This window comes from Bradyrhizobium sp. CCBAU 45394 (assembly GCF_028128655.1).
GTDB lineage: Bacteria > Pseudomonadota > Alphaproteobacteria > Rhizobiales > Xanthobacteraceae > Bradyrhizobium > Bradyrhizobium diazoefficiens.
Genome location: NZ_LBIX01000161.1, coordinates 1 through 57,671, shown reverse-complemented (window position 1 = coordinate 57,671; position 57,671 = coordinate 1). Strand labels below are relative to the sequence as shown.

Genomic DNA, 57,671 nt, shown 5'->3' with positions numbered 1-57,671 from the left:
TCCTGGGGTAATGGGTCCTGGATCGGCGCTCGCAATTGGACAACGCTACGCGTTTCCAAGCGCTCGCTTGTCCAGGACGACGATGGGGAAACAACGGCGCTCCCCCAACCTCGTCATTGCGAGCGCAGCGAGGCACTCCAGACGCGTTCCTCGGACGCATCTCTGGATTGCTTTGCAGCGCTCGCAATGACGGAGCGGGATGGCTATGCTGCCCCCACAAGAAGCAGCGAGGATCCGCCCATGCAATACCGCCAGCTCGGCCGCACTGGCCTGAAAGTCTCGCCGATCTGTTTGGGCACCATGATGTTCGGCGGACCGACCGATGAAGCCGCGTCAACGCGGATCATCGCGAAGGCGCATGATGCCGGGATCAATTTCATCGACACCGCCGACGCCTATTCGAAGGGCGGCTCCGAAGAGGTCGTCGGTCGCGCGATCGGCAACAACCGCCATGCCTGGGTGCTGGCGACCAAGCTCGCCAACCCCATGGGCGACGATCCCAACCGCGTCGGCCTGTCGCGGCGCTGGGTGTTGCAGGCCGCGGACGAAAGCCTCAAGCGGCTCGGCACCGACCACATCGATATCTACTATCTGCACAAGGAGGACCATGCGACGCCGCTGGAGGAGACGGTGCGCGCGATGGGCGATCTGATCCGCGCGGGCAAGGTGCGCTATTTCGGCGTCTCGAACTATCGCGCCTGGCGCGTCGCCGAGATCTGCAACATCTGCGACCGGCTCGGCATCGACCGGCCCGCGGTGAGCCAACCCTATTACAACGCGATGAACCGCATGCCCGAGGTCGAGCACTTTCCGGCCTGCGCCTACTACGGCCTCGGCATCGTGCCCTATAGCCCCTTGGCGCGCGGCGTGCTCACCGGCAAGTACAAGCCGGATGCAGCCCCGGACAAGGAGACGCGTGCGGGACGCAACGACACCCGCATGATGCAGACGGAATGGCGGCCGGAGTCGCTCCAGCTCGCGCAGGAGATCAAGAGCCACGCCGAGAAGAAAGGCATCACCGCCGGCCAGTTCGCGGTCGCCTGGGTGCTGAACTCCGCTTTCGTCTCCTCGATTGTGGCGGGCCCGCGCACCGAGGAGCAGTGGGACGGCTACATCAGCGCACTCGACTATCGCTTCACCAGCGAGGACGAAGCCCTGATCGACCGCCTGGTGACGCCGGGCCATCCCTCGACACCGGGCTACAACGACCCGGCCTATCCGATCGAAGGCCGCCGCGCGCGAACGGCATAACAGCGGGAGGCGACGATGGCGCATGAAGATCGATACGGCCTGCCATTCTCCACCAACTCGCACGAAGCGGCATCCGCCTATCGCGACGGCGTCGACCTCATGCTGGCGGGCTGGACCGGTACGGCGGAGACGCTGGAGCGCGCCATCGCCGCCGATCCGGACTTTGCGCTTCCCCTTATCGCCCGCGCCCGCCTGCATGCCTTCTACCAGCAGGGCGACCTCGCGCGACAGAAAGCGGCACGCGCGCGTGAGCTCGTTGCAAAGCGCGGCACGGAGCGCGAGCGTTCGCATGTCGAGACCCTGGCGCTGGCGATCGAGGGACGGCTGCCCGAGGCGATTGCGGCGACGCTGAAACACGTCGAGGCATGGCCGCGCGATGCCGTGGTGCTGTCGCTGCCGCTCGGCGCGTTCGGCCTGTTCGCCTTCTCCGGCATGGCCGATCACGACCGCGCGCGGCATGAGCTGTGCGAGCGCGTCGCGCGGCATTATGGCGAAGACTGGTGGTTCCTCACCATGTCCGGCTGGGCGATGATCGAGAACGGCGACGTAGCCCGCGGCCGCGGCATCACCGAGCGCGGCTTCGCCCTGCGCCGGCAGAATGCCCATGCCGCGCACGCCGTGCTGCATGCGATGTTCGAGGACGGCTCGATCGAGGCGGCCGACCGTCTCGTCGACGAGTGGATTCCCACTTACGACCGCGCCGGAATCCTGCACGGCCACATCCGCTGGCACCAGGCGCTCGGCGCGCTCGAGCATGGCGACGCCGCACGCGCACTTGCGATCTATGCCGACGTGCTGCAGCCCTCCGCGACGCAGGCGCCGCCGCTCAACGTCGTCACCGACGGCGCCTCGCTGCTCTGGCGTCTGTCTGCTTACGGCCACGCCGTGCCGCAGGAACTCTGGCTTGACGCCGACGCCGCCGCGCAAAAACTGTTTCCGAAATCGAGCCTGCCGTTCGCCGACGTCCACATGGCGCTATTCGCCGCCGCAACGCAAAACCGCGGCGCGCTCGCCGCGCGCCTTGCCGTGATCGAGCAGCGGGTCGTCGAGGGCAAGCTGCCGGCCGGCCCCGTGGTGCCGGCGATCTGCCGCGCGCTGGCGGCCTTTGCGGACGCGGACTATGCGGCCTGCGTGCGGACGCTCGCACCCGTGCTCGCCGACGTCGTCCGCATCGGCGGCAGCCATGCCCAGCGCGAATTGATCGAGGACACCTTTATTGTCGCCCTCATGCGCGGCGGCGAGCTGGCGCGCGCCCGCAGCATGCTCGACGCCCGCCTGCATCGCCGCCCCTCCCTGCGCGATACGCGCTGGCAGGCGGCGATGGCTTGAGGCAGGATAAGAAAAACAAAGCGGAGGACGCCCATGACCGAGATCGTTGCACTGGAGGCGCTGGCCGGCCGCGTTGCATCGGGGCAATCGCTGGCCGTCCCCGTGGACCGCTCCGGCGTCGCGATGGCCGCGACCGCCGCCATCATCGCGGCCGGCATCGACAATCTTCATCTGGTCTGCGTCCCCATCAGCGGCATGCAGGCCGATCTCCTGATCGGTGCCGGTGCGGTCAAGACGCTCGAGACCAGCGCCATCTCGCTCGGCGAAGCCGGCGGCGCGCCGCGTTTCGGCGCCGCGGTGCGGGCGGGTAGCGTAACGCTGCGCGATGCCACCTGCCCCGCGATTCACGCCGGCCTGATGGCGGCGCAACACGGCGTGCCCTTCATGCCGATCGCCGGCATCATCGGCAGCGATCTGCTCGAGGTGCGGCCGGACTGGAAGGTGATCGACAGCCCGGTCGGCGAGGCGCGCAAGGTCGTGGTGGTGCCGGCGATCAAGCCCGACGTTGCGCTGTTCCATGCGCCGGAGGCCGACCGTGCCGGCAATATCAGGATCGGCCGTTTCCGCGAGCTCGCCACCATGGCCTATGCCGCCAAGCGCACGCTGGTCACCGTCGAACGCATCGTCGACCGCGATCTGTTCGAGACGGAGGATTCCGCCGCCGGCGTGCTGCCCTCGCTCTATGTCGACGCCATCGCGGTTGCCGAGCGCGGCGCCTGGCCGCTGGCGCTGTGGAACGAATATCCTGCCGACGAGGCCGAGATCGCGCGCTATGCGGCGATGGCGCGCAGCGAGGACGGCTTCCGAGCCTATCTCTCGACCTTCCTGTCCCATCGCAAGCAGGTGGCCTGATGTCATCGGAACGCGAACGGCGCGAAATCCTGATCACCACCATCGCCGACCTGCTCGACGGCATCCGTCACGTCGCGGTCGGCGCATCGTCGCCGATCCCCGCGGCCGGTGCGATGCTGCTGCGCGCACGCAACGAACTCTGTGGCAAACCGCCGGTGCGCATCTCGATCCTGGGATCGCAGCGGCATAATTTCTTCACCAATGGCGGCATCGAGCTGTTCGACTGCGCCGCGCAGGGCCGCGTCGATGCGTTCTTTCTCGGCGGTGGCCAGATCGACGGCGCGGGCAACATCAACCTCGTCGGCACCGGCGATTACCCGAAGACCGATGTGCGCTGGCCCGGCTCGTTCGGCTCGGCCTATCTCTATCATCTCATTCCGCGCGTGATCCTGTTTCGCGAGGAGCACACCCCGCGCGTGTTCGTGCCGAAGGTCGATTTCGTCAGCGCCCGGGCGACCACACCGGAGGTCCCTCGCCGCGGCGGGCCGTACGCGCTCCTGACCAACATGGCGCTGTTCGACTTCGACCGCGAGGCAGGCGGCTTCGCCCTGCGCTCGGTGCATCCGCCCTTCACGCCGGCCGACGTCAGGGAAAATACCGGCTTCACCTATGAAGAACCGGAGGTCGTGCGGGAAACCGCGCGGCCCGATTCCGCAACCCTGGCATTGCTGCGCGGCCGAATTTTCGACGAGCTCGCCGAGACTTACCCGGCCTTTGCCAGGACCATGAAGCAGGCGGCGTGACCCTCCGGTCCTGCCACGAAAAAAACACTGGCCTGACGGCAAGTGCCTGCCGGGATGGTTGGGCGATTTTGGGCGAATCGCCGATGGGTGGCGCGGTGGTATTCCAGACAGGCTTGGCGGCACAAACGGGATCGCAACCAATTTGCGGTTCGATGGTTGTTGAGCGGAACCTTTCCGCGGTCCCCTGGCCTATGAGCCTCACGATGCGCCTCTGCCGACCGGCCCTCGCAGCAGCCTTCGTTGTCCTCGCAAGCCCTTGTTTTGCTGAGTCTTCCAGGCCGATTCCCGTCAACAATCAGCCCGTGCAGCAGAGCGCCTTCATCGATCTGCTGGCGCTGATGTCCGGCCACTGCAAGACGCTCAAGGTCGCGGGGCGTACCCTTGCCTGTAAGACGGTGGCCTACGCCCATGGCGACACGGGCCGGGTCAATTTCGCCGTCGCTGTCGACGACCCCACTGATGCGAACCACGTCGTGTCGTTCTCCGGCGAGAACGGCAAGCGGGCCGACGACAACTCCTACGAGCTGCCGATCGACCGCATGCTGCTCAACTCCAAGGACCGGCCCAAGGTCGACGGCCTGCCGGTGCCGGCGGAGCAGACCTCCACCGGAATCTGCCGCCAGACCGGCAATTTCGCCGCCCGGAAGGTGACAGACGTCACCTGCTCCGCCACCGACAGCGAGGGCCGGAAGTACGAGCTCCTGTTCGTCTCCGACGGCACGCCGGTAAGCGTGCGCCGCATCAGGCAATCGTCGCCGTCGATCCAGGATCCGTTCAAGTAGCGGCCCCTTGTGTCGCCCTGCTTGTCACCGGGGTGAGCACGCATCCTTCCGTTGAAACTCCAGGTCAGGCGGTTATGCTCTCGCGTGCATCCTCATTGAGGAGACCCGATTGCATCCAGAGGCGAGGCCGAGAGTCCGGCAATGCGCGTGATCCGCGGGCTCGCGCGCATCCTGATCGCCTGCTTGTTCGCTGGCCTCTCGCATGAATGCGTCGCAGCCGACGGCCCCCAGCAGCGTTCGGTCCTGGTTCTGGAAGAAGCCGATTTTCGCTCGCCCTTTTATTCGGAGATCTTTGCCGGAATCCGCACCGCCGCGAAGCAGAACGGGAAGAGCAACACGGTGATCTACGGCGAAAGCCTCGATCTCGCCCGCTTCCCGGGACCGGACTATGAATTGAGCCTGGTCGGTCACCTCAAGACCAAATATGCGCAGCGGCCGATCGACGTCATCGTTTCGATCGGCGTCGCATCGGCGAAATTCCTTCAGAAGCGGAAGCAGGACATCTGGCCCGCCGCGCCCGTGGTATACGGCTTCGTTCCCGACCTGCCTGAGACGCGCGCGCTGTTCCTGCCCGATACGACGGCCGTCTTCGCCAGAGTGAGGCCGACACACCTCCTGACCGCAGCGCGCGCAATCGTTCCCGACCTGACGCGTGTCGTCCTGGTGGGCGAGGCCTGGAAGAATCCGCTGGTGTACGGACATTGGAAGCAGGACTTCGCGGCCGCAATGCCCGATCTCGAAGTCATCGATCTGTCCGGCGCGGTGCTGCGTGAGGTCCGCAGTCGCGTCGCTTCCCTGCCCGACCGCTCCGCGATCCTGACCTCGGCGATGTATTCCGACGGCGAAGGCACCTATTACGCCCCGGCCTCGGCGCTCGCACGCGTTGCCGAGAGTGCGAACCGCCCGATCATCATAACGTCCGATACGTTCCTCGGACGGTCGGGCGTGGGTGGCTTCCTGCTGCTGCCCGAAATCATCGGGCGAGAAGCCGGCGAAGTGGCGATGCGGATCCTCGACGGCGAAGCGCCCTCGAGCATCGCACCGTTCAGCGGAAACAACGTGAGGCCGATCTTCGACTGGCGGCAGCTGAAACGCTGGAATGTGGACGAAGCCAATCTGCCCCCCGGCAGCGAGGTGCGTTTCCGCCAACCGACCTTCTGGGAGCAGTATTACTGGCACTCCGCGATCGTTGCAGGCGTGGTGCTGGTGCAGGCGCTGATGATCACCATTCTGCTGCGCGAGCGCCGTCTGCGCTTCGTGGCCGAGGTCGAGGCGCGCCAGCGCATGTCGGAGCTCGCCCACATGAACCGCCGCGCGACCGCGGGAGAGATGTCCGTCTCGCTCGCACACGAGCTGAACCAGCCGCTCGCCGCCATTCTGATCAATGCCGAGACGGCCCAGCAGATATTACAGAGTCCGGCGCCCGACCTCGGCGAGATCAGGGACATCCTGGACCACATCCGCCGTGACGATCAGCGGGCCGCCGAAGTCATCGGCCGGCTGCGCTCGTTTCTGAAGCGAGACCCGGCCGAACGGCGCGAGCTCGACCTCAATGCCACTGTCGGCGAGGTGTTTCGATTCCTCTCCGTGCAGGCCCTGACCCACGATGTTGAACTCGTCATGCAACCGTCGTCCGCAGACATTCGCGTGAAAGGCGACAAGATTCAGCTCCAGCAGGCCATCCTCAATCTCGTCGTGAACGGCATGGAGGCTGTGGCCCATCTTCCGGACGAGCGGCGCCGCGTCGTCGGACGAACCAGTCTCACCGAGGGCAACCTCGCCCTTGTCTCCATCGCCGACAAGGGCGACGGCATCCTCGCGGAGAAAGTCGCCGAGATCTTCAAGCCGTTCTTCACGACCAAGGCGCAAGGCATGGGCATAGGCCTCTCGATCGCGCATACCATCGTCCAGGCGCATGGCGGCCGCATCTGGGCCGAAAACGTCCCGTCAGGGGGCGTCGTTTTTCACGTCAGCCTGCCGCTGGCAGCGCCGCGATAGGCGCCGTCGCGTGCGCCGGCGACGTCATCCCGGCGAAAGCCTCAAGCGAACGCCTTCTCCAGGGTCGCGAAGATCACCGCGAGCGACTTGTCATGGCGGGTCACCGGCGGCACCGGGCGCTCGATCTTCATGAGCTGATAGACCGCCATCTGCGCCGCGCGCACCGAATATTCGACGGTGAACACGACGTCGTCGGGGATCTCGACGAACTGGCTGACGAAGGCAAGGTTGACGGAATTCCTGGGCACCGGCAGCGGCCGGTCGGTCACGTTGCGCGGCATGAACATGCTGGTGATGTAGGGCATGCGGCAGGGAATGCAGGTCGCAGTCTCGAACACGTCGCGATCGAAATTCAGGTGCCCGCACAGCTCGTTCAGGATGTCGGCGCCGCCGCACTCGGACATCGGCTTCCCGACGAAATTGCCGATGCGGTCCGGATGCAGCGCATAGCCCCAGAACACCTGAACGTCCTTCGGCTGGCCGGCGAAATGCGGCTGATGATACAGCACCGCCGACATCAACCAGTTGGAATCCCGGAACGTCACCAGCCCGCCGGTGCCGGCCCTGTTGCCCGAGAACGCCTCCATCTTGTCGAAGAAGCGCGGATCGCGGCAGGTGACGGTGAAGGACAGCCAGTACGATTCCGGGATCGAGCTGTTGAACGCGGACGGATTGCCGAATTCGGGACGTCCTTGCGCGATCGTCTCCCACAGCGCCCAGCCCTGGCTGTCGGCCTTGGTCAGGTGCGGCGGCGGCTCGGTCATGGTGCCCAGGCTCGAAGCATCCGTCATCGAGCCGTTCTGGAAGAACACGAGATCGCCGTCCTCGATGCGGACGTTGGCGGTGCGGCCGTCGCGATCGAGCACCAGCTGGCGGACGCGCACGCGTCCGCCCTCGTCTTCGAGCGTCATGTCGGTGACGGCCGTGCCGCGCACGAACTGCACGCCTTGCCGCTTCAGCCAGTCGGCAAGCGGCTGTACGATCGCGTCATACTGGTTGTAGACGGTACGCTTGACGCCGGCGAGGGTTTCGATGCGCGGGAATTCGCTCATGAAGCGGTGCAGATAGCGCCTCAGCTCGACCGCGCTGTGCCAGGGCTGGAAGGCGAAAGTGGTCTGCCACATGTACCAGAAATTGGACTCGAAGAATTTTGGCGACAGCCAGTCGGTGATGCGGCTGTTGCCGAGCGTCTCCTCCGAGGCCTCGGTGAGCCGCAGCAGCTCGAGCCGGTCGCGCGCGGAAAAGCCCATGTGGGAGACGTCGATCTTGAAGCGGTTGCGGTCAACCAGCCGCGCCCGCGAATGCGCCGGGTTCTCCTCGTTGAACGCGACGGTCTCGTCGCGCACGCTCAGGCCCGGACGCTCGAGCGAGGGGATGCTCGACAGCAGGTCCCAGGTGCATTCGTAATGGTCGGTGGTGAGCATGCGCCCGCCGCGCAGCGAATAGGCGCCGTTCGCGAGCATTGCGCCGTCGAGGCTGCCGCCGACCAGCGGCTGCGCCTCGTAGATCACGATGTCGCGACCCGGCAGCTGCGCGTCGCGAACCAGGAACGCCGCGCCCGCGAGCGATCCGATGCCACCACCGACGAAATACGCCTTCATGACTTGCCTCGATTGCAATTCGAACTTTCGCGGCGACATTGCATGAGGGCCAGCGCGCGAAGTTGCGCTGGATCAAGCGCGATGGACACGGCGTTCAAGAGGATGTGAGCGCTCTCTTTCTCTCCCTCTCCCCGTTCTTACGGGGAGAGGGTCGGGGTGAGGGGCTGCTTCAGCAATGACGGTGAGAGTTATACTCGCGGAGGCTCCCCCTCACCCATATCGCATCTTCGATGCGATATGGCCTCTCCCCGCAAGCGGGGAGAGGCGAAGATCAGGCCGGCTTCTTCGCGTAGATCTGCGCGATCTCCTCGGCGAAGCGGTGTTCGAGCGCGGGGCGCTTGTTCTTCAGCGTCGGCGTGAGCAGGCCGCTGGCAATGGTCCAGGGGTCCAGCGTCCACCATACCGCGCGCGGCGTCGCGTAGGACGGATAGGCCTTCACGGCCGCTGCGATTCGCGCAAGCAGCGCGGCCCGCTCCGCCGCACCGCCTTGCTTGCCGCTCGCAGCCAACCTTTCCTTCTCCTGCACCCAGGCCTTGGCGTTGAGCACAACCAGCGCGGCGAGGAACGGACGCTGCTCGCCGACCACCAGCGCCTGCTCGAACAGGGGATCGGCCAGGATCGCGGTCTCGAGATCGACCGGCGCGATCTTCTCGCCGGTGGACGTCACGAGGATATCCTTGATGCGGCCGGTGATGGTGATGCGTCCGTTCTCGATGCGGGCCTGGTCGCCGGTGTGCAGCCAGCCATCGGCCTCCTTCACGCGGCGCGTCTCCTCGGGCTTGTGCCAGTAGCCTAGCATCACGCTTGGGCCACGCACCAGCAGCTCGTCGTTCTCACCCAGCCTGGCCTCGACGCCGTCGAGCACATGGCCGACCGAGCGCGGATCGTTGTCCTCGGGGGTGTTGACCGAGACCACCGGCGAGGTCTCGGTCATGCCGTAGCCCTGGAGAATGTCGAGCCCGAGTGCGAGAAACAGACGAATGACGGGCTCGGCGATCGGCGCGCCGCCGGAAACCGCGACGCGCAACCGGCCGCCGAGCTGCGCCAGCACCTTGTCGGCGACGAGCTGCTTCAGCAGCGGCCAGGCCAGCCGGTCGAGCAGCGACAGTGCGCCGCGTCCCTGCCGCGCGTCGAACCGCCGGCCGCCGACGGCAATCGTGAGATCGAGCAGCGCCCGCTCGATGCTTCCGGCCGATGCGCGGTGCTGCATGATCAGCGCGTAGACGCGCTCGTAGATCCGCGGCACTGAGACCAGCACCGTCGGCCGCACATGCTTGAGGTCGTCCCCGAGTTGCGGCACCGAGCGCGCATAGGCGACGCAGGCCCCGGCCGCGATCGGATAGTAATAGCCGCCGGTGCGCTCGAACGTGTGCGAGAGCGGCAGGAAGGACAGGAAGACGTCGTCGGGCGACGCCGCGATGCGATGCGCGATCGCCTTCACATTGGCGACAACGTTGTCATGCGACAGCATCACGCCCTTCGGCCGCCCGGTCGTGCCCGAGGTGTAGACGATGGCGGCAAGATCGTCCGGCGCCACCGCGACGTCGGACAATGGCGCGGTCGCGCCAGGCGCGGACGCAAGCCACGGGTCGAGCGCGACGATGCGTGCATCGGCCGGCACCGGTCCGGTCATGTCGGCACAGACGATGCGCTTGAGCGCATCGAGCGGCTGGCCGGTGGCCACGATCGCCTGCCAGCGCGCCAGCGTATCGACGAACAGCAGCAGCGCGCCGGAATCGGCGAGGATGTAGGCGATGCTGTCGGGGTTGTCGACCGCATGCATCGGCACCGGCACGAGACCGCGCGACAGCGACGCCTGGTCCATCGCGATATGCGCAATGCCGTTCGGCATCAGGATGGCGACGCGCTCGCCCGGCAAAAAATTCTCCGCGGCCAGCGCCCGCCGCCACAGCTCGAATTCCGCGTCGATCTCGTGCCAGGACTGGCTGACCCAGCGCCCGGCATGCGCGTCGAAATGGCGATAGGCTTCCGCCGCCGGCGTCGCCTCGACGCGCCAGCGCAGCAGCTCAGGCAGTGTCTTCACGTCGGCGAGCGTCTGCGGTTGACTGATCGGCCCCGGCATGGCGTCCTTTCCTTCACCGTCGATTCCCATGAATCTGGGGACTCGACACTAGGCCGGCCAGCCCTCGCCGCCTTGATCCTCAGCAAGGCGGCCATGCTTCGGAGCGATCCATGACGCGCGACCTGCTGTTTCTGCTGCGCCCGGGGTTCGAGGACCCGGCCTATCCGGGCCGGCGCTTCTATTGCTGGCATTGCGCGCTGATGGAGGGCGTGCTCGCTTCGTTTCCGGCGCTCGCCGAAAAGCTCGACGTCGAGCGCATCGCGTGGCCGCAGCCGCGGCAGGCCGTGATCGCGCTGGTCGGGGAGGAGAACCAGTCGCTGCCGCTGCTCGTGCTGGCAGACGGCGCGACATCGCGGCACCAGACCGGCACCCACCGCGGCCGCGCCTTCATCGCCGACAAGGACGCCATCCTCGCCGCGCTCTCCGAACGCCACGGCTTTCCCGATCCGCATCCGTAGGAACGTCGACGTAGCCCGGATGGAGCGCAGCGCAATCCGGGCCACGGACCTGCAATGACGTCGCGAAACGAGGGAAGATTGGCATTGCGCATCCCCGATCGCCTCGCATACTCGGCCCGACAAGCCGTCCGAAAGGTCCGATCATGCCGCACCCCCTCCCCGCCCTTATCGTCATCGACGTCCAGCGCGCGTTCGACGAATGGGAGGCGGCGGGCAAGCGCCGCAACAATCCGGACGCGGTGGCCCGCATCGTCGATCTGCTCGCGGCGTTCAGGGCAAACGGTGCGCCGATCTTTCATATCCGCCACGAGGGCACGAAGCCAAATTCGTCGTTTCTGCCATCGCGCTCTGGCTACGCCGTCAAGGACGAGGCGCGCGAACAGGACGGCGAGGCGGTGATCGTCAAGCGCGTCAACAGCGCCTTCATCGGCACGGACCTCGAGACGCGCCTGCGCGCAAGCGGCATCACCACGCTCGTCATTTGCGGCGCCACCACCAACCATTGCGTGGAGACGACGACGCGGATGGCCGGCAATCTCGGATTCGACACGCGGCTCGTGCGCGATGCGACCTGGACCTTCGACCGGATCGGACCCGATGGCGACGCACATTCCGCCGAGGAGATCCATGCGATGACGCTGTCGAATCTCAACGGCGAGTTCGCGCGCATCGTCACCGCGGGCGAGGTGATCGCATCATTCGCGGCGAAGTGATGGCAGCAGTGCGATCAATGCCGGTGATGCGACAATAAATCTCACGCCGCGCGATCATCCGCGCCGAATCGGACAGCGCCTGCTGCGTCGTTTCGACGCCCGCACTGGCCGGAACGCAACCAGCGCCCATGTGTTGTCACACGACATTCAACTGGAGTGATGACATGAAGTATCTCATTGTCGCGATGGCCGTCGGTGCCGCGGCGCTTGCCGGCGGATCGGCGGCGAACGCGGCCAACACCACAAGCGCGAAGCAAAGCGCGCGGGGAGGCCAGCCGACCGACATCAGCGCGCAGCACAGGCACCACCATCATGGCTATCGCCATCATCAATGGCGCCATCACCACCATGGCTATTATCGTCCGCACTACCGGAGCTACGGCTATTACCCGCGGCACCACGGTTACTACGGCGGCGGCCCGTACGGATACTATGGTGGCGGCGGTCCGGGTGTGACCTTCAGCTTCGGCGGCAACCGCTGGTAAGCCGGCGATCGGCTGCGAACGAAGGGCCCGCGACCACGCGGGCCTTTTTTCATCCGCGCAAGATCATCCCCGCCGTCTCCAGCCCGCTCGCCAGCGCCGCCTCGACCGTGCCCATGTCGCGGCCGCGATAGAGCGCTTCGCCGGAGAACAGCACCGCTCCATCGGCGCGCGCGAGCATGGTTTGCGCCGCGCGCGTCCGCGGCGTGGCCCAGGAATAGGCGCCGCGGGCGAACGGATCCTGCCCCCAATTGGTCGCCGTGGCCGCGACGAGATCGCGCGCGACGTCTTCGCGCGACAGGCCGAAGATGGTGGAGAGCGAACCAAGCCCGGCCTCGATCAACGCCTGCGGATCGAGGCCTTGCAGCTCCGCCGTCCGCGGGCCGCCGAACCAGCCGGTGAGCACGGGATGCTGATCCGGATGGCGCGTCCACCACACCGGGATGGTCCGGTCCGACAGCAGGAAGGTCATATCCGCAAGATCCGGCTTTCGCTCGCGCCACCATGGCCGCGCAAACCGCAGCAGAATCTTGACGACGTTGCCGAAGCCGATGTCGTCGGCAGCCGCCGCCTTCGCGCGCACGCTCGCCGGAAGCGCGATCTCGCGCAGCAGCGGCAGCGGCACCGTGAGGATCACGCGGTCGCAGCGATGCACCTCGCCGCCGGCACCGCGAACGACCACCGCGCCGCCCTCGTCCTCGATCGCCGACACCACGCAGCCGAGGCGGACCGCCGCGCCATGCCTGCGGCACTCGGCGGCGAGAAAATCGATCAGCGCGCCATAGCCGCCATTGATGCGCGCCTGCGTGTGGAGCCCGCCGTCCATCCATTCCTCGCGCAGCGCCAGCGTGGAGGCGCGCTCGGGATCGGCGGCATCGTAGCCCTCGACCATCCGCTCGATCGAATAGCGCAGTCCGTCATACTCGGGTCTGGCAAAATGACGGCGCAGGAAATCGGCGACGGTGAGATCGTCCTTCAAATTCCCGAGCACGGCATGCAGCTCCGCCTCGTGCGGATCATGGCGATCCTCACGCGAGAAATTTGCACCGTCAAATCTCCATAGCGTGCCTTCGATCTCCTGAAGGGACAGCCCCGCCTCGCGCAGCAGGGCGCGTGTCACCGGGGCATCGCCATGGACGAATTCGGCGCCGCCATCGGCGGGGTAGCCGAACTCCGCCGCCGGCAGCGGGTGGATGCGCCCGCCGCAGCGCTCGCGTGCTTCCAGGACCGTCACCTTCTTGCCCGCGCGCGCGAGCTCGCGCCCCGCCATCAGGCCGGCCGCGCCGGCACCGACGATGACGATATGCTGTGGTTTGTCCGACATGCCGATGCTTTTACTTACCCACGGCCTGCGGATCGTTCTTGATCAGGTAGCGCAGCAGCAGGACACCGCTGCCGAGCTCCCGCACCCCCTCCAGCGTCATCGCGGCGAGGGGCGCGCGCTTGTCGCTGTCGGCTTCCGTCGAAGAGAACACGAAGGGCGCGCCGCTTGCGCCATCCACCGCGGGGCTGAGGATGAGATTGAATTCGTCGATGAGACCGGCGCGCAGGAACGCGCCATTGGCGACGCCGCCGCCCTCGACCAGCAGGCGCTTCACGCCGAGCTCGCGGTTGAGAATGTCCAGCGCCAGTGCGAGGTCGATCTCCGACTTGCCGGCGAAGATGTAGGACACGCCCTCGCCGCGCAGGCCTGCAAGATGCGAATCCGGCACGCCCTCGGTCAGCACGACGACGATCGGATCGCCGCCGATATCGGAGCGGCCCCAGCCGATCTTGCCCTGCGCGTCGAGCACGACGCCATAGGTCTTTGCATCACGCCGCGCAAACCACGGCTCCCGCGAAAACGTCCCGGCCGTTCCGGCGGGATAAGGCTTGCCCTTGGCGAACTCCGAGCCGGTGACGCGGCCGATGACCCAGGCATCGCCGCCGAGCTCGTCGTGGATCTTCTCGAACCAGTCCGTGCCCGCGCCCTTCGGACGCCAGCGGCTGGGGTGCGTGCGGCCGTCCAGGCTGGAATGCATCAGACAGATGACGTACGGCTTCATGCAAATCTCCGGACCGCGCTCAACCCGCCGTTCCGCTGCCGCCGCTCTTGGCGCGATCGTTGACGATCGCCGCGAGCGGATTGAGTTTTGGCGGCGCAACGAGCTGGAGCGTGTTGGTGTCGTGATGATTGAACGGCGCACCGCGGACGAACAACTCGGTCTGGATCAGATAGGTCCAGCTTCCGTCCTCGTTGAAGGTGACGTCGCAGCGGTAAGCGTCGGTGCGGAAGGCCTGTTCCAGGAAGTCGGTCGAGCAGATCCCGTAAGCGGTGTCGCCGCGCTTCGCCGTGACCGAAATTTTCCTGTCATCAGGTCCGGCCTTGCCCGAGGCGAGCAGCACCTGCCCGCGCGGGATCGCCAGCGTCTGCATGATCAGCCCGGTCGCGGGCTCCCACAGCCAGTAGCCGACCTGGTCGTGGAAGGTGATGTCCTCCTCGGGCGTGTTGATGTGGATGTGATAACGCAGGCCGTAGAACAGCTGCGGGCCGTTGGCCTGCGGATCAATCGGGTCCATCCGAATGCGCTCGATGAAGGTCCGCCGCTCCGGTCCTTCGGCCTTCGGGTTGACGTCGATCCCCTTCTTGGCCTGCCAGCTGCCTGCGAGACGGCGCAGCGGGCCGAGGTTGGCGAGACCGTCGGGCGAGACGTTCTCGGGCTCGGTGAAGATGTCGGCGGGAAGGGGAAGCATGAGTGTCCTCGCGGGAAGTTGCGGGGAGCAGCAATAGCACGGAGACGGCAACGTGGCTCGTGCTCAAGCCTCACAATCGCGAATGGACATCCGCGCCACACGCAGACGATCGGTGGGCCTCAAGGGAGTTCGCGGGGGAAAATACGAAGCGCGGTCTCAGTGGCTTGAACCGCGAAGCGGAGCCGAACCGATTGGGTTCGGCTCCGTCGCAAGGACGTCTAGTGGCGGTGGTCGCGGACCTCCGGTTGATTGCGGTGGTCGCGAACGATGGTCTGATTGCGGTGGTCGCGCACGACGGGCGGGTCGCGATGGTCGCGGACGATGGTCGTCGCGTTCGAGGGCGTCCCCACGTTTGCCAATGCGATCGCTGCGAGAGCCACAAGGATGTAATTGCGCATGAGTCTTGTCCTTTGCCTGGTGGCTCACTGCGAACCACCTGACAACAAGCTAGATTGACCGGCTCGAATGATATGTGCCGGCGATCACGCGATGATTGTCGATGCGCTGGCCGATTGCACTCCGCCCCGCGCGGGTTCAGCCCGACTTCGTACCCGTGATGGCGGCAAGCGCCTCGACGAGCCGGTCGAGATCGGCCTCCTCGGTGTAGAGCGCCGGCGTCACGCGGATGCATTGGCCCTTGGCGACGCCAGCCCGGCGAACCGTCAGGACCTTGTGGGTGTCCCTGAGCTTCGCCACGGTGGCGTCGTTGTCGACCTTGCTCGTCTTGCCGGCGATGCGGAAGGACGTGATCGCACCATAGAGGCCGGCCTCATCCGGCGTCAGGATCTCGATGTCCTTGAAGCCGCGAACGCGGCTGACCCAGTAGTCGCGCAGGTAGCGCAGGCGGGCCTGTTTCGCCGCAGCGCCGATCTGCTGATGCAGTTCGACGGCCGCGGGCACCGTCAGCACCGTCGCGAAATTGACCGTGCCGGTGTGGACGCGCGAGCGGATGTCGGTCGCCGGGAAATCCTCGTCACCAAGGTCACGGTCGACGTCGGCGAGGCGATCCTTCCTGATGTAGAGGAAGCCCACGCCGACCGGCGCGCCGATCCATTTGTGCAGGTTGAACCCGACGAAGTCGACCTCGAGCTCGCCCACCCTGAAGTCCATCTGTCCCCAGGAATGAGCGGCGTCGAGGATGACATCGATGCCCTTCGCCTTGGCCATGCGGGCGATTTCGGTGACCGGCATGACGAGGCCGGTGCGATGGCTGACATGGGTGAGGAGGAGAAGCCTGGTCTTCGGATTCGCCTCGAGGGCGCGGGCATAGGCGTCGAGCACGGCCTGGCGGGTGGCCGGCTCCGGCACGTCGAACTTGACCACGTCGACGCCGCGGCGCGCTTTGAGCGCGTTCATGGCGTATTGCATCGAATCGTAGTCGAGGTCGGCGTAGAGCACGCTGTCGCCGGGCCTCAGCTTGTTGTATCCGCCGATGAGCAGCTGCAGCGCTTCGGTGGCGCCGCGGGTGAGCGCGATTTCCTCGGGCGCAGCTCCAACCGCATCCGCCACCCTGGCCCGCACGGCCTCGAAATCCGCGCCCGCGCGCTGCCGCGCGTAATAGGTGTTCTGATAGTTGACCATATCGGACAGACGGATGAACTCGCGCCGCACGGGCTCGGCCATGATGCCCCAGAAGCCGTTCTCCAGATTGACGACATCGGCGTCACGGCATAGAGCCCCTTCACGGCCGTCCAATAGGCCTTGTCGGTGGCGATTGCGACCGCCGATCCGGTCGGCTGTGCCGGCAGGCCCTCGGCGGCAAGAGCCGGCGCCGCCAACGGCGCGACAGCTGCGGCCGCGAGGCCCTTCAGGATCGACCGGCGGTCGGAAGAAATTGTCTTGATCAGATGCATGTCCACCCTCTGCGCTGCGCGGCGAAAGGAGCAGCGATCAATGGAACACCGATGACAGGGCGGTGACAGTCTGATGATGCCGGACGTTGCCCCGGCAGGGAATACGATCTGGTTGGTCGCACACACCGGCCTCGTCAAAACGGAAAAGCCGCGCGCCCTGCTGGCAACTCACGCCCGCACCGATCTGCCTGGCTTGCTGCAACAACGGCGCACAACCGCAATCGTCAGGCGTTGTCAGGTCCAGGCCCATCGGCCTGTCCGCCGAGGCGATCATCGATGTAGCGCCGAAGCGCCGCGGCCGCGTTCAGCATATGCGCCCGCATCCTGCGCGATGCGGTGTCGCCGTCGCCTTCGGCGATCGCCTGCATGATGACGTCATGCTCGTCGCGGGACTTGCGAATGCGATCGCCATGCCGCAATTGCGTGCGGCGAAAAGCGCTGAGACGCGAGCGGACATCCTGCGCCTGCTCGGCCAGAAACGAGTTGTGCGTCGCCCGGTAGATGCATTCGTGGAATTCCCGGTTGAACGCGTCATAGGCATCGACATCATTGGCCTCGACCATCTTCAGCGAGGCGTCATGCAGCTCGATCAAATGGCTGCGCTCGAGCGGGGTCATGCGATAGGTCGCGAGCCTGACGCACATCGCCTCGACCTCGGCACTGGTCTCGAACATGTCCATGATGCGCTCGGGCGTCATCCGCGCCACGACGAGGCCGCGCCGCCCCCGCACTTCGACCAGGCCGCTGACCACGAGCTGGCGAAGCGCCTCCCGCACCGGCGTGCGGGAGGCTCCGAAGCGATCGGCCAGCAGCTGCTCTTCCAGGGCGGAACCGGCGACCAGCGCACCCGAGGCGATCTCGTCGGTGAGCGCGTTGCGGATGCGATCGGAGAGCAGCCCGCCATCGTCCTCGGCGTCGGCTGCGACTTTCAACAATCCTGCCATTCAGCCTCCCGTGATCGCGCGCACCGCGAAGTAAAGAACAGAGGGCGCGACCAGACACCCGAGCCCGGTGTGGAACGTCGCCGTCAACGCACCGTAGGGCACCAGGCGCCGGTCCGTCGCCGCCAGCCCTCCGGACACGCCGCTGACCGTTCCCATCAAGCCGCCAAACACCATTGCGCTGCGCGGATTGTTCAGACCGATCATCTTCGCCACGAAGGGCGTACCGATCATGACGATCACCGCCTTGAATACACCGGTCGCGATCGAGAGCGCAATAACCGGCGAGGATGCGCCGATCGCAGCCCCCGTGACCGGCCCCACGATGTAGGTCACCGCGCCGGCGCCGATCGTCGTCATCGAGATGGCATCGGTGTAACCGAATGCCGCGGCGACGAACACGCCCAGAATGAACGGGACGACAGTTCCGAGCCCAAGCGCGACCGCACCGATCGCCCCGGCCTTGCGCGCGTGAACGACATCGACCTCGAAGGCGGTCGCGACGATGGCGAAGTCGCGCAGCATGGCTCCGCCCATCAGACCGATCCCGGTCAGCGCCGGCAGGTCGGCGACGCCCTTTTCACCGCCCGTGGCGAGGCCTCCGAAAAAGGCCAGCACGAGACCCAGCATGATCGCGATCGCCGAGCCGTGGATGCGTCCGAAGGTGAGGTATTTCGAGATCGCTCCGGAGACCCACATCAGGATCCCGACGGCCGCGAAAGCGGTGAGCAGCGAGTTTGCAGCAAGAATGTGCGATATCATCGTCATCCGATCCTCCCGGACTTGAAGTGGGGCACGCTCGCCTCGAGCGCCTCTCGCGCCTCGATCTCGTCCATGGTCTCGACCCGGCCGCTGAGCCGGCCGATCAGGGCCACCATCGCGAAACACACGGCGACCGCGCCGATCCCCGCGATGACGACGATGGGACCGCCTTTGGCCGCAGCGACGACGTTCTGCTGCGCCGCCATGGCGACCACGATCGGAATGTAGAAGCTGCCCCAGAACTCGACGCCGGTCTTGAGACCGTGGCTGAGCAGGCCGTGCCGCACCAGCCAGAGCCGGGCGGCGATCAGGAACATCATCGCAATGCCGACGCCGCCGACATTGGCCTTAACGCCGAGGGCGATGCCGAGCAGGTCCCCCAGCAAGACCCCCAGCAACGTGCAGATGGAGAGCAGCGCTACGCCGGAAACGGTCACGGGCGCCTCCCCTGAACGAACGGAGCTCCGGCCACGCGACTTGGACGCCTTGCATGCATTCGCATCTTAAATCTCCTCCTGTGTATGCGAATATCCATCGCTTATGAGTTTGCGTATACACTAATTGACATTAAGGCGCAATACGCATACATTCGGTACAAATGAAGGCAACCTCGCATGCCAAGGAGCCGAGATGAGCAATTGGGGTATGCAAAAGGCCGCTCTGGGAGAGCGCCTGACGGCCGGCCGGCGGCACGCGAAGGGAAAGATCGTCCCGCTCCCGAGCCTGCCCGCGTTTCTCGCGGCCGTGATCCGATCAGGCGACCGGGTGTGCCTGGAGGGCGACAACCAGAAGCAGGCCGACATCCTCGCCGCGGCGCTTGCGAACCTCGACCCCGCTGAGATCAGCGACCTGCACATGGTGCAGTCCGGCGTGGTCCTGCCCGCGCACCTCGATGTCTTCGAGAAGGGCATCGCGCGGCGGCTCGACTTTTCCTATTCGGGCCCGCAATCGGCGCGCATTGCGCGCATGCTGTTCGGCCGCAAGATCGAGCTCGGCGCGGTCCATACCTATCTCGAGCTGTTCGCCCGCTACTTCATCGATCTCACGCCGAACGTCGCGCTGATCGCAGCGGTGAGCGCCGACAAGGACGGCAATCTCTATACGGGACCGAACACCGAAGACACGCCGACCGTGGTCGAGGCGACGAGTTACAAAAATGGTCTCGTGGTGGCGCAGGTCACCGAGATCGTCGACAAGGTGCCCCGCGTCGACATTCCCGGCGACCTCGTGCATTTCGTGGTCGAAGCCGGCAGGCCGTTCTATGTCGAGCCGCTCTTCACCCGCGACCCCGCAGCCATCACCGAGACCCAAATCCTGACGGCGATGCTCGCCATCAAGGGCATCTATGCGCCCTACGGCGTGCGCCGCCTCAATCACGGCATCGGCTTCAACACCGCCGCGATCGAGCTGTTGCTGCCGACCTATGGCGAGAAGCTCGGCCTCAAGGGCAAGGTCTGCACCCATTTCGCGCTCAACCCGCATCCAACCCTCATTCCGGCGATCGAATCCGGCTGGGTCGACCAGATCCACTGCTTCGGGTCGGAAGTCGGCATGGAGGACTATGTCGCGGCGCGCTCCGACATCTTCTTCACCGGCCCCGACGGCTCGCTGCGATCCAATCGCGCCTTCTGCCAGACGGCCGGCCTCTATGCCTGCGACATGTTCATTGGATCGACACTCCAGATCGATCTCGAGGGTCACAGCTCGACGGTGACGACGAGCCGCATCGCCGGGTTCGGCGGCGCGCCCAACATGGGATCCGATCCACATGGCCGCCGCCATCCGAGCGAACCCTGGCTCAAGGCCGGCGCTGAAGCGGACCCTCACTCCAACGCCGCGCTGCGCCGCGGCCGCAAGCTGGTGGTGCAGATCGGCGAGACTTTTGGCGAGCGCAATGCTCCGCTGTTCGTCGAGCGGCTCGATGCGCTCGAGCTGGCGCGCGAGCTCAAGCTCGATCTCGCGCCGGTGATGGTCTACTCGGACGACGTGACCCACATCGTTACCGAGGAAGGCATCGCCAACCTCCTGATGTGCCGCAGCAAGGACGAGCGCGAGCAGGCGATCCGCGGCGTCGCCGGATACACCGACATCGGACGCGCGCGCGATGCGAAGCTGGTCGAGCAGCTCAGGCAACGCGGCGTCATTCGTCGTCCCGAGGATCTCGGCATCGATCCGCTCGACGCCGACCGCCGCCTGCTGGCGGCCCGCTCGATCAAGGACCTCATGCTGGCCTCCGGCGGCCTCTACCGTCCGCCCAGCCGCTTCCGCAACTGGTGAGGAGTTTCGCATGGAAAAGCTCAGTTTCAGGCTGACCGCAGCCAGATCCGCCGGCGGCACCCGCGCGCAGGCGATCGTCGGCGTCGTCGCCTCCGGCAATCTCGAAGTGCTGCTGGAACGCGCCTCGCCGGCCGACATGTGCACGATCGACATCGCAACCGCAGCTCACGGTTTCGGCGCGGTGTGGGACGCCGTGGTCCGCGACTTCGTCGCCCGCCGCTCTGCCGGCGGCTTGCGCATCTCCATCAATGACGGCGGAGCCCGGCCGGACACGGTCGCGCTGCGCCTTGCGCAAGGCGTCCGCAAGATCGAGGAGCCGGAACGATGACACAGGTCGCAGCCAACACTATTTCGCTGAGCTGGTACGAGGCGAGCGCCCGGCAGCGCATCGACGCGCTGGTCGATGCCGGCAGCTTTGCCGAATACATCGGCCCCGAGCTGCGCGAGATCAGCCCGCATCTTTCGATCTTCGACCTGCCGGAGCAGTTCGACGACGGCATCGTCATCGGTCACGGCCGCCTGGAGGGGTCGCCGGTGCTCGTTGCCGCGCAGGAGGGACGCTTCATGGGCGGCGCCTTCGGCGAAGTCCACGGCGCCAAGCTCACCGGCCTCCTGCGCGCGGCGCGTACGCTCAAGCACGACGTGCTGATCCTGTTCGACACCGGCGGCGTGCGGCTTCAGGAAGCCAATGCCGGCGAGCTCGCGATCGCAGAGATCATGCGCGCGTTGGTCGAGGCACGCCGCGCCGGCATCAACGTCGTCGGCCTGATCGGCGGACGTGCCGGCTGCTATGGCGGCGGCAGCCTGATCGCCGGCACCTGCTCGCGCCTGATCATCTCCGAGCAGGGCCGGCTCAGCGTGAGCGGCCCCGAAGTGATCGAGACCAACAGGGGCATCGAGGAGTTCGACTCGCGCGATCGCGCGCTGGTCTGGCGCACCATGGGCGGCAAGCACCGCTATCTCATCGGCGGAGCCGACACGTTCGTCGACGACGAGGCGCTGGCGTTTCGGCATGCTGCGATCGACGCGCTCAAGATCAAGCGTGGCTGCGACGCCGGCGTACTCGCAGCCGAGCAGAATCGCCTGGAGCGGCGCCTGCAGCGTTTCGGTGAAGCCGAGGACGCCGTCGAGATCTGGCAGGCGCTTGGTATCGACGCGCCGACCGAGATCCCCGCGCTTCCGACCGACGCCTTTCTTCACGCGGCAGACACAAGGGAGAACGCCGATGACGCTCGATGACATCCTGGCCGGCCTGTTCCCGAACGGCCGAAAGATCGAAACGACCGGCGCGATGATCGCGGGAACGGCGACCCTGCCTGACGGCGGACTGATCCACGTGCTCGGCATCACGCAAGGACAGCCGCTCGGCGTGGACGAGGCGATCGCGCTCGCAGGGCGCGTGATCGAGATTATCAAATCTGGGGATCGCGCGCCGATCCTGGTCCTGGTGGATTCCGCCAGCCAGCGCATGAGCAAGCGCGACGAGTTGCTCGGCCTCAGCGAATATTTGTCGCATCTCGCCAAGGTACTGCTGCTCGCGGAAGCGGAAGGACACCGCACCGTCGGCCTGCTCTACGGCGGCAGCGCGGCCGGTGCGTTCATCGCCACCGCTCTTGCCACCGGCACGCTGGTGGCGCTTCCCGGCGCGCATCCCGCCGTGATGGATCTGCCGTCGATGGCGCGGGTCACCAAGCTTCCGATAGAAGTGCTGAAGGCCAAGGCGGAAGCGACACCCGTTTTCGCGCCCGGGCTCGACAATATGGTCCGCACCGGCGGCATTCACGTCGTCTGGGACGAAACTGCGCCCCTGGCGCCGCAGCTTGCGGCCGTGCTGGCACAGCCTGCCGGACGGGACGAACGCAGCCGGCTCGGCGCGGAGCGGGGCGGACGCCGGAAGGCGGCCGAGATCGCCGATCGGGTCGTCGCACTCGCCGCGATATCGCAGCAGGGAGCGCAACATGGCTGAAGCGCTCGCGCGTCACACCATGGTGAAGGCCTCGGCCGCCGGATGGGCTGCCGTGATGAGCCGCCATCCCGAACTCGCCAGCGAGTCGATCATCGACGGCTGGGCGCGCGCCGACCGCCCCCTCATCGTTCGCCGGCCGGCTTGCAGCGATGCCGCCGGCATGATTCCGCTCGGCCTGCCGCTGCCGCCCAGCCACGGCAAACGGCGCATCGCGCTCGCGCTCGCACCCGGCGACATCATCGCATCGGCTCCGCCGCCATCCTTGGCCGATGCGGCCGCCGCGGCACCTGCGCGCTGGCGGGAGACGATCGGCCTGCTGCTCCAGCTTCTGCCGGAGACACGCACCTTCGGCAGCCTGGCCTGGCAGCATCTCACCGGCCTGCCCTATCTTTCCGACAGTTCGGACCTCGATCTGCTCTGGCCGCTGTCGTCGGCAAGGCAAGCCGACACGCTGCCGTCGGACATCGGCCGGATTGCGAACCAGGCGCCGATGCGGCTGGACGGCGAGATCGTTGGTCGCGCGGGAGGGGTCCAATGGCGCGAGCTCATCGGAGCTGACGACGATGAAGTCCTCGTGAAAGGCCCCGCCGGCGTCATCAGCACGACGCGCGCCGCGTTTCTGACGGGGAGTCTGTCGTGAACGTCGCGCTGAGATGGCAATCGACACCTGCCAACGCGCCCGATGCGGAGCAGCTCGGTGATCTGGCGTCGCGTTGCCTGAAGCTCGAAGTCGAAACTCATCCGAAGCCGGGGCTCGTCAGCCATGTCGACAATGGCGCGCACAGCGACATGGACGCCGGGCTCTTGTGCCGCAGCGCCGATACCTTGAGGCCATTCCTCCGTGATCTGGCGCTTGCCGGAGCCGAAGGCGCCGGCATGAGCCGGTTGCGCGCGATCGGGGTCGCCGCTGAGCGCGCCATGCTCGCGGAAACCGGAGGCGTCAACACGCATCGCGGCGCGATCTTCGGACTGGGTCTGCTCTGCGCCGCGGCCGGATATCGCGGTGCGCTCGGCATTCGCAAATCGCTCGGCGATCTGGTGTCGCAGCGCTGGGGCGAAGATATCCTTTCGGGTCCCATATCCTTGCGCAGCCACGGCGCCATGGCCTCGCGGCGTTACGGTGCCGGCGGCGCCAGGGCGGAGGCGGCTTGCGGCTTCCCATCGGTCTACGAGATCGCCCTGCCCGCCCTGCATACTGCACGACAGCTCGCGCCTTGCGATGAGGAAGCGGTCCGCGTTCAGACCTGCATGACGCTCATCGCCGATGTCACCGACACCAACCTCCTGCATCGCGGCGGAGCGGAGGGTTTGCGCTACGCCCAAGACAGCGCATCCGCATTTCTTGCCGCCGGAGGCGTTGGACGTCACGGTTGGCGCGAGCGAGCCATCGAGATTCATCAGGCATTCGTGGCACGCAATCTCAGTCCCGGCGGCTCGGCTGATCTGCTGGCCATGGCCCTCTTCGTCGATCGGCTGGAGCCCTGATGCTGGCCCTGCTCTGCGGTGGACAAGGCACCCTCTCGGACAAGATCTTCGATCTGGCCGCCGGTCAGCCTGCCGCGGAGCCTGTTTTCGTCGGGGCAACCGCGCATCTTGGCGAGGATCCGCGGCAGTTCGTCCGGACGCACAGCGCAGACGAGCTGTCCGCAAACCATGTCAGCCAGATCCTGACCGTCACGTCGGCACTCGCGATCCATGCCTGCATGGCCGATCTCCTGACCGAACCTGCGGCCGTCACCGGCTACAGCGTCGGCGAGATGACCGCCTGGAGCATTGCAGGGATATGGACCGCCGATGAAGCCTTGCGATTGACGGCTGTTCGCGCGCGCCTGATGGATAGCGTCGCCGGCCCCGACGGCCGCCTCGGCTATGTCCGCGGGCTCGACCCGGCCGCGCTCGAACGCCTGCTCGGGAAGCATCGCTGCGAGATCACGATCAGGAACCCCGATCGTCTCGTTGTCGTCGGAGGCGCCGAGCAGGACGTGATCGACCTCTGCGAGGAAGCGATACGACAAGGCGCCACGCGCACAGGTCTTCTCGCCGTGAGAATCGCCTCGCACACACGGCAGCTCGAACAGGCCTGCCACCCCTTTCAACTGGCGCTCGACGCCAGCACACGCTCCGCCATTGCAAGCCAGCGCGTCCTGCTCGCCGGAGGCGACGGCGAGCGCATCTTCTCCGCGAGCAACGCAACAGCAAAGCTCGCCTGCCAGGTGGCGCGCCCGATCGACTGGTCGGCGACGCTGGAAGCCCTTGCGGAGCTGGGCGTCAGCAGGGTGCTGGATCTCGGTCCAGGACACGCGCTCGCCGAGATGATGCAGGCCTTCCTTCCCTCCATCCGCTGCTACGCGGCGGACGGATTTCGCACGGTCGATGGCCTGCGAAACTGGATTGCGGCCGAATAGCCAATCGGCAGCGCGAAGCCGTTGGAATTACAGAATTGCTTTGGATATTGGGCTGTTGGAAGAGCCGGATGGTGCGCCATTCAGAATAAAACTACGAACTCGTACATTATTGAAATTGCTATGTAAATAATCTTCCGATACCGGGGCCGAACGATTGGTGATGCCATTAACCGATGTTCCGAGCCTTATTAGAGCATCTGCGCTTACGGATAGCGACCGAACCGATACCGGTCATCACCTCGCGCTTCGGCAGGTGACCGTGGCGGAAACCGCGTCGGTGACCGTCCGCGGCTTCAAATCGGCATACTGCCGAGAAAGTCCCACCTCGACTACCTGGGCAGAAGGGCACGTGCACCTTTGCGCTATCTGGGCATATCGCACCTTCGATGGAGCAGTGGAGGGGGCAAGCACCCTATGATATGCCGCCTTTCCGATCTCCGCCTGAGGCTGACAGCGTGCATAGCACGCCACCCTTAGACGCATCTGTAAGTCCGCTGAGCGGGCTGGCTATCCAAGAACGGGAGCGGCAAACAACCCTCCGGCGCCTTACCAGACTCAGGAAAGAGGCATCTGCCGATATAGAACAGCTGATCGCCTTCCTGGACGGCTCCGACCCATACGTGATGACCGAGCGGGAAGAGGTGGTCGACGACGTGGCGTGCCATACCGACAAGTTGGAGGTGAGCGAGGGGGACGATGAGGACGCTGGAGACGACGAGCCGTCCCTGGGCAGCCTCGGCCCGCGGGAACCGCCGGAAACTGAACCGACCTTGAGCACGAGCACGACGGCACCCAGCCGGACGATAGCGGGATTGACATGGAAGGCCTGCTTGAGCAGGTGGGCTCGTAGAGCTGGCAACTGGACGGGTATGTCTAATGCGCCTGATCCGGCTTCTGCTCGGCCGGCTGTGCTTTAGGCCGAGCATTCGCATCGCCATAACCGGCGCGGTGATCAGCGGGCTCAAGAGTAAGCGTCGTTCTTAGGCCACAGCTTTGAGGGCTTGAGCGCGGTAGGCCCAAGGCAATAGCTGGTCGATGTCGCGGTTGGGATGACCGCTGACGATCCTGGTCAAGACGTCCGTGAGATAGGCGAGCGGATCGACGTCGTTGATCTTGCAGGTCTCGACCAAGGTTGCGACGATGGCCCAATGTTCGGCGCCCCCGTCGGATCCGGCAAACAGCGCATTCTTCCGACTGAGCTTGATGCCACGGATTGATCGCTCGACCGTGTTGTTGTCGAGTTCGATGCGGCCGTCATCGATAAAGCGCGTTAAGCCTTGCCAGCGCGAGAGGGCGTAGCGGATGGCCTCGGCGAGCTTGATCTTCTGGCTGATGAGAGCCAGCTTGGCGCGCAGCCATACCTCGAAGGCATCGGCCAGTGGTCGGCTCTTCTGCTGCCGCACGAGGCGCCGCTCCTCCGCACTGCGGCCGCGGATCTCCTTCTCGATCGCATAGAATGCGGCGATGTGCTTCAGCGCCTCACTCGCGATCGGAGCGGGGCCGGCTGTCGCGAGTTCGTAGAAGTTGCGCCGCATGTGCACCCAACAGAAGGCGAGCTCGACCCCGCCACGTTCGGCAAGCTTTGGGTAGGCGTTGTAGCCATCGACCTGCAGGACGCCCTTGAAGCCAGCAAGATGGCTGAACAGCCGCTCGGCTTTTCGATCGGGTGCATAGACATAGGCGATGCCGGGCGGATCTAGGCCGCTCCAGGGCCGGTCGTCGGCGGCATAGGCCCAGAGCTGGCCGGTCTTGGTGCGCCCTCGACCGGGATCGAGCACCGGCACCGTGGTCTCGTCGGCGAACAGCTTCGACCTTGCTCTAAGTACCGTGAGAAGGCGCTCGTGCAGCGGGCGCAGATGGAAGGCGGCATGCCCAACCCAGTCCGCCAGCGTTGATCGATCGAGATGGATGCCCTGACGGGCGCAGATCTGGGCTTGCCGGTAGAGCGGCAGATGATCGGCATATTTGGACACCAGAACCTGGGCGACGGTTGCCTCCGTGGGCAGGCCCCCCTCGATCAACCGGGCCGGAGCCTCGGCCTGCAGGACGCCATCTCCGCAGCCTCGGCAGGCGTATTTGGGACGTCGGGTGACGACAACGCGGAACTGCGCCGGCACCATGTCCAGCCGCTCGCTCTTGTCTTCGCCGATCTGGTGCAGTTCGCCCTGGCAGCAGGGGCAGGTCTTGTCGTCGATGTCGACAACGACCTCGATCCGCGGCAGATGCGCCGGCAGTGCTCCGCGATTGACGCGCCGCTTGCGTGCGCGCTCCACTCGGCCTTCAGGGGTTGTCTCGTCCTGACCGGCCTCGGCAGAGGCTGCGACCTGTTGGACGTCCTCGAGGCCCAGCAGCATCTGCTCCTCGGGGAGCGTCTCGGCCTTCCGGCCAAAGCGGTGGCGTTGCAGCTCCTTGATAATCTGACGCAGCCGTTCGCTCTCGTGAAGCGCTGCCAGCAGCATCGCCTTGAGCGTCTCAGGATCATCAGGAAGGTTATCGCTCACTGGCAAATCAGAGCATATTCGTGCCCGCCTGACGACGCGCTCGATGCCCCTGATTCACTTCGCCGCAGCGCGACCCACAATTATCCGGCTTGCGTCGGGACGATCGTCTCCCGTGCCGCGTGGACACGCCGCCAATCAAGCCCTTCGAGCAGCGCCGACAATTCCGCCGCCGACAAACGCATCACGCCATCCTCGATCTTCGGCCAGCGGAAGACGCCTTCCTCGAGCCGCTTGGCGAACAGGCACAAACCGGTACCATCCCAGAAGATTAGCTTGATCCGATCCGCGCGTTTGGCACGGAACACATAGACCCCACCCGAGAACGGATCGGCCTGCATGTGCTCGCGCACCAACATAGCAAGCCCCTCCATTCCCTTGCGGAAGTCGACCGGCTTGGTTGCCACCATCACCCGAACAGTTCCGGACGGGCCGATCACCGGCTTGCCTTCAGCGCATGGACGATGGCCGCAATCATCGCCACATCCGCGCCTCGGCCCACCCGGATAGTGACACCTTCGGCTTCGATCTCGATGCCTCCGGCATCTGGCTTGGCCTTGCGTCGCGCTGTCTTGCGCTCATGGCCAACAGCCGCGACTGGGGTCATGGCGTCTACCACCGCCGGTACAAACGGCGGATCGTCAGGCATCGGCGTCGGCAACCGGCGTGCTTGCCGGCGCCAGGTGAACACTTGTTGTGGGCTCAGCCCGTGTCGCCGGGCAATCTCGGAAACGACCGCGCCTGGTACCAGCGTCTCCTCGACGATCCGGGCCTTGTCGTCCTTGGAGAACCAACGACGGCGTCCCGTCTCCGTGATCACTTCCAGCCGGCGCGCCGTCACGTCCGACTTAAGCGTATGGTCAAGCATAGACACAAGCCGATCCCTTCAAAGAGATCGTGAAACTCGCTTATCCCATGTGCCGCGAGAAGGTGGGAGCGAAACGACGCTTACGCTCAAGATTGCTTCGGCGCCGTCTTTCCCGCGCTACCGCTACTAGTATCTGGGCTCGTCGGTTCACGCTGGTAGGCCTCTATGCTATAAGGCAACCCGCGACCGGGCGACACTGGCCGCAATCCTAGTTACCTTATCGCCGGCTCCCAAGTCGGCCGTTTTCTTTTGGGAGATGCCGTTAACGGTTCAATCGATCACTCAGATCAAGCCATTGTACAGTTGCGTCGCGTCAGCTAGAAAAATCCTATCCCAGCGTCAGTAGTGTCTGTGGGTTATGATTACGTACAAAGGGTACCATATTCAGCGAATAGCATCCGGGCGCAGGCACTTTGCCCGTATTACGCGGACAGACGGTCAGAACATCCGAGTTGTCTTTCCGACGTCAGAGCATCCCTACCTTGACACAAAGCCGACCGCGACCGCGGAGGAGGCGGAGGAACTCGCCAAAGCGGGTATCGATTTCGGCGGGGTGGTGTAGACCGAGAACATTTCAGTTTTTCCAAAAGAATTGGAGTAGCAAGCGTGGCGATGGGCACGGTGAAGTGGTTCAACCCGGCAAAGGGCTATGGTTTCATTCAGGCGGACAATGGCGGGCCGGATGTATTTGTTCATATCAGTGCAGTGGAGAAGGCGGGTTTCAGTGCGCTGGCAGAGGGTGCCCGTGTGAGCTACGAGCTTAGGGCGGGGCAGTCAGGCAAAATGTCCGCTGAAGATCTGCGGATTGGCTGATGACCTGAGCGATGTCCAAAGCCATTGAGCTGATCGTTGCCGGCTATGTGAAGGTGAAGGATCGCCGGGCGCTTGAAGAGCTGAGTTCGCATCGCCGCAAACTCCTATCGGACTTGCAGGCCGTTACTGGGCTTGACGCGGCTGGCGCAATCCAGGGGATTCAGGACGAGTTGGCAGCGATCGAGGCCGGTCTGGAGCAACTGAAGCCGCCGCCCGGCACAATTCCCGAGAACGAATGGCAGTAAGACTGGACCGCCGGTTTACGCCCGCGTGCCTACGTGCCAACCTTGAACCGTGCCGTGTCGATCGCGCGGAACGTCGCGGCACCGGCCGCGGGAGCTGTACCAGAGCGGCTCCTGCGGTCAACGCCACATCGTATACTCGGCTCCTAGGGATCAGTTCTTGGAAAAATCGGTAAATTGCACTTGCTCCTGGAAGGGCACCATGTTTGCTGAAGAAGTACTCTCCGGCGTTCACGATGGCACCGTTGCCGGGGTCGCGCGGAATTTCCGGGTTGATTGTCCTCAACACGGACGGCGCATACACCAGGGCATGGGACATCACAGCACCGTACAGGAAGTGGAGCTGAAGGGGCTTTTTAAGAAGCATCGTACGGAGCTGAAGGCCAAGCTTGAGAGTTCCGAGAGAACCAGGTTTACCCGCGCGCTTGAGGGCAAGCTTCGGCCTGAAGTCCACGAGGTCGAAAGATGGAAGCGGCTGCTGGAAGCTATCGTTGCCGCCTAACCTTACGCAGCGTCACTAGCTCCGCAGCGGCGTGTCAATGTGCAGCCACGCGTCATGCACATCGGCAGAATATCAAGGTTTGTGAATGCTCAAACTTGGGGTGCGCCTAGTCGTCGGCGCGTCCCTAGCCGCATCGCACTGCGGCAAGAAAGAATCGCCAAGAAGAGGGCGAGAGAGATCACCGTGGGCGGTTCCCGCACGGGCGGCTGGGGGCTAGTAAGGGCAGCCTCGCTCACCGCCGCTCAGCGTAAGGAAATCGCACGAAAAGGCGCCAATGCACGCTGGACGAAACGCGACGTCGCCAAGGTCGATGCCTGACTTAGCCGACGTCGAGCCCTCTAGTAACCACGGCTTCATGCACCTTCTAAAGTTCGAAGTGATCGTTAGTTGGCAGCCGTTTCACGCCGGTCCTGTCCTCAATGCCAGGAACTTACTGCCTCCTAAGACTTTGGTTCGTACACAATTGAGGGACCAGTCATGGGAAATTCTCGCAGTCTGATTATCAGCGGCGTTGCTGCCTTAACGCTCATTGGCTCTGCCGGAGTTGTGAGCACGTCGTCGTGGGCGCAGGGCTACTCTTACCGTGACGCGGAGTCCCGCTACTATGGTGATTATGGTGAGACGCGACGCGAACGGATGATTGAGCGAAACAACGCGCGTCGCCAGAGGATGATCGAACGCAACAATTATCGGCGGCAGGAGCAAATCTATGAGAACAACGCCGCGCGTCAGGACATGATCAACCGTAACAACTGGGGCTGGTAGGGCGGAGAGACAGCCCCGGCTTCAGGGGGCTTTTGAGGGTAGGCCGGGGCCGCTCCGCCAGCTCGGCGGCGAGCATGGCGAGACTCAAGGCAATCCGATAGCCTTCGTTCCATCGCTCCAAAACTTTTTAGGTGGCGCGGAAGCGTCCGCGCAACTCACGCTGCAACTATCAAGCGCGATCGGCAAGCAGACCGGCAGTCACTTTCCAACTACGGCATTCGATCTTGCCGGCGAGCCAGCGCCAAGACAGCGAATAGTAGCAGCAAACAAAAACCAGCCAATCACTTCCATTTTTGACGCCCCCCGGCTTTGGGGAACATATCGGTCGCGGCCCCGTTTGCTACTCTGCCCGACGGAGCGGCGGAGGATTGTTGGGGACAAAGGTGTAGACCCCGGAATTTTACGGGTAGTCGCGTTTGTAAGTCGATAGTCGGCCGGCTCGGGCGGCCGTCGTCGTTTTATTGGTTGGCAAAAAGGCCGTAGCTCGCAAGAGGCCGTAGCTCAGTGCAGCGTCAGTTGAGTTGGTGCGCTCCGAAGGGCTAGTTGAGCCTGACATGCGTCAATGTCGGCCTGACGTGGCGAGGGAAGCGCATTGACGTTATCCAGAGCTGCGATCAATTCCGGCAACCAAGCGGCGCTTGTGGCGGCAGCGATCGATGCGGCCGAGCTATTTGCGCCCTGGGTATTCATGCCTGAAATCGAGGCTGAGATCACATCGTTGTAAATCGCGTCTAGAAGCATGTTCAACATGATCGCCGTCCCCTTATTGGTTGGCAACCAAGCTAGGCATGGATTGTTTCAGGGATTCTTCGTGGAGCTGCGGAATAGCTTCGTGGGCGTCGCGAGGCTCTCGGCGTGTTGGCAGCCTGTCGCGTCTAACAGACACAATTTTCTACGGTCATGAGCCCGCTTGTGGCTAGGGGTACGCACTCGCGCTTCCTAACGCCGGACTACTATTTCGCTGTTTTGACCGATACCTTGTCAGTCATTCGAAGCGCGTAATCACATTTCCACAGCAGCCAAATCAACCGCCCAGGCCATATACGACTATCGGTCGGACAGCGCAGTCGACGAGGCCATAGGTTTTGCTGAGGACTCCTGCAGCCGAGCGCGTCATGAGCGGCGTATCCTTTGTATTCCATCATAGCGATATCAACGCCCAGCTCGAAACGGCCATCCACGATCGCATCGATAGAGCCGTCAGCGCGGAAATCAAGAGGCGTGCCGTCGAAAATGCAATCAGCGGAGAAGTCGTTAGGGACCCTTATTTCCACCGCCGATTTTCCTCGCTTTCTTCCAGGCCGACCTTGAGGCCGGCCACTTCCAGACCGACATCTGTTCCAATGGTCTCATTCATACAGCGGCAGAAACGTGAATTGCGACTGAGTTCGTCGACATTATCCCTTACTAATTTCAGCGAAATGAGCCCACTGACTACCTCTAGTTCAGTACCGCTAGGTCGACAAGAGGTGCGCCATCGCGGCAAGTGGCTCAGATCTCGGTCGGAGCTTGGCGTAAATGCTAGTCCATTAGGCTGAAGAAGGCCCTCTGCCAGAAGGATCTCTCAAAAGACACTGTGCCGGCATCCTCCACGCCCTTTACCTCAAGTCTTCCATTCCGATCAAAATTGGCGAGCAAGCCAAAAATGGAAATGCTGCCTGCTTGATTGGGGGCATTGCTGTAGGACGCCGTCGTAACTTGAGCGGATTGATTGACCGGGCCCCTAACCTGCCACGTGTTTGTAGACGGGAGGTACCGTCCTCTATAGGACACGCCGCACTGCAAGACGCCGACGAGATTTGTCCGGCAGAGCTTTGGATCGAGCTGAATGTTGAGCCAGGCTCCGCGTCTGGCTTCCTCGATTATGTCAGAAGTATCAATGATCCTGAGTGTTGCGAAAAATGACCCAAAGAGCACCAAGGCGCCGCCAGCGATCTTGAAAAAAAGCCGCGAAAAACTTCGGGATCTGGAAAAAGATGACATTTGTCGTCCAGGTACTGCGCTCTACTACTTAGTGCAATCCTGGCAGTTTTGCGTTTTGTCTGGCGAAGTTTCTCGATCCATCTTTATTCCGGAAAAGGTATTAAGATTCATAGCACTTGGCGAAAGCGAGGAAGGGGCTGCTATGCGCTGTCGAAGCTCCCAGTCTGCGCTCACCGCCGGCCATCTCCTGTCCTTGGTCGAGGACTGGCGCCTTTTGATATCTTGGCCGTCGTGGTTGGACAACTGGAAGTGCGCAGACTCCGTAGGAAGATCCCGCCTCGCTCAGCGCGAGGGCGTCTGGTGATGAGCTCAATCCCCGCCAGACCCAGGCGGCACGGCCTGCAGCAATAATCACGGCGGACACTATGCCCTTGACTTGGTTGCACTAATCTGTTGAAGGGGCGACTGGCATTGGTCGCCTTTACCTGACGAGGTGATCGTGCCTTTCTTGCGCTAATGTCATCAGTCTGAGGGAGCAAAGGGGTGACCGCATTTGTGCTGATTGGCGCAGCCGGATATGTCGCACCACGTCATATGGGCGCGATCAAGTCCGTTGGAGGCGCGCTCCGGGCAGCGTTCGATCCGAACGACTCGGTGGGGGTGATCGACAGTTATTTCCCCGAGGCCCATTTCTTCACGGAATTCGAACGGTTCGACCGTCACGTCGATAAGCTTCGACGTCGCAATGAAGGTGTCGACTACGTGTCGATCTGCTCGCCAAACTATCTCCATGACGCGCATTGTCGTTTTGCGCTGCGGTCGGGCGCCGATGCAATCTGCGAAAAGCCGCTCGTCCTGAACCCATGGAATCTCGATGGCCTTGCCGGGATGGAGCGTGACACTGGTCACCGCATCTCAACAATCCTCCAGTTGCGCTTGCATCCCGTCATTCAAGAGTTGAAAAAGCGCGTCGCCGCTTCGGACAGGCGTCACTCCGTCGATTTGGCCTACATTGCGTCACGGGGGCGATGGTACCATGCATCATGGAAGGGAGACGATCAGAAGTCTGGTGGCGTCGCGACAAACATCGGCATTCATTTCTTTGATATGCTTGGTTATGTTTTTGGTCAGAGGCTTGCTACCGTAGCCCATGTGAGGGAAGCCGAACGGGCCGCCGGAATGATTTCGTATGAGCGCGCGGACGTTCGGTGGTTTCTCTCGATCGATCGCAAAGATCTCCCCCCAGAGGTGCAAGGAAAGAAGACGAGCTACCGCTCGCTGACGATTGACGGCGAGGAGATCGAGTTTTCAGACGGTTTCACGGATTTGCATAACTCGAGTTACCGCGAGATCGTGGCTGGCCGAGGCTTCTCGCTGGATGACGTCAGACCGTGCGTGGAGGCGGTATCGGAGTTCAGGACTTCCCCTCTTGTGGCTGCCGGCGAGCGCCACCCGTTTGTCAAATAGTACCACGGCTCTGCGGGATTGGCCGCCGAGTGTTCGCTTGAGCGAGCCGTCGCTTGGAGGTGTCGGTCTGTCAACTTGACACAGAATAGTCCCGTAGCAATGACTTGATCGGAACAGAGAGATCGAGCGTTTCATAGCACTGGCAGATGCCGCCCAGCGGCGCAGATGGAGGACGACAGTTGCCGGCCGATAACAGCTTTGCAGAGGTTTTTATCCACGAGAGTGCCTATGTCGATGATGGCGTCACGATCGGCAAGGGGACACGCATTTGGCATTTTAGCCATGTTCTCGGCGAGGTGGCCATCGGCAAAGACTGTGTGATCGGTCAGAATGTCATGATCGGCCCCCGTGTCCGTGTCGGCGACGGATGCAAGATTCAGAACAACGTCTCGCTGTTCGAGGGAGTTGACCTGGACGACGATGTATTCTGCGGCCCGTCGTGTGTGTTTACCAACGTCAACAATCCTCGTGCGTTTATCAATAGAAGGGCTGAATTCCGCAAGACGATCGTCGGCCGAGGAGCAACGATCGGGGCCAATGCGACGATTGTTTGCGGGCATGATCTCGGCCGCTATTGTTTCATTGCTGCGGGTGCCGTGGTGACGCGGAACGTCCCAGCATTTGCTCTCATGGCCGGCGTTCCAGCCGTTCGCATCGGCTGGGTCAGTCGGTCAGGGGAGCGGTTGGGCGACGACTTGATCTGCCCAGCGACGGGCGAACGGTACCGCATCGAGGGCGATCTGCTGAAAGAATGCGATTCTTGAGCAGGAAAAATGGGCAGCGGGGATTTCGTCAGCGCTTTACACCGTCGCTGGCTAGGGCCGCGCAGAGCGTTGCCGGAACAACCAAACTTTCCGCTGGCGCGTTGTCCGATCCATCTGCTCGCCTTCTAAACGCCGATCTCCTTGCGTGCTTGGCTGCAGCCACATTGCCCTGGTCAACGACCGGCTTCACGATCGTGCTATCGCTATGGCTGGTCGCAGTGATTTTTCTGATGCCGACGTTCGGTGTGTCGCAATTCTTGGATCTGCTGTTTCGGCCGATCTGTCTTTCAGCTCTTGCGATCTTCTTTCTTGCGCTCATCGGGATCACCTGGGGCGACGTTCCCACCCAAGACGTGCTTCGTGGTATCAGGCCAGTGATCAAGCTGCTCGCGATACCGTTCCTGATCTATCATTTTCAGAACTCAGCTCGCGGTGACGCAGTGTTCAAGGCTTTCCTTGCATCCTGCGTCTTGCTGATGGGGCTGTCCTGGATTGTCTTGTTTGCGCCCGAGCTGAAACTGAATCCGGCTGCAGCTGCCGGAGTGCCGGTTAGAAACTATATCGATCAGACCCAAGAATTCGCCTTGTGTATGATCGCACTCGCCCCGTGCGCTGTTTCCTTCTACAGGCAGCGGCGCTATGCGCTCGCAGCTGCATGCGCCGCCTTGATGCTCTGCTTCTTCTTCAACCTGGCGTTCGTTGCGGCCGCACGAACGGCTCTGATCTACTTTCCCGTGCTGGTTATCGTTTTCGCAGCTAAGCATCTCGACCGCCGGCAGTCATGGATCCTGCTGTTCTTTGTTTCGTTGGCTGCGGTCGCGGTGTGGTTTAGTTCGTCATATTTGCGGAGCCGTGTCGAAAATATTTCGGCGGAGTACGAACTCTACAAGCAGGGCGTGCCCCTCTCGACGGGGCTGCGGCTCGAGTACTGGCAAAAATCATTCAGATTCTTTGTCGATGCACCTATGATCGGCCACGGGACCGGCTCGATCAAAACCATGTTCGAGCGCGACGCTGAGGGAAAGTCCGGGCTTTCTGCCGTCGTGATAGGCAACCCTCACAATCAAACCCTTGCTGTTGCGGTTCAATGGGGCGCTTTAGGGATCATCGCGCTATATACGATGTGGCTCTTTCACCTGTGGTTCTTCCGCGGAGAGGAGTTCGCAAGCTGGATCGGCACGCTTGTTGTGATTCAAAACATCTGCAGCTCAGTCCTGAATTCACATCTGTTCGATTTTCAAGAAGGTTGGATGTATGTCGTCGGCGTCGGCGCTGCAGCAGGCATGAGTCTCCGCGCTCGCGGAAGCAAGAAACCAGTTGAACTGACCCATTACCTAGGAGATCTTGCGGCGAGCCGTACGCAGCGAGGCATCTAGGGAAAGGCAGCCGTTGCGGCTATGATGTTGAAGCTCCGATGGCCAGCCTTCCTTGGCCCCAAGCCTTCACCGTTGACCTCCTCAAGAGTAGTATCCTTGTTGTTGGGCAACCTTTCAAAGCGATGATTTGAACCCCCGGCCGGAGCTGTCCGACCTGCACCTGGAACTCATGGGTTAACCCCGCCTCAGAGGCGGCTATCCTCCGAGAGGGTTCCTCGACATCCGTAGGAGACTTGTTCACGTAAATCAAACTAGTTATAGACTTGGCTTCCTTGGACAGTTGCAGCTTGACGGCGCCACAATCGACCGAGTGAAGGGCACGATTTCTTTGGACTGGGGACTTCTGCTGGAGAGCGGGACGGAAGCGCCTCATCTTTGTTTCTCGGGGTGAAAATTGTCTATCCAGCATTCATCAAAGCAACCAGGCACCGAATTCGAGTGCCATCCAGAACAGCGTGCATCTCGTTTAGTCGCGCTGGAGCAGTTGCTCCAGGCGATCAATGAGAGAAACTACACGGTCGGCATCGTCGGCCTTGGCTACGTTGGTTTGCCACTTGCGCGAGGCTTTTGGCGGAAGGGATTTCGGGTCTCCGGGTTCGACATCGATCAGACGAAAGTCGATGCTCTTAATGCCGGGCGCTCCTATATCCGACATTTTCCCGGTCACGAAGTTGAGGCGCTGGTTACAAGCGGCAGCTTTTCGGCCTCGACTGACTTTTCCGGCCTAAAGGAGGTGGACGCCATTTTGATTTGCGTGCCGACGCCGCTCACCCGATATCGCGAGCCGGATCTATCCTACGTCGTTTCGACAACCGAGAGTATTTTGCCGCATCTACGCCCGGGGCATCTGATTTCATTGGAATCAACGACTTATCCCGGCACGACGCGGGAGGTGGTTCAGCCGATTTTGGAGCGTCATGGGCTGAAGGTCGGAGCAGATATCTTTTTGGCATTTTCTCCTGAGCGAGAGGATCCGGGTAATCCTGAGTTCGAGACCTCCCAGATCCCAAAGGTAGTTGGGGCGGACGACTCCACCAGCCAAACACTCGCGGTGGCCGTATATGGCAGTATCGTCGAAAAAGTTGTGCCGGTGTCGTCAAGTGCCACGGCGGAAGCTGTGAAGCTGAGCGAGAACATTTTCCGATCGGTCAACATCGCGCTCGCAAACGAACTTAAGCTCGTCTACGGCCGGATGAACATCGATATTTGGGAGGTGATCGAAGCTGCCAAGACCAAGCCCTTTGGGTATATGCCATTTTATCCGGGGCCTGGTTTGGGAGGGCATTGCATCCCGATCGATCCCTTTTACTTGACTTGGAAGGCGCGAGAATACTCGATTGCCACGCGCTTTATCGAATTAGCGGGCCAGATCAATACGGCCATGCCCGACCATATCGTGTCACGCCTTTCTCACGCCTTGGATGAACGTTTCGGTAAGGGACTCAATGGTGCCCACGTTCTCGTTTGCGGCGTCGCCTACAAGAAAAATGTCGACGATATGCGTGAAAGTCCCGCCCTGGTGATCATTGACCAGTTGCGGCAGCGCAAGGCGAATGTAGCTTATTACGACCCATTTGTTCCGGTCATCGTCCATACGCGGGAACATGCGACGCTGGCCGGTATGCGCTCAATCGACTTCACCGAAAAGGCGATCAGGGGCTTCGACGTGGCCCTCATTTGTACCGACCATGACGGGGTCAGCTACCCGACCCTTGTGGATTGGAGCAAGCTCGTCGTCGATACACGAAATGCAACTTCCGGCGTGTCGGACAATCGCGATCGGATCGTAAAGGCCTGACGTCGTCGTTGGAAAGGGCTTTGCATTCCATCGCCCGGAGCACATGCGATCTCCCCCTTATCCTGCAACGGGATCGTCAGCCTGAAGGTACGTCATTCTTCGCAATACCAGTACGAGCCGCAACGCCATGACTCAACACGATAAGCTGGAGGATACGGGTTCACGATCTTCAAATTTCGACTTGATCCGCGTCGTCGCCTGCCTGGCGGTGATCTTGCTCCATGTTTCTGCGAGGTCGGTGTATGCCTACATGGCGGGAGAAATCAGTCATCGATATTGGTTCGAGGCGATCGTCGCAAATTCCGCGACGCGATGGTCCGTCCCTGTCTTTGTAATGCTCAGTGGCGCAATCCTGCTGAGCAAGGGAGTGACGTGGAAGGAGGCGTGCAGCCGCCGAGTCCCGCGAATGCTCATTGTGCTTTTTACTTCACTTATCGTGTACGGTCTGTGGCGGGCATTTGTGGTCGGTGATTTTGCATGGGGGCAGTATCTTTTGGATACTGTGAACGGCGCGCCGTATTTCCACTTGTATTTTTTGTTTGTGATGATCGGGCTCTACGCGATCGCACCGATCGTCAGCAGCATCGTGCGTAGTCTCAACCCTCGAACGCTCGCCCAAGCCACTCTGGCGTACTGTGTGATCACTTGCATTGTGCTGACGAGTGGAACGGCGACGCTTTCCTATACCAGAAACGCAGTGACGTTCGCCTGGGACTACGTCGGCTATTTCGTTCTCGGTTTTCTGATGCTTCGCTTCGCTAAGCATCAGCTTTGGCGATTATTTGTTCTTGGTTATCTGATGACCGCTATCTGGGTCGAAGTGTGCGCATTGCTTCGAGGCGCGTCCTGGAATTGGACACTGTACGCGTGGACATATTTTTCGCCCATGACTTACATCACGGCTATCGGCATCTTCGGATTTCTGCTGTCGGTCAACGTTCCAACGGCGACGGCGTGGTATCTTGAGAAATTGGCGCCTTCAACCTTGCTGGTGTACTTGCTGCATCCGATGGTGTTGGAAACTGTACGCAAAGCGTATGGATTTGCAGGCACGCCGATAGCCAACCCGTCGGTCGAGATTGTGTTAACTTTCATGCTGACGACGGGTTTCTCGTTCTTGGCAGCGTTGCTTCTGAGAAGCCTTCCTCCCGTCCGCCGGATTTTTTGAGTCTGCTCCAATCACGGAGTCCACGCTCGCGAACTACCCATAAACCGTTAGAATTATTGCGTAATTTTGATCTACCTTGATGATTGACAGCATTTATGGAATGTCCTAGCGCTATTTGCAACGGCTGGGTTGTCCTCAGATGGGTTTCTCCGGCAAGTAGCGCTCGATGGTGGGGACCTTCGTTCTGCAGATATTGACCGATGTTGTGCTGCGGTCGGTTCGATCAGGGGTAATGCCTCTTCCATCTAGGCGGGTAGAGCTTTGGCCTATGCTGGCCGGAGCTAAAAATGTTGTGGACTCTGGTCTTTGGAGTGCAGTTCCACCGGCGGAGCTCGTGCTCGTGTAGCAATCGGGATGGCGGACGATCAGCAAAACGGTCTCCGATGGATGGTCTGTTGAATCGAGAATTTTGTGAAAGTTGGAATTGGCTTCCCGATGCACGCCTATCAAAAAACAAGACTTCGATGGACGGTGTTTCCCTCACATGTACCGGCGAAAGCTGACCGATGTGTGGGATAGCTGGAATTCTGCGTCTTGGCCGCGGTCCGCTGCAGGACCTGGACCGGAAGCTGTCGGTGATGAGCCGGCTCATCGCTCACCGTGGACCGAATGGGCATGGGAACTGGACTGCGCCGGGGCGGAACGCGGGGCTGACGCATCGCCGGCTGAGCATCCTCGACCTCTCTGAAGCGGGTGCCCAGCCCATGGCTGCGCCTTCGGGCGATTGCGTGGTTCACAACGGAGAGATCTATAATTTTGTCGAGCTGCGTGAGCAGTTGCAGGATGGCTGGAAATTCCGCAGCGCGACGGACACGGAAGTCGTCCTCGCAGCCTACGATCACTGGGGAATAGACTGTACAGCTCGTTTGCGCGGCATGTTTGCGTTTGCCTTATGGGACGAGCGGCGGCAGCGACTTTTCTGTGCGCGCGATCGCTTTGGTATCAAACCATTCTACTACGCGATTGTTAATGGCGATCTGTATTTTGCCTCCGAGGCGAAAGCGCTTTTGCCGTTCTTGCCGACGATCGAAACCGATCGAGCTGCTCTTGCCGAGTATCTCACCTTCCAGTGCTGTATCGGCGAAACCACGCTGTTCAGCGGAATCAAGCAACTGCTTCCAGGGCACACTCTCGTGGTCGAGAACGGAGTTGTCTCGATTCGACGCTATTGGGATGTCCAGTACGAGATCGATCACGAGCACAGCCCATCCTATTTCCGGCGCCGGCTGCGGGAAATCATGGAAGACTCCGTGCGGCTGCATCTGCGCAGCGATGTGCCGGTGGGAGCCTATGTTTCAGGCGGCGTCGATTCCAGCCTTCTAGCGATCATCGCCGCTCGTCAAAATGGCGCTGATCTGGATGCCTTCAATGGCCGATTCATTGAGTATCCAGGGTATGATGAAAGCACGTACGCCCGAGCGGCGACGGACGCGGTGGGCGGAATGCTTCATGTCGAAGACATTGGCCACGAAGACTTCCACCGCCACATCCGAGATGTAATCTATCATCTGGACTTTCCGGTAGCGGGTCCGGGCTCCTTTGCGCAGTACATGGTTTCGAAGTTGGCGTCGCAGCATGTGCGTGTTGTGCTTGGCGGTCAGGGCGGCGACGAAATCTTCGGGGGCTATGCGCGTTATCTGCTTGCCTACTTCGAACAATGCATCAAGGCGGCGATAGACGGAAGTTACAAGAATGGCAACTTTCTTGTCACAATTGAATCCATCGTCCCCAATCTGGGATTGCTGCGCGACTATTTGCCGTTGATGCGCGAGTTCTGGCGAGAAGGCCTGTTTGGCGCGATGGACGATCGTTACTTCCGTCTCATCAATCGTGCCAACGATATGAAGGAGGAGATTGCCTGGGACGAACTCGACCTAGCCCCTGTGGTAGAGTCTTATCGCGCCATATTCAACAATACTGAGAATGTGCGCAAGCAGGCCTATTTCGATGGCATGACACATTTTGACTTCAAATGCCTGCTTCCCGGTCTGCTTACCGTTGAGGATCGCATGAGCATGGCACACGGACTGGAGAGCCGCCTGCCGTTCCTCGATCATCCGCTGGTCGAATTCGCCGCGACGCTGCCGCCTGACATCAAGTTCTCCGGCGGACGTTTGAAGCATCTGCTCAAGGAAGTTTTTGCGGATGAGATTCCAGCGGAAATTTTCGAGCGACGCGACAAAATGGGCTTTCCGGTGCCCCTGAAGGAGTGGTTCGAGGGGCCTCTCAACGGCATGATCTCCGAAATCTTCGCGACGATGAAGGAGCGTCGGAGACCGTTTATCAACGCTGATGCCGTGCTGGCCAATTTTGGTCGGACCCAGCCATTTTCACGCAAGACGTGGGGCCTGCTGAGCCTCGAGCTGTGGTTTCAGGCATTTCATGACCGCGCCGGGGATTACCGAAGCCTGCTCTCTGAGGATCAGGCGAACATATGAGCGCGACCCGCATCCTCGTCCTTTCTCACATGTATCCGCGGGACCACTACCCTACGGGCGGCATTTTTGTGCATGAACAGGTCAAGGCCCTTCAGCGTCGAGGCGTCGAGGTCGTTGTTCTGTCGGGAGAGCCGTTCTGGATCTCCAGCCACGCGCCAGCCACGATATCGCGGGCCTTGAAGGTGTGGCGGAACGAGCCTCTTCGCTGGCACCGCTGGGATGGCGTGCCCGTGATGTATTTTCCGTATTGTGTTGGCGGCATATTTCGCGATTTTATTCATTCCATCACCTATTGGCAGGGCGCAAATCGCGTCATCGAACAGGTGCGTGCGCGCTTCCCGTTTGATCTGATACACGCCCATACATCCTTCCTAGATGGCCACGCTGCGGTTCGCATCGGCAAGCGCCTCGACCGTCCCGTGGTTCTGACCGAGCATACGGGACCCTTTTCGGTGCTGACGGGCCATGCCGGCTATCGCCATTTCACAAAGACCGGAGTAGAGCGCGCCGATCGCGTGCTCGCCGTCAGTCGATCGCTACAGGCCGACATGGCCACCGAACTCGGGAAAGTGGCCGAGAAGGTAGAGGTGTTGGGCAATGGCTTTGATCCCACCGTATACTTTTCGGCGCCTCCAGTCGAAGATCGCAACGCAGCGGTTCGGATGCTTTGGGTTGGCCACCCAAGTCCGATCAAAGGTGTGGACCGCCTGATCAGGGCAATGAAGCGCGCGCTGCCAGAGGCGCCGAACCTTGAATTGACGGTAATGGGCGGCGGGGAAGGGGTCGATGCCGTTCGCCAGCAAGCGGCGGGACTGGGTATCGATGACCGCGTGACCTTCATGCCCGCCGGAAAGCGGCCCGAGGTGGCCGCCACCATGCGGGCTCACGATTTTCTTGTGGTTTCAAGTCACACTGAGACCTTTAGCCTTGTTGCGTTAGAGGCAATGGCCTGCGGTCGTCCCGTGCTGACCACGGCTTGTGGAGGTCCGGAGGATTTCGTCATCCACGGTGAAACCGGACTCATCGTGGAAAATAGCGAGGATGGCCTGGCCGCGGGAATAGTGGACATGGCCAAGGGCTATTCTAGCTTTGACATGTCGAAGGCGGCGATCCAGCTCCGCGAGGCGCACAGTTGGGAAAACGTGGCTAGGAAACTGACGGGGATCTATCGAGATTTGGTTCCTGGCCGGCCTGCATCTCGAGCTACCAAAGTGCCCGCTTCGCGTAGTTTGCGGATTCTGATGATTACGACAGATCATCTGATGATCGATCGACGAATATTGCAAGAAGCAGAGACGTTGCGCGACGCCGGTCACCAGGTTGAACTCCTCGCCGGTTTCGAATGTCCGCAGGCCGAGACGTCTGTATGGCATGGCATCCCTATTTCTCGATACGTCTACGATTGGAATGACACACGCGCTCAGAAGCTCCTGCGATTTGTCAACCACCGCAATAACAGGCTCTGGCCGTATCTGTGGCGAGCCACCCAGAAGCTCCTCGCGCTCGTCACGGGGCTCACAAGCTTTGAACATTTTGTGCTTCGTCAGGTCTTGGAGAGGCAGTTCGATGTCCTGCACGTTCACGATTATCCGCTGCTCCGTGTTGGAGCGGATGTAAAGCGACGGCGCAACTGCGTTCTCGTTTACGATGCGCATGAGCTCTATCATGGGCAGGCGCAACTCCCGGCGCCTGTCAGGCGACGGTATCGTCGCCGAGAACGACGGTTCATACATGCCGCGGACGCGGCTATTACAGTCAATCCCTACATTGCGGGGATCATGGCGCGCGACTACGGCTGCCTGCCTCCGAGGGTGTTGCTCAATGCCGCGCCTCCTGGTCCGGCGGTTCCAGCAGTCAAGAATTTGCGGGCGCAACTAGGACTGTCCGAGCAGGCAAAGATTGTCCTCTACCAGGGCTGGATGTCGCCCGAGCGCGGCATTGACGCGCTTGTGCGAGCCGCAGCGCATTTCCTTACGGGGATTCATCTTGTGCTGATCGGTTATGGCGAGTGCGAACCACAACTCAAGGCTATCAGTCAGGAGCAAGGAACGGACGATGGCCGAGTCATTTTCATGGGCCGGATGGAGCCGGAGCTCTTGGCAGAGCTCACCTGGGAGGCGGATCTGGGCGTTATCCCCTATCGACCGGTGGACCTCAATCACCTCTATTGCAGCCCCAACAAGCTATTCGAGTTCGCTGTCGCCGGACTACCGTTCCTCGCCAACGATCTCCCTTTTCTACGAGACATTGCGGAGGAGCACGGCTTTGGCGTCATCACCAACCTCGACCAACCCAAGTCGATCGCCGAAGCAATCGCGCAAGCGCTGGCAGATCCTGAGAGATTTGCGACTCTCAAGGCGGCCGCGCGTACGGCCGGCATGCGTCTCAATTGGGACATCGAAGGAAAGAAGCTTATCGAGATCTATGCGCAATTGAACGAGGTCGTCGAGCGAAGGCGAGTTTGATGGATGCAGCATTGAAGAAGGTGGTGATGTTCTTCCTGGCACCCATTCGTCTCATTTGGGCTAACCGATGGATGGTGTTCGCTACCCTGATGCACGACCTGCGCCAGCGCCACGGCGCGAGTGTTTTTGGCATGGCCTGGACGGTCTTGTTTCCGATTATATTTTTGGGACTCTACAGCCTCGTCTTCAATCTCATTCTGCAGGTTCGTATCCCTGGCAAGAGTTCATTTGACTACACGCTCATTATTTTCTCAGGCCTCATTCCCTTTCTCGGATTTAGCGAAGCTCTGTCCTCTGGGGTCGGAAGCCTCATCGATAATCGCTCGTTGCTGAAGGGGACGATTTTCCCTGTCGAGCTCGTCGCTGTGAAATCGGTTCTCGTTTCCTCGGTCACCATGTTGGTCGGGCTCGTGCTGCTATTGGCAATCCTAGCCGCAAATGGTGAGATACGCATCACGCAGATGGCCTTGCCAATTATTCTGCTAATTCAATTCTTCTTCACTGTCGGCATCATCTGGACACTGTCCATTCTCAATATCTTCTTTCGTGACATCGCCAATCTGGTGTCGCCGCTCCTTTTGTTTCTGATGCTGGTTTCGCCAATAGGCTATACCGATGACATGATCCCTCCGGAAATGATGCCGGTTATGGTCGTCAACCCGCTCTACTATATGATCTCGATCTATCGAGATCTCATCCACTTCGGCCGCATTCCAGGAGAAGGGCTTGCTGTATTCGGCGGTGCATCGGTCGCGCTGTTTATCCTGTCGTATCACTTCTTTCAGCGTCTGAAGCCAATGGCAGCCGATCATGTCTGATCTTGTCATCGACCTGAAAAACGTCAGCAAGCATTATCGCCTGTTCCGCTCCAAGGGGTGGCGAATGGTGGATGCGCTGGGCTTGCCGGTACCGAGAGATACCGCGTGGGATTTCTGGGCGCTCAGAGACGTCAATTTCCTGCTCGGTCGGGGCGAACGGGTTGGTCTCATCGGTCGCAACGGTGCTGGGAAGAGCACGCTGTTGAAATTGATTGCCGGGTTGATACGACCGACAAGCGGATCGGTGCAGGTTAAGGGACGAGTGACCGCGCTCATGGAAATGGGAACTGGCTTTCATCCCGACCTCACCGGCATCCAGAACGTGCGTGCATCACTCGCGTATCTCGGCGTGACAGGCAAAGTTGCGGACAGAAAGGCCGAGGAGATCATAGAGTTCGCCGAACTTGGCGATTTCATTCACCATCCCTTCCGTATCTATTCGGCCGGCATGCAGGCGCGCCTCACCTTCACTGTTGCTACCAGCGTCGAGCCCGACATTCTTATCGTCGATGAAATCCTGGGTGCAGGCGACGCCTACTTTTCGATCAAGGCGACGGAAAGAATGAAGGAGCTCACGAAGAACGGGGCGACGCTGTTATTGGTTTCGCACGACCTCGCCTCTGTGCAAATGATGTGCGAACGAGCCGTTTGGATTGATCGCGGACGTTTACAGGCTGAGGGAGACACGCTGACGCTGTGCAAGTCCTATATGTCGGCGGTACGGCAGCGCGAGGATGGGCGGCTAAAGGCGGCAGAGATCACCAAGGTACCCAGCGCGCTTTCTGATCAGGAAGGGCATCTGGTAACAGGACGATTTGTCACCGGCGCGCCTTCTGCTCCGAAGAAGCGCCATCGCATCCGCTCATTGCGACTCCTGCTGGACGGACGGGAACAAGCCTCCGTCCAGCTCGGCGACGCTCGGGATAATGACCCGGGTGAGGCAATATACCTGAACGATGCGCCGGGTTATACGAACTGGTCGGCGCCGAAAATCGGACCTGACAGCACGACCTGGCGCGAGTTCGCGGACGAAAGCGGACGCTATTTCCACGCCCCGTTCGCAATCCGGCTTCCTTTCGAACTTGCGGCTTCCGGTGTTATCGAGATCGAACACGCCGCGGAGGCTGGCGAGGAAGTGCGCGTCGAGTTCACGATCGGCGAAAACTATTCGTTGGCCGGCCCCCTCTCTCCATCCGTGGACGGGGCCTGGCAGATTGAGCGGTTGAGGTTGCCGGCCGATCTTTCTCCTTTGTCGCCCGCAGCGGAGCAAGAAACGGATGTGAAGATCAGCGAAGATCACGTTGTGGAGGGCGACTCCTACGGGAAGGGCGATGTACAGATCGACAAAGTGCATTTCTTTTCACCCGATGATGACGAGCAGGAGGAGCGCAGAACGTTCATCTGCGGAGAGGCGGCTGCGGTAGACATAGAGTGGGAGGCATTGAAGGCGATCGAGCACTGTCGTCTGGTCTTAGCGATCTACAGAATGGATGGTCGCTGCGCCGCGCAACTCGTTAGTCCACCGTCGCATCGATCCGCGGGACGGCATCGTGACCGGGTCGCCTTGCTGCCGATCCGACTTGGAGCGATGGAGTACATCGTTTCCGTTGGAATATTCAGGAATCTCCACGATGAACACCGTAGCGGTGCCGAGCCGCTGCACGTGCTCGACCGACGATTCCGACTCAAGGTCATGAGCCCAGCGGGGCGAGGCCTTGAAACTGGCGACTTCCTGCATGACGCTGTCTGGCATCCCCTCAAGTAGATGTGCATGCGATGACGAGAGCTGACTCCGTTTCCTATTACGAGCAAGATGCGCTTTGGGGCGAACATATCGGCGCGTCGGCAAGGGATGTTCGTGACACCGTGCTGGCCATGATCCCAGCGGATGCGCGCAGCATTTTGGATGCAGGTTGTGGAAACGGCGCTATCACCAATCACCTACCTGCAGATCGCCACATTGAGGGCTGCGATATCTCAAAGGCCGCATTGGCTCACGTGCGTTGCCCAACAAAGATAGCCGATTTGACGAACCTGCCATTCGGCGACGGCGAGTTCGATCTGGTCCTCGCCACGGATGTGCTGGAGCATATTCCTGACACGTCGTATGCCCGAGCGCTTAGCGAACTCTTTCGCGTCTCGTCGCGGTGGATACTTGTAGCCGTTCCCTACAATGAAATTCTTGATGCGGCGACGGTCGAGTGCCGGTCCTGTAAAGCATCCTTCCATGTGCATTTGCACCAGCGCTCCTATTCTGCCCAAGAACTAGCCAAGTCGTGGGAGGGGCAAGCCGGTGTTGTTGAGCATGCGTTTTGCGGCGCACGCTGGCGCTGGAGCTCGCCTCTCGTCGTCGAGCTTCTGCATCTCGCCAACGGCCGTTACTATGGCTTCGAACACGCGCAGTGTCCTCAGTGCGGAGCGGCCTATCATCCGGAGCAGTCGGAGCTGGCTGCATCCATCGAGCGGCGGCTTGAATCGCTTCACTATGCCTTGGCCATTTCGGGGCGGATCGCGTGGCCAAACCGTTCCGAGGTCGTCATGCTGTTCGACAAGACGATCGACTCAAAGTCGCAGCCGCCGGCGGAAGAGGATCGCGACCCACCGGGCGCCCTACCATCGCGGGTTTCGCGAAGTGATCTCGCAATCGTCAACGATCCAAAAAATTATGCACGGGCGACCTATCTCGTTCCGGACATCGCCAATACGTCGGCAATGTTTTTACCGCGCCTGCCGTCACGTATTCGCGTTATGCCCAACGCTTCCCTGACTCTCCACGACCCGAACCTTCAGCGCGATGTTCCGCTGGAGGCATCGAGCGAAGGTTGGTGCGCCGTCCCGTCTGTCGCCGCGTCGCGGTTCGGCTATCTCCTGCGGATCGCCGAACTGACGGAACCGTGGGGATCAATGACCTTTGATGGGGAGATGGCTCCCTGGCTGTCCGAGGCGCTTAACGGGCCACGACACGAAGATCTCGAGCGTCGTATCGAAGAACTATTGAAGCTTAGTGAAGCGCTTGAAGAGAAGCGTGCTGCTGGAGAGTCTCGGATACAAATGCTTCTCGGCCTCACGTCGGAGCTCGAAGCGAGTCGAGATCAAGTCGAAGGTCGCGTGCAAGAGCTATTGAAAGTTACGGAGGACCTCGAAAACAGGCGTGCCGCGGGGGAGGCCCGAATCCAAGGGCTTCTTGAACTGTGCGCGGATGTGGAAGGGAGGCGGAGTCAGGCGGAGCTTCGGGTGCAGGAGTTGTCGCGCACAATTGAGGCACTGCAGAGGAGACTCGCGACGGGAGAAGAGCGGATTGAAGGACTCCTTGCCTTGAGCGCGGAGATTGAGACCAAGCGAGATGAGGCAGAAGTTCGAATTAAGCTACTCTTGGATCTTGCGGAGAAGCTGGAGGCAAAGCGCGATCACGCCGAACGTCGGGTACAACTGCTCATGCAACAAGCTGAGGAACTCGAAACGCGACGCGCGACCGCAGAGCAGAAGATGCTCCAATTGACCGCGGAAGGGTCGAATAAAACGGACAAGAAATGACTCGGACAATTCTTTCAGTTGTTGGGGCCAGACCTCAATTCATAAAAGCCGCCGCCGTTTCGCGAGCGATCGCGGCAACGCCGGGCCTCAGCGAAGTTATGCTTCATACGGGGCAGCATTTTGATGAGGACATGTCCGAGATCTTCTTTCGTGAGCTTGGCATTCCTCAGCCTCAATACCGTCTGAACATCAATGGTGGGCTACATGGCGAAATGACGGGGCGCATGCTGGCCGGCATAGAAGCCGTGCTGCTAAAGGAGCGACCCGCAATCGTCCTTGTTTATGGCGACACCAATTCGACGCTCGCTGGTGCCCTCGCTGCTGCCAAGTTGCATCTTCCCATTGCGCACGTAGAAGCCGGACTGCGATCATTCAATCGGAGGATGCCGGAAGAAACCAACCGTGTACTGACAGATCACATGAGCACCTGGCTATTCTGTCCGACAAATGCTGCTGTAGCGAACTTGAGCAGCGAGGGCATTACGGCAGGGGTACTGCATGTCGGCGATGTTATGTACGATGCGGCTCTTGACGCGTCGCGTCGTGCACGTGCTGAATCCCATATTGTCGAGCGGCTGTCGCTCGTCCCCGGTGCGTACGCATTGGCGACGGTGCACCGGGCTGACAACACGGAGACACCAGAGGCGCTGACAAAGGTGCTGGCGTATCTGAGGACGGAGGCATCAAAGCGACCAGTCGTGCTGCCACTTCATCCGCGGACCCGCGCAGCGGCGTTGCGTTTTAATCTTGATTTCGATGGCTTGATGGCCATTCCGCCTGTGAGCTATCTCAATATGGCTCAGTTGCTCGAAAATTGTGACAGCGTCTTCACCGACTCGGGCGGTTTGCAAAAAGAGGCGTACTTTCATCGCAAGCCGTGTGTCACGTTACGGACGGACACAGAATGGGTCGAAACCGTAGACGCCGGCTGGAACCGACTTTGGACGTCGGAGGCACCGTCAGCTTCCCGGATTGACATTCCCGAATATGGCGAGGGCGACGCCGCAAAGCGGATTGCTACCGTGCTGGTCGAGGCGCTCATCTGATGCCCAATGACGTGGTCATGTTCGCGATGGACCGTCAAATCGATCGACGGATCGTGCTTGCGGCTGAGATGTTGATGGCACGCGGGCTGACTGTTCGCTTGCTCGCGCCGGCGGATGGTGCACCGCTTGACGAGCCGAAATGGATCCAACGAATTGGCGATCGAGCGCCTGGAGTTCATGGGGCGGGCTTGCGCATATACCGATTCGTCAGGGACCGGATTCCCTTGCCGCGGGAGGTGCTTCGTTGGCTCACTTGGCGGGTAATACGAAGACCTGAGCACGCGTTTGTTTCCCTCTTTGCGCCTGCGCTCGAAGGTGCCGTGGCCAGGGTTTACATTGCGCACGACTTACCCATGCTGCCTGTCGCAGCGGCCGCGCGCGGCTTGCACGGCGGCAAAATCTTGTTTGATAGCCATGAACTCTATCCAGAGCAGGAGTTCTCGACCTGGGAGAAGCGTCTGTGGCGTGACGTGGAACGGCGCCACATCCGGGAAGCGGATGCCGTCGTAACCGTTAATCCGTCAATCGCGCGTGAAATTTCGAAGCGTTATGGTATCAGCGACCCGATTGTGGTTCAAAACGCCGAACGATACCAGCGAGCCCGCTCTGAGGGTGATCGTAGGCGCCTTCGCGTAAAGCTTAATATTCCTGCTGAAGCGACAGTCTTTCTTTATCAGGGGGGGCTGACCCTTAGCCGGAACATCGAAACGTTGGTAGATGCGTTCGGACGTGTGCGCGACAAGAATGCGATGCTGGTGGTGCTCGGAGACGGTCCGGCTTTGTTGCCTCTTCAACGACGAGCTCGTTCGGCCGGGGTCACGAACCGTGTCCGGTTTCACCCGGCCGTTCCGCAAGCCGAACTTCTCGACATGACAAGGGGAGCCGATTTTGGCGTCATTCCCTACCGCGCGAACTGCCTCAACATGGAGCTATGCACGCCGAACAAGCTTTTCGAATTCATCATGGCACGCGTGCCCATCATCGCAACTGATTTGCCGGAGATTCGGAGAATTGTTACGGGGTACGGGATCGGTCTTGTTGGCAATACGGATGATGCAGGCGGATTCGCCTGTCTGATTGAGGAAGCCCTGGAGATATCGGCCGCTCGGAAGCTGGAATGGGAGATTAGCCTGGAGCAAGCGGCTTGTGAGCTTTGCTGGGAACGCGAGGGTGAGCAGTATTTCTCCATTGTTCGCGATCTTGCCAGCGCAGGCGGCCGCGAGGCGCAGTCATGAAAATTGTCATCCTGGCGCAGTATTTTGAGGAGCCTGATCAGCCGGGGCTTCCCTTGCTCAGTTCTATGGCTGAGCAATTTGCCATGTCTGGTCACGAGGTGACGGTGATTGCCGGTCGCTACATTAGAATGGGAAGGCAAAAAGCACCTAGATTTCGGCAGATGCCATCCGGCTATTCGATACGGCGCACGTGGTCCGGGTCCGACGAAGGCGCCGATTTGCTAAGTCGCCTTTTGAGCTTTTTTGCGTTTTCATTGTCGTCGATGTTTACCCTCGTGTGGATGGGAAAGGTCGACCTGATCTATGCGTCAAGCCCCCCCATCTTTCCGACATTTCCCGCACTTTTATGGGCACGCCTCACTGGCGCAAAATTTGTTCTGGAAATCTGTGACCTTTGGCCGGAATCTGCAATTGCGTTAGGCCTCATCCGCAACAAGCGCTTCATAGCGTGGACGGCAGCTATGGAGGCATTTCTGTATCGCCACAGCGACGGACTCGTCGGTCTGACCCAAGGAATTTCGAGGTGGATTCAGGAGCGGTATGAAGTTAAAGCGCCAATCACCGTTGCTCGTTGTGCAGTCTCACCAATTTCGCCCTCACAAGCGATTGGAAACCGTGCTGTCATACGGCGGGAGCGCGAGTGGGATGGAAAGTGTGTTGCGATTTTTGCAGGTACAATTGGCCATGCACAAGATATCGAAACATTGCTGGAAGCCGCGGCTCAGCTAATTGATCAGAGTAAGCTTCTCATCGTTGTGATGGGAGACGGAGCATATCGGGACCGTGTTAACGCGAGGGCGCGCGAGCTGAACAATCTCCAATTTGTTGAGCCTATATCGAGGGCAGAAACAATGAACATGCTCGCGGCTTCCGACATTGGTCTGTGCACGCTGAAAAGTGATCCTCTGTTCGATGGAGCCGTTCCTACAAAGTTGATAGACTATCTGGGTGCCGGGCTGCCAGTTGTTGCGCCCGACTTGAAAGAGATCGCGGCGGTTGTGAAGGCGATGAATGCTGGCATTCTCTACCAAGCCGGTGATGCACAATCGCTTGCTGGTGCGCTGAGAGCATTGGTCGGCAACTGCTCTGCAGTTATTCCTCGCCCCCTTCTTCCGGAAGAGTTTAAGATTGAAAACAGAAATCGCCTCATCGAGAGATTTGTAGAAGGAGTAGTCTCCGAAGCTGTTTAGACGTGGAAGCCGGCGGCGTGCTCTGCGCGATGTCTCGTTTGCTGGAGCGGTGTTGCTTCATCCTGGTAAGCTTCTTCCGTTTTTCCGCAAACAAAATTCAATTGCGAGCTTAGGTCTGATGATAGCGAATCCAGCTGGATAGCTATCCTCAGGGGAGTTCTGCTGAGTTCCAATTCGATACGGAGAAAGGGGCCCTATGACGATTGCCTTTATCGATCTCAAGGCACAGGCTGCCGCTTTGGGGGAGCGCATTCCTAACTCCATGGCGCGAGTATTGGCGCATGGGGCGTTTATTTCAGGGCCGGAGGTGGAAGCGCTCGAAAAGGCGCTTGCTGAGTTTTGCGGTGCTCGTCATGTAATCAGTTGTGCGAATGGGACGGACGCGCTTAGCCTTGTATTGATGGCCGAGGGGGTTGGACCGGGCGATGCTGTATTTGTTCCGGCTTTTACGTTTGTCGCGACAGCTGAAGTCGCCCCGCTGCTTGGGGCGACCCCTGTTTTTGTTGATGTGTGTGACGACACGTTTAACATCAACATAGATAGCCTCCGGAACGCGATCGGCGAGGCCAAGCGGCTGGGCTTGAGGCCTCGTACGATTATTTCGGTCGACCTGTTTGGTCTTCCTGCAAATTACGACGCAATCAACAAGCTCGCCGAAGAGTATAATCTTTTTGTGATTGCCGATGCAGCACAAAGTTTTGGCGGGCGATACAATGGGCGCATGACGGGAACGCTTGCGAAGTACACAACGACGAGTTTTTTCCCGTCAAAACCGTTAGGTTGTTACGGAGACGGCGGGGCAATTTTTACGGACGATGACGAAATGGCGCGTCTCGTTCGCTCGCTCGCTGTGCATGGAAAAGGCAGTGACAAATACGATAACGTGCGCATTGGCATGAACAGCCGTCTGGACACGCTTCAAGCCGCAGTTCTCATCGAGAAGCTTTCGATCTTCCCATCGGAGATTGTTGCACGTGACCTGATCGCCGGCCGGTATACTGCCGCCCTTGGCGATTTCGTGAAAACACCGCTCGTTCCGGACGGTTCTTTTTCGGTCTGGGCACAATATACTATCCAAGTGCGTCAGCGCGAGCGCTTTGCCTCACGAATGAGGCAGGCGGGAATTCCGACAGCCATATACTATCCCATACCGCTGCACTTGCAGACAGGTTATCGACACTTCCCGACCGCTCCTGGAGGGTTGAGAGTTAGTGAAACCTTGGCACGCGAAGTAATTAGCTTGCCAATGCATGCCTACCTCGACGAAGAGAAGCAAAAACGAATCGTTGCCAGCGTCATCGATTCAAGCCCAGGCGAATAATAGCATCGCACTTTGCTACGCTCTGACGCTGAAAGACGACGATTGGTAGGACTGGGGCAGTTGGCCAAACATCGCGCAGATATTCAGGCTCTCCGAGGGATTGCCGTTGGATTGGTGGTACTCGACCATTTTAAGGTCGGTCCCTTTCACCACGGCTTCCTCGGAGTCGATATTTTTTTCGTCGTCTCTGGCTTCTTGATCACGCAGATCATCGCCCGCGAAATCGACCTCGGCCAATTTACGTTCGCTGGATTCTACGCTCGTCGGGCCAAACGGATATTGCCAGCGGCCTATGTAACGATCCTTCTGACATCGATTGGGGCAATCTGGTTTCTCGATTCCGTGGAGATGGCATCGCTCACGATCCAGGTTTGGGGAGCGATCACTTACACGATCAACTTTGTGCTCTGGCAGAGCGTCGGCTACTTCGATGTCTCAGCTGGGTTCAAACCATTGCTTCATCTTTGGTCACTCGCAATCGAAGAGCAGTTTTATCTTCTTTTTCCGGCACTCCTTGTTCTCCTTCCGAAAGAGCGACGCTTGCCCATAGTCGCAGGTGTTGGAGTCGCCAGTTTTATCGCATGTCTATGCGTTGGGCTGTTTAGCCCAACGGCCGCATTCTATCTGCTCCCAACGAGAGCATGGGAGCTGATGCTGGGAGCACTCGGAGCCCTCGCCGTACGACGCCCTCGATGGCTCTCACTCGCGTATTGGCCAGGACTCGCTGCCGTTGTCACGCTCCCTATCGTCGGGACGGGAACACCACATCCCGGCATCGACGCGCTCATAATTTGCTGCGCCACGCTGACCATCGTACTTGGCGAGAAAGCATCGGTTGCGAAACTGCTCCTCAGCCGGATCGGCCTCGTAAAGCTGGGGGATATTTCGTATTCACTCTACCTCGTTCACTGGCCCGTCGTCGTCTTTATGAACGATGCTTTTGGCACAGAAGTCTCAATGCCAATCCGCGCGACTGGCATGGCAATCTCTATCGCGCTGGCGTTTGGACTATACTTATTCGTTGAACAGCCATCCCGACGTTTGAAGATTCACTCACCTCACGTTGCGGCCTTAGCCATCCTTATGAGCGCCGTCATCGTTTCCGTTCAGGTCGCCGCACAACGATACGCCGGTGGTGGCATTGACACCGCTTATCTCAAGCGACCGAACCATGGTCTAGACCGCGCCTGCGATAACTATGTGTTCGAGAACAAAGCGGCGTGCCGCACATCAGATGCGCCAACTGCCGTGGTCTGGGGTGATTCTTACGCAATGGTTGCAGCTTCTGGCGCGCGATACTATCTGCCCGAAGGTCTTGTGCAAGCTACGTACAGCGCCTGTCCGCCCTTCATCGGTTACGCCCCTTACAATCCCACATACGATGATCCTTCGCTGATCGCAAAATACTGCATCGCGTTTAACGACGGAGTAGAACGGTTCATTCTTCAAGACCCGCAAATTCGAACCGTGATCCTCGCCGCCTCATTTTGGCAGTATACCAAGCCAGACTTCAAGATGATGCGACGAGATGCAGACGGAGCCGTCCTGATCGAGCCGTCCGATTTGGCGACTACTGAAAAGCTATTCTTCCATCAGATCGAGCGACTGAAGAGTGCTGGCAAGGAGGTGGTCGTGGTCGAGCCACCACCCGGCGTCGACAAGAGCAATTTACTTTGCAGCGAACGAGCAGCAGCCGGTAAGATGACGTATTATCAATGCGACCAATCAGCTCCTTTGTTTCACGCCAGTTCATCCGGCATCGAACAACTCATGCAATCTGCATCTCAGGCTGGCGCCACAATAGTTAGACTTGCGGACGGCCTCTGTAATCAGGTCGTGTGTCACACGCTTATTGATGGTGTCATTGTTTACCGTGACAGTGGGCACCTCAGTTACGACGGAGCGAGAAAGGTGTTCGACATTCTCGCCGCGAGAGGCAAACTTCCGCCACCATTTAAGTGAGGAGAGTTAGACCTTCAACTGTCGGGCGTGCCGGTCGATTTGCCACTTGCTGCCGGTGCACTATGCCGCAGATGATATCACCATGATTGTATGTGCGTATGTGCCGCTGACGAGACTAAACAAGCGAAGAGAGTACGCCGCAGTTCTGTGCGTCAAGTTCTCAAGTTCAGCAAATTTGATTCGTAGGGTCAGGCCGAGCCATTCCCCTCCAAAGAAAGATCTGGCAGATCAGTGTATTCGCGCCGGAGCGAATGCCACTGATCGCAGATAGGCCGCGATCGGCAGGTGATTCGGACGGCTGCGGATAGCTTCCTGGAGCGCCAATAGGAGAGTGGCCCTGACATCGGGACTCATCGTGCGGCGGTACGCCATGATCCTGAAGCCGGTTGCGCTGGCGACGACATTACCCGAGCCTGGTTTGGATTGAACATTACTGCTGCCTGGTGCCCGGTCGACGAGCTCAGCCTTGCCTGGCCCCTGCTTCAGGCTATTGATCCAGTCCAATGCATTGTCCAGGCTGTGCTCAATGCCATGGCAGAGATCGGCCACTGTTCTCTGACAGGCCCCGGTGCGGGTATAGTATTCGTGAGCCGCGATCAGCCCTCCGACGATAAAGTCGTGATAGCCGACATTCTGCGAACATTCAGAATCCGAATGCGGCCACCCACCGAAAGCCAGCGCGTAGCTTCCGGTGGCGTCCAAACAGGGTTGCTTGGGCCGCTGGGTCTGTTCCGCCAGCAGTAGGTCGAGCCCGTGGCGCGTAAAGGGCTGAAGGGCGTGCACGCCTATCGACTCCATGATGGCTGCAATGTGGAGGTAAGCCGCGAACGCATTCGCGAACTTGGTCCGGGTCATGGCATTCCTAGCGCCATACGTTTCAATCGCCCCTTCCTGCAAAACGGTCTGCCACATCCGTCGGAGATAGTCGCGGATTCTCGGGTCGGGTCGCAGACGGTTCATCGCGTCCAGCGCACGCGCAACCTGGAGCGGTGTGATCAGGTCCAAGCCGCCATAGCACTCAGTGTAAGTGGTGCGTGCGCTCGGCCGGACGGTGGTGATCAGTCGATTGATCGCAGCGTCGACCAACGTTTCCGCCGATGTGCGCTGCGCAACATTCGTGATGTAAGGAAGCGCCTGACCATTGAAGTACAATGCATCCGCGAGGAAACGATCCGCCACGTGCGTCTGGTTCAAGGCGGGATTTCGTGGACAGGACCGCCCCCGATCAATGACCCCCTGCGGATTGGACAAATGCAGTTTCAGCTGGGCAATCAGGCGATCGGCCGCAATATCCACCAGATCTCCCTGCACAGAAAGCGCATCAGGTACAAGCGGTCCGATGATAAGGACCGAGCATCTCGCCTCTTTCGCCTTGGCCTGATGCAGGCAGGCACCGCCCTCGCCTGCATCCCACAGGAAATGCTCGCCCCACAATGTCAGCCCGGTAGCGAGCGAATCGGCGGAGACAGGTGCGTGGAGGAAGCGCCGCGACGTCAGATCGGAGACAATGATTTCGCCGGACGCCCGATCATGTCGGACGATGTAGCGGCTGCTGCGACGCAACTCACCGACTTCCTGCGTCACCCGGAAGACCAGGGTCGTGCCCTGCGTTACCGCGTCCTGTGCTGCTTGAAGGGACATGGCTACGGCCGCCATTGGCGACGCCCACGCCGCGCAGGCAGCGACTACCGCCGCACGCAAACACATGGCAGGGCGCCGAAAACGAGCGTGCTCAGTCATGCCGATTCCGATCTACCACACTGCGGGCGCATGGAACCATCGCCCTACATATCATGTCAGATGGAAGTTGCTCGACGATAGTTGGCTCAGAAGAAGATGATCGAACGTGAGATGACTCCCATCGGCGAACGTCACTCCCACATCGAGCCCAACCTGTTCCGCATGGTTGACAATGTAGTCGTAAGTCGGCGCCAATGTGATCGGGATGGTCACAACATCGTCAATCGTGCCGCCCGCGTCGAAGTTCAAGATCGTGTGGTCGCCGCCACTGAAATGGAAATTGTCTACAGAACCGGTCGTCCCCGTCAGAACGGTGTTTGGAGTCTCCGTCAAGTAGACTTGCGCCGTGCTGCTTGTGTTCGCGAAGTTGAAGACATCGTCGCGGCCGTCGCCGTTATAATCTCCGACCAGTGTCGAGATGCCGGTAAGGCCGATCTTGGTCCAGTCTGCGGCCACGAAACTCGACCCGTTCGACAAAAGGAGCTGGCTCTGACTGGCTGTGTCGCTAA

At 61.1% G+C, this 57,671-nt stretch carries 53 protein-coding genes and 1 pseudogene; 35 read left to right on the top strand and 19 right to left on the bottom strand.

All coding sequences use genetic code 11. The features are described from left to right. Window positions 1–240: 240 nt before the first annotated feature. The 6 genes from WN73_RS19820 to WN73_RS19795 all read left to right on the top strand — a co-directional run bounded on the left by WN73_RS19820 (window position 241) and on the right by WN73_RS19795 (window position 6,955). Window positions 241–1,251, top strand: coding sequence for an aldo/keto reductase (locus tag WN73_RS19820; protein WP_028173612.1), 1,011 nt, complete (start codon window positions 241–243; stop codon window positions 1,249–1,251). Between the two features lie 15 nt (window positions 1,252–1,266). Further along, window positions 1,267–2,580: a tetratricopeptide repeat protein gene (locus WN73_RS19815; RefSeq protein WP_271554493.1), complete on the top strand. Its 1,314-nt coding sequence runs from the start codon at window positions 1,267–1,269 to the stop codon at window positions 2,578–2,580. Window positions 2,581–2,613: 33 nt separating this feature from the next. Beyond that, a complete protein-coding gene (locus WN73_RS19810) occupies window positions 2,614–3,432 on the top strand; it encodes a CoA transferase subunit A (protein WP_271554492.1) in 819 nt (272 codons plus the stop codon). Further along, window positions 3,432–4,175: a CoA transferase gene (locus tag WN73_RS19805; RefSeq protein ID WP_271554490.1), complete on the top strand. Its 744-nt coding sequence runs from the start codon at window positions 3,432–3,434 to the stop codon at window positions 4,173–4,175. Before WN73_RS19810 ends, WN73_RS19805 begins: the two co-directional genes overlap by 1 nt. A 203-nt stretch (window positions 4,176–4,378) precedes the next feature. Further along, a complete protein-coding gene (locus WN73_RS19800) occupies window positions 4,379–4,957 on the top strand; it encodes a hypothetical protein (RefSeq protein WP_271554488.1) in 579 nt (192 codons plus the stop codon). Between the two features lie 141 nt (window positions 4,958–5,098). Then, entirely contained in the window at window positions 5,099–6,955 is a 1,857-nt protein-coding gene (locus WN73_RS19795; RefSeq protein WP_028173617.1) for a sensor histidine kinase, read from the top strand. Between the two features lie 41 nt (window positions 6,956–6,996). On the opposite strand, the gene WN73_RS19790 is transcribed toward WN73_RS19795, so the two are convergent. Then, a complete protein-coding gene (locus WN73_RS19790) occupies window positions 6,997–8,595 on the bottom strand; it encodes an oleate hydratase (RefSeq protein ID WP_271554487.1) in 1,599 nt (532 codons plus the stop codon). A 232-nt stretch (window positions 8,596–8,827) separates the two neighbouring features. Further along, window positions 8,828–10,639 carry an AMP-dependent synthetase/ligase gene (locus WN73_RS19785; protein ID WP_271554485.1) on the bottom strand — a complete coding sequence of 604 codons (1,812 nt, stop codon included), beginning with the start codon at window positions 10,637–10,639 and terminating at the stop codon, window positions 8,828–8,830. 110 nt (window positions 10,640–10,749) lie between these two features. Between WN73_RS19785 and WN73_RS19780 the strand changes: the two genes are divergently transcribed. The 3 genes from WN73_RS19780 to WN73_RS19770 all read left to right on the top strand — a co-directional run bounded on the left by WN73_RS19780 (window position 10,750) and on the right by WN73_RS19770 (window position 12,295). Continuing rightward, entirely contained in the window at window positions 10,750–11,097 is a 348-nt protein-coding gene (locus tag WN73_RS19780; RefSeq protein WP_028173620.1) for a DUF3088 domain-containing protein, read from the top strand. Between the two features lie 143 nt (window positions 11,098–11,240). Continuing rightward, on the top strand, window positions 11,241–11,810 hold the full coding sequence (locus WN73_RS19775; protein ID WP_028173621.1) for a cysteine hydrolase family protein: 570 nt from the start codon (window positions 11,241–11,243) through the stop codon (window positions 11,808–11,810). Window positions 11,811–11,974: 164 nt separating this feature from the next. Next, the gene (locus tag WN73_RS19770) at window positions 11,975–12,295 is read left to right on the top strand and encodes a hypothetical protein (RefSeq protein WP_028173622.1); all 321 of its coding nucleotides are present in this window, start codon (window positions 11,975–11,977) and stop codon (window positions 12,293–12,295) included. Between the two features lie 49 nt (window positions 12,296–12,344). Here the strand turns inward: WN73_RS19770 and WN73_RS19765 are convergent, their stop codons facing one another. From WN73_RS19765 to madL, 9 genes are all read right to left on the bottom strand, one after another. Then, the gene (locus WN73_RS19765) at window positions 12,345–13,616 is read right to left on the bottom strand and encodes a flavin monoamine oxidase family protein (RefSeq protein WP_271554481.1); all 1,272 of its coding nucleotides are present in this window, start codon (window positions 13,614–13,616) and stop codon (window positions 12,345–12,347) included. Window positions 13,617–13,626: 10 nt separating this feature from the next. Then, a complete protein-coding gene (locus WN73_RS19760; RefSeq protein ID WP_271554479.1) occupies window positions 13,627–14,337 on the bottom strand; it encodes a RibD family protein in 711 nt (236 codons plus the stop codon). Window positions 14,338–14,356: 19 nt separating this feature from the next. Next, a complete protein-coding gene (locus tag WN73_RS19755; protein WP_271554477.1) occupies window positions 14,357–15,025 on the bottom strand; it encodes an FABP family protein in 669 nt (222 codons plus the stop codon). Window positions 15,026–15,243: 218 nt separating this feature from the next. Beyond that, on the bottom strand, window positions 15,244–15,423 hold the full coding sequence (locus WN73_RS19750) for a hypothetical protein (protein WP_271554475.1): 180 nt from the start codon (window positions 15,421–15,423) through the stop codon (window positions 15,244–15,246). Between the two features lie 136 nt (window positions 15,424–15,559). After that, a complete protein-coding gene (locus WN73_RS19745) occupies window positions 15,560–16,720 on the bottom strand; it encodes an aminotransferase class V-fold PLP-dependent enzyme (protein ID WP_271554473.1) in 1,161 nt (386 codons plus the stop codon). Between the two features lie 195 nt (window positions 16,721–16,915). Further along, complete coding sequence (locus tag WN73_RS19740; RefSeq protein ID WP_162494055.1) at window positions 16,916–17,128, bottom strand: hypothetical protein; 213 nt, start codon at window positions 17,126–17,128, stop codon at window positions 16,916–16,918. Beyond that, entirely contained in the window at window positions 17,103–17,822 is a 720-nt protein-coding gene (locus tag WN73_RS19735) for a GntR family transcriptional regulator (protein WP_271554470.1), read from the bottom strand. Before WN73_RS19735 ends, WN73_RS19740 begins: the two co-directional genes overlap by 26 nt. Beyond that, window positions 17,823–18,587, bottom strand: coding sequence for a malonate transporter subunit MadM (gene madM, locus WN73_RS19730; RefSeq protein ID WP_011084096.1), 765 nt, complete (start codon window positions 18,585–18,587; stop codon window positions 17,823–17,825). It abuts the gene before it with no gap. Beyond that, window positions 18,584–19,018 (bottom strand): malonate transporter subunit MadL, encoded by a 435-nt coding sequence (gene madL, locus WN73_RS19725; RefSeq protein WP_028173629.1) that lies wholly within the window; start codon window positions 19,016–19,018, stop codon window positions 18,584–18,586. Before madL ends, madM begins: the two co-directional genes overlap by 4 nt. Window positions 19,019–19,211: 193 nt before the next feature. On the opposite strand from madL, the gene mdcA reads away from it, so the two are divergent. Genes mdcA through WN73_RS19690 form a run of 7 tightly spaced genes read left to right on the top strand, consistent with a single transcriptional unit; the run spans window position 19,212 to window position 25,229 of the window. Beyond that, complete coding sequence (gene mdcA / locus WN73_RS19720; RefSeq protein ID WP_271554467.1) at window positions 19,212–20,858, top strand: malonate decarboxylase subunit alpha; 1,647 nt, start codon at window positions 19,212–19,214, stop codon at window positions 20,856–20,858. Between the two features lie 10 nt (window positions 20,859–20,868). After that, on the top strand, window positions 20,869–21,186 hold the full coding sequence (mdcC, locus tag WN73_RS19715) for a malonate decarboxylase acyl carrier protein (protein ID WP_028173631.1): 318 nt from the start codon (window positions 20,869–20,871) through the stop codon (window positions 21,184–21,186). Continuing rightward, a complete protein-coding gene (locus tag WN73_RS19710) occupies window positions 21,183–22,097 on the top strand; it encodes a biotin-independent malonate decarboxylase subunit beta (RefSeq protein ID WP_271554465.1) in 915 nt (304 codons plus the stop codon). Before mdcC ends, WN73_RS19710 begins: the two co-directional genes overlap by 4 nt. Next, window positions 22,084–22,824 carry a biotin-independent malonate decarboxylase subunit gamma gene (gene mdcE, locus WN73_RS19705; protein WP_161533165.1) on the top strand — a complete coding sequence of 247 codons (741 nt, stop codon included), beginning with the start codon at window positions 22,084–22,086 and terminating at the stop codon, window positions 22,822–22,824. Before WN73_RS19710 ends, mdcE begins: the two co-directional genes overlap by 14 nt. After that, window positions 22,817–23,464 (top strand): malonate decarboxylase holo-[acyl-carrier-protein] synthase, encoded by a 648-nt coding sequence (gene mdcG, locus WN73_RS19700; RefSeq protein ID WP_271554464.1) that lies wholly within the window; start codon window positions 22,817–22,819, stop codon window positions 23,462–23,464. Before mdcE ends, mdcG begins: the two co-directional genes overlap by 8 nt. Then, window positions 23,461–24,309, top strand: coding sequence for a triphosphoribosyl-dephospho-CoA synthase MdcB (gene mdcB / locus WN73_RS19695; protein WP_271554463.1), 849 nt, complete (start codon window positions 23,461–23,463; stop codon window positions 24,307–24,309). Before mdcG ends, mdcB begins: the two co-directional genes overlap by 4 nt. After that, window positions 24,309–25,229 carry an acyltransferase domain-containing protein gene (locus tag WN73_RS19690; protein ID WP_271554462.1) on the top strand — a complete coding sequence of 307 codons (921 nt, stop codon included), beginning with the start codon at window positions 24,309–24,311 and terminating at the stop codon, window positions 25,227–25,229. The genes mdcB and WN73_RS19690 overlap by 1 nt, the downstream gene beginning before the upstream one ends. Window positions 25,230–25,413: 184 nt before the next feature. Here the strand turns inward: WN73_RS19690 and WN73_RS44710 are convergent. The 4 genes and pseudogenes from WN73_RS44710 to tnpA form a co-directional block, all read right to left on the bottom strand. Next, a pseudogene (locus WN73_RS44710) lies at window positions 25,414–25,591 on the bottom strand (IS256 family transposase); the annotation flags it as partial. A gap of 618 nt (window positions 25,592–26,209) precedes the next feature. Then, the gene (tnpC, locus tag WN73_RS19685; protein ID WP_271554528.1) at window positions 26,210–27,688 is read right to left on the bottom strand and encodes an IS66 family transposase; all 1,479 of its coding nucleotides are present in this window, start codon (window positions 27,686–27,688) and stop codon (window positions 26,210–26,212) included. 122 nt (window positions 27,689–27,810) lie between these two features. After that, on the bottom strand, window positions 27,811–28,167 hold the full coding sequence (gene tnpB, locus WN73_RS19680) for an IS66 family insertion sequence element accessory protein TnpB (RefSeq protein ID WP_028141379.1): 357 nt from the start codon (window positions 28,165–28,167) through the stop codon (window positions 27,811–27,813). Then, the gene (gene tnpA, locus WN73_RS19675) at window positions 28,164–28,595 is read right to left on the bottom strand and encodes an IS66-like element accessory protein TnpA (RefSeq protein WP_049824163.1); all 432 of its coding nucleotides are present in this window, start codon (window positions 28,593–28,595) and stop codon (window positions 28,164–28,166) included. The genes tnpB and tnpA overlap by 4 nt, the downstream gene beginning before the upstream one ends. 606 nt (window positions 28,596–29,201) lie before the next feature. Here tnpA and WN73_RS19670 point away from each other — a divergent pair. The 4 genes from WN73_RS19670 to WN73_RS19655 all read left to right on the top strand — a co-directional run bounded on the left by WN73_RS19670 (window position 29,202) and on the right by WN73_RS19655 (window position 30,917). Beyond that, window positions 29,202–29,408: a cold-shock protein gene (locus WN73_RS19670; RefSeq protein WP_271554461.1), complete on the top strand. Its 207-nt coding sequence runs from the start codon at window positions 29,202–29,204 to the stop codon at window positions 29,406–29,408. A gap of 11 nt (window positions 29,409–29,419) precedes the next feature. Further along, entirely contained in the window at window positions 29,420–29,653 is a 234-nt protein-coding gene (locus WN73_RS19665) for a hypothetical protein (RefSeq protein WP_271554460.1), read from the top strand. Window positions 29,654–29,852: 199 nt separating this feature from the next. After that, complete coding sequence (locus WN73_RS19660) at window positions 29,853–30,152, top strand: hypothetical protein (protein ID WP_271554458.1); 300 nt, start codon at window positions 29,853–29,855, stop codon at window positions 30,150–30,152. Window positions 30,153–30,629: 477 nt separating this feature from the next. Next, a complete protein-coding gene (locus tag WN73_RS19655) occupies window positions 30,630–30,917 on the top strand; it encodes a hypothetical protein (RefSeq protein WP_271554456.1) in 288 nt (95 codons plus the stop codon). A gap of 501 nt (window positions 30,918–31,418) precedes the next feature. Here the strand turns inward: WN73_RS19655 and WN73_RS19650 are convergent. Beyond that, complete coding sequence (locus WN73_RS19650) at window positions 31,419–31,667, bottom strand: hypothetical protein (protein WP_271554454.1); 249 nt, start codon at window positions 31,665–31,667, stop codon at window positions 31,419–31,421. Between the two features lie 771 nt (window positions 31,668–32,438). After that, window positions 32,439–32,900, bottom strand: coding sequence for a hypothetical protein (locus WN73_RS19645; RefSeq protein ID WP_271554452.1), 462 nt, complete (start codon window positions 32,898–32,900; stop codon window positions 32,439–32,441). Window positions 32,901–33,383: 483 nt separating this feature from the next. Between WN73_RS19645 and WN73_RS19640 the strand changes: the two genes are divergently transcribed. The 15 genes from WN73_RS19640 (at window position 33,384) to WN73_RS19570 (ending at window position 55,422) form a co-directional block, all read left to right on the top strand. Continuing rightward, window positions 33,384–34,307: a Gfo/Idh/MocA family oxidoreductase gene (locus WN73_RS19640; protein WP_271554450.1), complete on the top strand. Its 924-nt coding sequence runs from the start codon at window positions 33,384–33,386 to the stop codon at window positions 34,305–34,307. Between the two features lie 179 nt (window positions 34,308–34,486). Continuing rightward, complete coding sequence (locus WN73_RS19635) at window positions 34,487–35,071, top strand: acyltransferase (protein ID WP_271554449.1); 585 nt, start codon at window positions 34,487–34,489, stop codon at window positions 35,069–35,071. Continuing rightward, complete coding sequence (locus WN73_RS19630; RefSeq protein ID WP_271554448.1) at window positions 35,068–36,447, top strand: O-antigen ligase family protein; 1,380 nt, start codon at window positions 35,068–35,070, stop codon at window positions 36,445–36,447. Before WN73_RS19635 ends, WN73_RS19630 begins: the two co-directional genes overlap by 4 nt. A 475-nt stretch (window positions 36,448–36,922) precedes the next feature. Further along, a complete protein-coding gene (locus WN73_RS19625) occupies window positions 36,923–38,245 on the top strand; it encodes a nucleotide sugar dehydrogenase (protein ID WP_271554527.1) in 1,323 nt (440 codons plus the stop codon). A gap of 127 nt (window positions 38,246–38,372) precedes the next feature. Then, window positions 38,373–39,413 (top strand): acyltransferase, encoded by a 1,041-nt coding sequence (locus tag WN73_RS19620; protein ID WP_271554447.1) that lies wholly within the window; start codon window positions 38,373–38,375, stop codon window positions 39,411–39,413. Between the two features lie 506 nt (window positions 39,414–39,919). Beyond that, entirely contained in the window at window positions 39,920–41,851 is a 1,932-nt protein-coding gene (gene asnB, locus WN73_RS19615) for an asparagine synthase (glutamine-hydrolyzing) (RefSeq protein ID WP_271554446.1), read from the top strand. Beyond that, window positions 41,848–44,316: a glycosyltransferase gene (locus tag WN73_RS19610; protein WP_271554444.1), complete on the top strand. Its 2,469-nt coding sequence runs from the start codon at window positions 41,848–41,850 to the stop codon at window positions 44,314–44,316. Before asnB ends, WN73_RS19610 begins: the two co-directional genes overlap by 4 nt. Then, complete coding sequence (locus tag WN73_RS19605) at window positions 44,316–45,134, top strand: ABC transporter permease (protein ID WP_271554442.1); 819 nt, start codon at window positions 44,316–44,318, stop codon at window positions 45,132–45,134. The genes WN73_RS19610 and WN73_RS19605 overlap by 1 nt, the downstream gene beginning before the upstream one ends. Further along, window positions 45,127–46,899: an ABC transporter ATP-binding protein gene (locus WN73_RS19600; protein ID WP_271554440.1), complete on the top strand. Its 1,773-nt coding sequence runs from the start codon at window positions 45,127–45,129 to the stop codon at window positions 46,897–46,899. Before WN73_RS19605 ends, WN73_RS19600 begins: the two co-directional genes overlap by 8 nt. A gap of 11 nt (window positions 46,900–46,910) precedes the next feature. After that, complete coding sequence (locus tag WN73_RS19595; RefSeq protein WP_271554438.1) at window positions 46,911–48,668, top strand: class I SAM-dependent methyltransferase; 1,758 nt, start codon at window positions 46,911–46,913, stop codon at window positions 48,666–48,668. Beyond that, complete coding sequence (gene wecB, locus WN73_RS19590) at window positions 48,665–49,714, top strand: non-hydrolyzing UDP-N-acetylglucosamine 2-epimerase (RefSeq protein WP_271554437.1); 1,050 nt, start codon at window positions 48,665–48,667, stop codon at window positions 49,712–49,714. The genes WN73_RS19595 and wecB overlap by 4 nt, the downstream gene beginning before the upstream one ends. Further along, window positions 49,714–50,949, top strand: coding sequence for a glycosyltransferase (locus tag WN73_RS19585; RefSeq protein WP_271554435.1), 1,236 nt, complete (start codon window positions 49,714–49,716; stop codon window positions 50,947–50,949). Before wecB ends, WN73_RS19585 begins: the two co-directional genes overlap by 1 nt. Beyond that, entirely contained in the window at window positions 50,946–52,139 is a 1,194-nt protein-coding gene (locus WN73_RS19580; RefSeq protein ID WP_271554433.1) for a glycosyltransferase family 4 protein, read from the top strand. Before WN73_RS19585 ends, WN73_RS19580 begins: the two co-directional genes overlap by 4 nt. A gap of 196 nt (window positions 52,140–52,335) precedes the next feature. Next, window positions 52,336–53,460, top strand: coding sequence for a DegT/DnrJ/EryC1/StrS family aminotransferase (locus WN73_RS19575; RefSeq protein ID WP_271554432.1), 1,125 nt, complete (start codon window positions 52,336–52,338; stop codon window positions 53,458–53,460). Between the two features lie 60 nt (window positions 53,461–53,520). Next, on the top strand, window positions 53,521–55,422 hold the full coding sequence (locus WN73_RS19570; protein WP_271554431.1) for an acyltransferase family protein: 1,902 nt from the start codon (window positions 53,521–53,523) through the stop codon (window positions 55,420–55,422). 228 nt (window positions 55,423–55,650) lie between these two features. Here WN73_RS19570 and WN73_RS19565 read toward each other — a convergent pair whose 3' ends face one another. Together WN73_RS19565 and WN73_RS19560 are read right to left on the bottom strand one after the other, a co-directional pair. Next, entirely contained in the window at window positions 55,651–57,063 is a 1,413-nt protein-coding gene (locus tag WN73_RS19565) for a hypothetical protein (protein ID WP_271554430.1), read from the bottom strand. Between the two features lie 150 nt (window positions 57,064–57,213). After that, window positions 57,214–57,671 (bottom strand): hypothetical protein (locus WN73_RS19560; RefSeq protein ID WP_271554429.1); only part of this gene is annotated, 458 nt, incomplete at its 5' end.

Coding starts and splice junctions, on each gene's coding strand:
- WN73_RS19610 (WP_271554444.1), top strand. CDS start 41,848: ATGAGCGCGACCCGCATCCTCGTCCTTTCTCACATGTATCCGCGGGAC.
- WN73_RS19735 (WP_271554470.1), bottom strand. CDS start 17,822: ATGGCAGGATTGTTGAAAGTCGCAGCCGACGCCGAGGACGATGGCGGG.
- tnpC (WP_271554528.1), bottom strand. CDS start 27,688: ATGCTGCTGGCAGCGCTTCACGAGAGCGAACGGCTGCGTCAGATTATC.
- WN73_RS19815 (WP_271554493.1), top strand. CDS start 1,267: ATGGCGCATGAAGATCGATACGGCCTGCCATTCTCCACCAACTCGCAC.
- WN73_RS19710 (WP_271554465.1), top strand. CDS start 21,183: ATGACACAGGTCGCAGCCAACACTATTTCGCTGAGCTGGTACGAGGCG.
- mdcE (WP_161533165.1), top strand. CDS start 22,084: ATGACGCTCGATGACATCCTGGCCGGCCTGTTCCCGAACGGCCGAAAG.
- madM (WP_011084096.1), bottom strand. CDS start 18,587: ATGACGATGATATCGCACATTCTTGCTGCAAACTCGCTGCTCACCGCT.
- WN73_RS19690 (WP_271554462.1), top strand. CDS start 24,309: ATGCTGGCCCTGCTCTGCGGTGGACAAGGCACCCTCTCGGACAAGATC.
- WN73_RS19800 (WP_271554488.1), top strand. CDS start 4,379: ATGCGCCTCTGCCGACCGGCCCTCGCAGCAGCCTTCGTTGTCCTCGCA.
- WN73_RS19770 (WP_028173622.1), top strand. CDS start 11,975: ATGAAGTATCTCATTGTCGCGATGGCCGTCGGTGCCGCGGCGCTTGCC.
- mdcA (WP_271554467.1), top strand. CDS start 19,212: ATGAGCAATTGGGGTATGCAAAAGGCCGCTCTGGGAGAGCGCCTGACG.
- WN73_RS19740 (WP_162494055.1), bottom strand. CDS start 17,128: ATGGGCCTGGACCTGACAACGCCTGACGATTGCGGTTGTGCGCCGTTG.
- WN73_RS19665 (WP_271554460.1), top strand. CDS start 29,420: ATGTCCAAAGCCATTGAGCTGATCGTTGCCGGCTATGTGAAGGTGAAG.
- WN73_RS19795 (WP_028173617.1), top strand. CDS start 5,099: ATGCGCGTGATCCGCGGGCTCGCGCGCATCCTGATCGCCTGCTTGTTC.
- tnpA (WP_049824163.1), bottom strand. CDS start 28,595: ATGCTTGACCATACGCTTAAGTCGGACGTGACGGCGCGCCGGCTGGAA.
- WN73_RS19820 (WP_028173612.1), top strand. CDS start 241: ATGCAATACCGCCAGCTCGGCCGCACTGGCCTGAAAGTCTCGCCGATC.
- WN73_RS19765 (WP_271554481.1), bottom strand. CDS start 13,616: ATGTCGGACAAACCACAGCATATCGTCATCGTCGGTGCCGGCGCGGCC.
- WN73_RS19585 (WP_271554435.1), top strand. CDS start 49,714: ATGCCCAATGACGTGGTCATGTTCGCGATGGACCGTCAAATCGATCGA.
- mdcC (WP_028173631.1), top strand. CDS start 20,869: ATGGAAAAGCTCAGTTTCAGGCTGACCGCAGCCAGATCCGCCGGCGGC.
- WN73_RS19810 (WP_271554492.1), top strand. CDS start 2,614: ATGACCGAGATCGTTGCACTGGAGGCGCTGGCCGGCCGCGTTGCATCG.
- WN73_RS19660 (WP_271554458.1), top strand. CDS start 29,853: ATGTTTGCTGAAGAAGTACTCTCCGGCGTTCACGATGGCACCGTTGCC.
- WN73_RS19595 (WP_271554438.1), top strand. CDS start 46,911: ATGACGAGAGCTGACTCCGTTTCCTATTACGAGCAAGATGCGCTTTGG.
- WN73_RS19780 (WP_028173620.1), top strand. CDS start 10,750: ATGACGCGCGACCTGCTGTTTCTGCTGCGCCCGGGGTTCGAGGACCCG.
- WN73_RS19565 (WP_271554430.1), bottom strand. CDS start 57,063: ATGTCCCTTCAAGCAGCACAGGACGCGGTAACGCAGGGCACGACCCTG.
- WN73_RS19750 (WP_271554475.1), bottom strand. CDS start 15,423: ATGCGCAATTACATCCTTGTGGCTCTCGCAGCGATCGCATTGGCAAAC.
- asnB (WP_271554446.1), top strand. CDS start 39,920: ATGTGTGGGATAGCTGGAATTCTGCGTCTTGGCCGCGGTCCGCTGCAG.
- WN73_RS19650 (WP_271554454.1), bottom strand. CDS start 31,667: ATGTTGAACATGCTTCTAGACGCGATTTACAACGATGTGATCTCAGCC.
- WN73_RS19600 (WP_271554440.1), top strand. CDS start 45,127: ATGTCTGATCTTGTCATCGACCTGAAAAACGTCAGCAAGCATTATCGC.
- WN73_RS19655 (WP_271554456.1), top strand. CDS start 30,630: ATGGGAAATTCTCGCAGTCTGATTATCAGCGGCGTTGCTGCCTTAACG.
- wecB (WP_271554437.1), top strand. CDS start 48,665: ATGACTCGGACAATTCTTTCAGTTGTTGGGGCCAGACCTCAATTCATA.
- WN73_RS19760 (WP_271554479.1), bottom strand. CDS start 14,337: ATGAAGCCGTACGTCATCTGTCTGATGCATTCCAGCCTGGACGGCCGC.
- WN73_RS19755 (WP_271554477.1), bottom strand. CDS start 15,025: ATGCTTCCCCTTCCCGCCGACATCTTCACCGAGCCCGAGAACGTCTCG.
- WN73_RS19605 (WP_271554442.1), top strand. CDS start 44,316: ATGGATGCAGCATTGAAGAAGGTGGTGATGTTCTTCCTGGCACCCATT.
- WN73_RS19805 (WP_271554490.1), top strand. CDS start 3,432: ATGTCATCGGAACGCGAACGGCGCGAAATCCTGATCACCACCATCGCC.
- WN73_RS19785 (WP_271554485.1), bottom strand. CDS start 10,639: ATGCCGGGGCCGATCAGTCAACCGCAGACGCTCGCCGACGTGAAGACA.
- WN73_RS19775 (WP_028173621.1), top strand. CDS start 11,241: ATGCCGCACCCCCTCCCCGCCCTTATCGTCATCGACGTCCAGCGCGCG.
- WN73_RS19575 (WP_271554432.1), top strand. CDS start 52,336: ATGACGATTGCCTTTATCGATCTCAAGGCACAGGCTGCCGCTTTGGGG.
- WN73_RS19620 (WP_271554447.1), top strand. CDS start 38,373: ATGACTCAACACGATAAGCTGGAGGATACGGGTTCACGATCTTCAAAT.
- WN73_RS19790 (WP_271554487.1), bottom strand. CDS start 8,595: ATGTCGCCGCGAAAGTTCGAATTGCAATCGAGGCAAGTCATGAAGGCG.
- WN73_RS19580 (WP_271554433.1), top strand. CDS start 50,946: ATGAAAATTGTCATCCTGGCGCAGTATTTTGAGGAGCCTGATCAGCCG.
- WN73_RS19645 (WP_271554452.1), bottom strand. CDS start 32,900: ATGTCATCTTTTTCCAGATCCCGAAGTTTTTCGCGGCTTTTTTTCAAG.
- mdcG (WP_271554464.1), top strand. CDS start 22,817: ATGGCTGAAGCGCTCGCGCGTCACACCATGGTGAAGGCCTCGGCCGCC.